Origin of the sequence: Clostridium sp. AF21-20LB (genome assembly GCF_003478795.1) — a bacterium.
Taxonomy (GTDB): domain Bacteria; phylum Bacillota; class Clostridia; order Lachnospirales; family Lachnospiraceae; genus Otoolea; species Otoolea fessa.
Genome location: NZ_QUGD01000023.1, coordinates 1 through 42386 on the forward strand (window position 1 = coordinate 1; position 42386 = coordinate 42386).

40 protein-coding genes and 1 pseudogene are annotated in these 42386 nt (G+C 49.4%); 27 read left to right on the top strand and 14 right to left on the bottom strand.

Annotated elements, in window-relative coordinates; genetic code table 11:
* Positions 1-132: 132 nt before the first annotated feature.
* From DWX76_RS10875 to DWX76_RS10900, 6 genes are all read right to left on the bottom strand, one after another.
* A complete protein-coding gene (locus tag DWX76_RS10875; RefSeq protein WP_118570669.1) occupies positions 133-1320 on the bottom strand; it encodes a DnaJ C-terminal domain-containing protein in 1188 nt (395 codons plus the stop codon).
* Between the two features lie 158 nt (positions 1321-1478).
* Positions 1479-1997 carry an Hsp20/alpha crystallin family protein gene (locus tag DWX76_RS10880; protein WP_117796632.1) on the bottom strand — a complete coding sequence of 173 codons (519 nt, stop codon included), beginning with the start codon at positions 1995-1997 and terminating at the stop codon, positions 1479-1481.
* Positions 1998-2314: 317 nt separating this feature from the next.
* The gene (locus DWX76_RS10885) at positions 2315-3673 is read right to left on the bottom strand and encodes an MATE family efflux transporter (protein ID WP_118570670.1); all 1359 of its coding nucleotides are present in this window, start codon (positions 3671-3673) and stop codon (positions 2315-2317) included.
* Positions 3666-4115: a MarR family winged helix-turn-helix transcriptional regulator gene (locus DWX76_RS10890; RefSeq protein ID WP_117796634.1), complete on the bottom strand. Its 450-nt coding sequence runs from the start codon at positions 4113-4115 to the stop codon at positions 3666-3668. The genes DWX76_RS10885 and DWX76_RS10890 overlap by 8 nt, the downstream gene beginning before the upstream one ends.
* Before the next feature lie 153 nt (positions 4116-4268).
* The gene (locus DWX76_RS10895; protein WP_117796635.1) at positions 4269-4709 is read right to left on the bottom strand and encodes an FKBP-type peptidyl-prolyl cis-trans isomerase; all 441 of its coding nucleotides are present in this window, start codon (positions 4707-4709) and stop codon (positions 4269-4271) included.
* A gap of 115 nt (positions 4710-4824) precedes the next feature.
* A complete protein-coding gene (locus tag DWX76_RS10900) occupies positions 4825-5262 on the bottom strand; it encodes a Fur family transcriptional regulator (RefSeq protein WP_117796636.1) in 438 nt (145 codons plus the stop codon).
* Between the two features lie 250 nt (positions 5263-5512).
* Between DWX76_RS10900 and DWX76_RS10905 the strand changes: the two genes are divergently transcribed.
* The 6 genes from DWX76_RS10905 to DWX76_RS10930 are packed head-to-tail and all read left to right on the top strand — an operon-like array spanning position 5513 to position 10474.
* On the top strand, positions 5513-6529 hold the full coding sequence (locus DWX76_RS10905) for a metal ABC transporter substrate-binding protein (protein ID WP_117796637.1): 1017 nt from the start codon (positions 5513-5515) through the stop codon (positions 6527-6529).
* A gap of 16 nt (positions 6530-6545) precedes the next feature.
* Positions 6546-7211, top strand: coding sequence for a metal ABC transporter ATP-binding protein (locus tag DWX76_RS10910; protein WP_118570671.1), 666 nt, complete (start codon positions 6546-6548; stop codon positions 7209-7211).
* Positions 7208-8011, top strand: coding sequence for a metal ABC transporter permease (locus DWX76_RS10915; protein ID WP_118570672.1), 804 nt, complete (start codon positions 7208-7210; stop codon positions 8009-8011). The genes DWX76_RS10910 and DWX76_RS10915 overlap by 4 nt, the downstream gene beginning before the upstream one ends.
* Positions 8008-9261, top strand: a complete 1254-nt coding sequence (locus DWX76_RS10920; RefSeq protein WP_118570673.1) for a permease — start codon at positions 8008-8010, stop codon at positions 9259-9261. The genes DWX76_RS10915 and DWX76_RS10920 overlap by 4 nt, the downstream gene beginning before the upstream one ends.
* Entirely contained in the window at positions 9258-9575 is a 318-nt protein-coding gene (locus DWX76_RS15170) for a permease (protein WP_182429776.1), read from the top strand. Before DWX76_RS10920 ends, DWX76_RS15170 begins: the two co-directional genes overlap by 4 nt.
* The gene (locus DWX76_RS10930) at positions 9572-10474 is read left to right on the top strand and encodes a TIGR03943 family putative permease subunit (protein WP_118570674.1); all 903 of its coding nucleotides are present in this window, start codon (positions 9572-9574) and stop codon (positions 10472-10474) included. The genes DWX76_RS15170 and DWX76_RS10930 overlap by 4 nt, the downstream gene beginning before the upstream one ends.
* A 150-nt stretch (positions 10475-10624) precedes the next feature.
* On the opposite strand, the gene bsh is transcribed toward DWX76_RS10930, so the two are convergent.
* Positions 10625-11599 (bottom strand): choloylglycine hydrolase, encoded by a 975-nt coding sequence (gene bsh / locus DWX76_RS10935; protein WP_118524016.1) that lies wholly within the window; start codon positions 11597-11599, stop codon positions 10625-10627.
* A 270-nt stretch (positions 11600-11869) separates the two neighbouring features.
* Here bsh and DWX76_RS10940 point away from each other — a divergent pair, with 270 nt between their 5' ends.
* The gene (locus DWX76_RS10940; RefSeq protein ID WP_118570675.1) at positions 11870-13021 is read left to right on the top strand and encodes a M20/M25/M40 family metallo-hydrolase; all 1152 of its coding nucleotides are present in this window, start codon (positions 11870-11872) and stop codon (positions 13019-13021) included.
* A 284-nt stretch (positions 13022-13305) separates the two neighbouring features.
* Positions 13306-13581 (top strand): hypothetical protein, encoded by a 276-nt coding sequence (locus DWX76_RS10945; protein ID WP_107001717.1) that lies wholly within the window; start codon positions 13306-13308, stop codon positions 13579-13581.
* Positions 13582-13690: 109 nt separating this feature from the next.
* Here DWX76_RS10945 and coaBC read toward each other — a convergent pair whose 3' ends face one another.
* Positions 13691-14884, bottom strand: coding sequence for a bifunctional phosphopantothenoylcysteine decarboxylase/phosphopantothenate--cysteine ligase CoaBC (coaBC, locus tag DWX76_RS10950; RefSeq protein ID WP_118570676.1), 1194 nt, complete (start codon positions 14882-14884; stop codon positions 13691-13693).
* A gap of 601 nt (positions 14885-15485) precedes the next feature.
* On the opposite strand from coaBC, the gene DWX76_RS10955 reads away from it, so the two are divergent.
* Together DWX76_RS10955 and DWX76_RS10960 are read left to right on the top strand one after the other, a co-directional pair.
* A complete protein-coding gene (locus DWX76_RS10955; RefSeq protein WP_022359587.1) occupies positions 15486-16109 on the top strand; it encodes an ECF transporter S component in 624 nt (207 codons plus the stop codon).
* 6 nt (positions 16110-16115) lie between these two features.
* Positions 16116-16880, top strand: a complete 765-nt coding sequence (locus tag DWX76_RS10960) for a type III pantothenate kinase (RefSeq protein ID WP_118570677.1) — start codon at positions 16116-16118, stop codon at positions 16878-16880.
* A gap of 389 nt (positions 16881-17269) precedes the next feature.
* Here DWX76_RS10960 and sstT read toward each other — a convergent pair whose 3' ends face one another.
* Complete coding sequence (gene sstT, locus DWX76_RS10965; RefSeq protein WP_118570678.1) at positions 17270-18493, bottom strand: serine/threonine transporter SstT; 1224 nt, start codon at positions 18491-18493, stop codon at positions 17270-17272.
* Between the two features lie 416 nt (positions 18494-18909).
* Between sstT and DWX76_RS10970 the strand changes: the two genes are divergently transcribed.
* From DWX76_RS10970 to DWX76_RS10990, 5 genes and pseudogenes are all read left to right on the top strand, one after another.
* Positions 18910-19419 carry a QueT transporter family protein gene (locus DWX76_RS10970; RefSeq protein WP_022359584.1) on the top strand — a complete coding sequence of 170 codons (510 nt, stop codon included), beginning with the start codon at positions 18910-18912 and terminating at the stop codon, positions 19417-19419.
* A 223-nt stretch (positions 19420-19642) separates the two neighbouring features.
* Positions 19643-21034 (top strand): UDP-N-acetylmuramate--L-alanine ligase, encoded by a 1392-nt coding sequence (gene murC / locus DWX76_RS10975; RefSeq protein ID WP_118466999.1) that lies wholly within the window; start codon positions 19643-19645, stop codon positions 21032-21034.
* Positions 21035-21582: 548 nt separating this feature from the next.
* Positions 21583-22647: a DnaD domain protein gene (locus DWX76_RS10980; RefSeq protein ID WP_117796649.1), complete on the top strand. Its 1065-nt coding sequence runs from the start codon at positions 21583-21585 to the stop codon at positions 22645-22647.
* Positions 22634-23626, top strand: coding sequence for an ATP-binding protein (locus DWX76_RS10985; RefSeq protein ID WP_118570679.1), 993 nt, complete (start codon positions 22634-22636; stop codon positions 23624-23626). Before DWX76_RS10980 ends, DWX76_RS10985 begins: the two co-directional genes overlap by 14 nt.
* A gap of 109 nt (positions 23627-23735) precedes the next feature.
* Positions 23736-24915, top strand: a pseudogene (locus DWX76_RS10990) (ribose-phosphate pyrophosphokinase).
* Positions 24916-25037: 122 nt separating this feature from the next.
* On the opposite strand, the gene DWX76_RS10995 reads toward DWX76_RS10990, so the two are convergent.
* From DWX76_RS10995 to asnS, 4 genes are all read right to left on the bottom strand, one after another.
* The gene (locus DWX76_RS10995) at positions 25038-26519 is read right to left on the bottom strand and encodes a hypothetical protein (protein WP_412694058.1); all 1482 of its coding nucleotides are present in this window, start codon (positions 26517-26519) and stop codon (positions 25038-25040) included.
* Positions 26516-26896 (bottom strand): AAA family ATPase, encoded by a 381-nt coding sequence (locus DWX76_RS15175; RefSeq protein WP_412694059.1) that lies wholly within the window; start codon positions 26894-26896, stop codon positions 26516-26518. Before DWX76_RS15175 ends, DWX76_RS10995 begins: the two co-directional genes overlap by 4 nt.
* 5 nt (positions 26897-26901) lie before the next feature.
* On the bottom strand, positions 26902-27972 hold the full coding sequence (locus tag DWX76_RS11000; protein ID WP_118570680.1) for a metallophosphoesterase family protein: 1071 nt from the start codon (positions 27970-27972) through the stop codon (positions 26902-26904).
* A 127-nt stretch (positions 27973-28099) separates the two neighbouring features.
* Positions 28100-29491 carry an asparagine--tRNA ligase gene (gene asnS / locus DWX76_RS11005; protein ID WP_118570681.1) on the bottom strand — a complete coding sequence of 464 codons (1392 nt, stop codon included), beginning with the start codon at positions 29489-29491 and terminating at the stop codon, positions 28100-28102.
* 350 nt (positions 29492-29841) lie between these two features.
* Between asnS and DWX76_RS11010 the strand changes: the two genes are divergently transcribed.
* The 10 genes from DWX76_RS11010 to DWX76_RS11055 all read left to right on the top strand — a co-directional run bounded on the left by DWX76_RS11010 (position 29842) and on the right by DWX76_RS11055 (position 39372).
* A complete protein-coding gene (locus DWX76_RS11010) occupies positions 29842-30705 on the top strand; it encodes a DUF6282 family protein (RefSeq protein ID WP_107001705.1) in 864 nt (287 codons plus the stop codon).
* Positions 30706-30747: 42 nt separating this feature from the next.
* Positions 30748-31827: a TRAP transporter substrate-binding protein gene (locus DWX76_RS11015; protein ID WP_118570682.1), complete on the top strand. Its 1080-nt coding sequence runs from the start codon at positions 30748-30750 to the stop codon at positions 31825-31827.
* 23 nt (positions 31828-31850) lie between these two features.
* Positions 31851-32351, top strand: a complete 501-nt coding sequence (locus DWX76_RS11020) for a TRAP transporter small permease (protein WP_118570683.1) — start codon at positions 31851-31853, stop codon at positions 32349-32351.
* Positions 32348-33637, top strand: a complete 1290-nt coding sequence (locus DWX76_RS11025; protein WP_207722853.1) for a TRAP transporter large permease — start codon at positions 32348-32350, stop codon at positions 33635-33637. The genes DWX76_RS11020 and DWX76_RS11025 overlap by 4 nt, the downstream gene beginning before the upstream one ends.
* Positions 33638-33775: 138 nt before the next feature.
* The gene (locus tag DWX76_RS11030; protein WP_118482239.1) at positions 33776-34129 is read left to right on the top strand and encodes a LysR family transcriptional regulator; all 354 of its coding nucleotides are present in this window, start codon (positions 33776-33778) and stop codon (positions 34127-34129) included.
* Positions 34114-34749, top strand: a complete 636-nt coding sequence (locus tag DWX76_RS11035) for a substrate-binding domain-containing protein (protein WP_347475083.1) — start codon at positions 34114-34116, stop codon at positions 34747-34749. The genes DWX76_RS11030 and DWX76_RS11035 overlap by 16 nt, the downstream gene beginning before the upstream one ends.
* A 257-nt stretch (positions 34750-35006) precedes the next feature.
* Entirely contained in the window at positions 35007-36281 is a 1275-nt protein-coding gene (locus DWX76_RS11040) for a glucose-1-phosphate adenylyltransferase (protein ID WP_118473001.1), read from the top strand.
* On the top strand, positions 36278-37399 hold the full coding sequence (gene glgD, locus DWX76_RS11045; protein ID WP_022359575.1) for a glucose-1-phosphate adenylyltransferase subunit GlgD: 1122 nt from the start codon (positions 36278-36280) through the stop codon (positions 37397-37399). The genes DWX76_RS11040 and glgD overlap by 4 nt, the downstream gene beginning before the upstream one ends.
* Before the next feature lie 36 nt (positions 37400-37435).
* Positions 37436-37720, top strand: a complete 285-nt coding sequence (gene spoVG / locus DWX76_RS11050) for a septation regulator SpoVG (RefSeq protein ID WP_118467740.1) — start codon at positions 37436-37438, stop codon at positions 37718-37720.
* A gap of 155 nt (positions 37721-37875) precedes the next feature.
* Positions 37876-39372 carry a Na+/H+ antiporter NhaC family protein gene (locus DWX76_RS11055; protein WP_118466986.1) on the top strand — a complete coding sequence of 499 codons (1497 nt, stop codon included), beginning with the start codon at positions 37876-37878 and terminating at the stop codon, positions 39370-39372.
* Positions 39373-39656: 284 nt separating this feature from the next.
* On the opposite strand, the gene DWX76_RS11060 is transcribed toward DWX76_RS11055, so the two are convergent.
* Positions 39657-40505 carry a LysR family transcriptional regulator gene (locus DWX76_RS11060; RefSeq protein WP_118570684.1) on the bottom strand — a complete coding sequence of 283 codons (849 nt, stop codon included), beginning with the start codon at positions 40503-40505 and terminating at the stop codon, positions 39657-39659.
* Positions 40506-40733: 228 nt separating this feature from the next.
* Between DWX76_RS11060 and DWX76_RS11065 the strand changes: the two genes are divergently transcribed.
* Positions 40734-41276: a chromate transporter gene (locus DWX76_RS11065; RefSeq protein ID WP_117796658.1), complete on the top strand. Its 543-nt coding sequence runs from the start codon at positions 40734-40736 to the stop codon at positions 41274-41276.
* Entirely contained in the window at positions 41273-41848 is a 576-nt protein-coding gene (locus DWX76_RS11070; RefSeq protein WP_412694060.1) for a chromate transporter, read from the top strand. The genes DWX76_RS11065 and DWX76_RS11070 overlap by 4 nt, the downstream gene beginning before the upstream one ends.
* The last annotated feature ends 538 nt before the right edge of the window (positions 41849-42386 follow it).

Consider the following 42386-nt stretch of genomic DNA (forward strand, 5'->3'; position numbering starts at 1 on the left):
CAGAATCACTGCGCATCCTCGCGGAGCGTTTATCTCAGTCGGAGACCCAACTCCCACTGAGACAAATTTGCTATTACTCACCACCTGAAGAGGTGGGAGTCTTCTCGACTGAGATAAAAACGGCAGGAGCCGTCAAGCTGCGCTCCTGCCGTTATGTCCGCCGTGACCATTTTTATCCAGTCCACAGGCGTGTTCAAATTCGCGAAGTTTCTGTTCTGCCTCGGGGGTCAGATGGTTCGGGACATCGATCTGGACCGTCACGTACTGATTGCCATGGATGGACGGATTCTTCATGGAAACAATGCCTTTTCCCTTTAATTTAATCTTGGTTCCCGACTGCGTCCCGGCTGCGATCTTGCACAGGACATTGCCGTACAGGGTGGAAACCAGCGCCTCACCGCCGAAGACTGCGGTGGTAAACGGAATGCGGACGGTCGAGTAAACATCCATCTCGTTGCGCTCCCATCCCGGTTTCGCGGTGACGGTAATATTTAAAAGAAGATCGCCCGCCTCGCCGCCGCCCGTTCCCAGCATGCCTTTTCCTTTCAGACGGATAGATTTACCGGTATCGATGCCCGCTGGGATGTGAACCTGTAAAGACTGGCGCTTGCCGGTCTGTGGGTTCTGCAGAGTGATGAGCTTCTCGCAGCCGGATACGGCTTCATCAAAGCTTATGGTTACATCGGACGTGAGGTCAGAACCTTTCTCACGGAAATCGGCGCTGTGAAAGCCCTGACTGCCGCCGAAGCCGCCAAAGCCAGACCCGCCGCCAAAATGAGCGCTAGAACCGCCAAAACTGGAGCCACCGGTAAAATGAGTCCCAGAGCTGCCAAACCCGGAACCGCCCGTGAAATGTCGGCTGCGGGAACTGCCGCCCGAACTCTTGCCGTGGAACATGCCGCCAAACATATCTCCAAAAATGTCACCCATATCGTCCATGTCATCCCCGGTAAAATGGTATTCTGCATAACCGCCCGGACCGCTCTGATAGTGCCAGGAACCGCCCTGACCGGTACCGCCAAAGCCGGAGCCAAATGGACCATTTCCAGAAGCGCCGGCACCGCCAGCTCCGCCGTATGCGGCGCTGTTCGGGTCAAATGCGGCGTGACCGAAGCGATCGTAGAGTTTCTTCTTTTCTGGATCACTTAAGATCGAATAGGCTTCGTTGACATCCTTAAACATCTGCTCTGCCTGGGGATTACCGGCATTGGAATCCGGGTGATACTTTTTGGCAAGTTTCCGGAATGCCTTTTTGATCGTCTCCGCACTGGCGTCCCGCTTTATCCCCAGTATGTCATAATAGTCTCTTTTCTCTGCCATTGATTATCACCTCCGTAGATGCAGTGATTTAAGTTTCAATTATTTAGGTTATGATAAAAGATTGGGTATGATAGAAGCTGCCGCATTCCTGCGACAGCTCCTGAAGCTATCTGGCTGCTGGCAACACAATGTGTGAGCCGCAGCTGCCTATCTGATTATTAACCTTCGATGGAAACGAAATGTTTCTCTTCAGCTGCTTTCTTTTTCAGCTCTTTCGGGAAGGTCAGGGTCAGAGTGCCATTTTCAAATTTGGCATGGATATCCTTTTCCTCTAGGTTCTCGCCGACGTAGAAGCTTCTGCTTACGTTTCCGCTGTAACGTTCCTGACGGATGTATTTAACCGGCTTCTGCTCGGCTTTATCATCTTTCTTGGAAGCATCCGACTCTGTGGTTTTGGCATCCTTCTGATTTTCCTTCGGCTCTTCCGTGGAAGAAACTTCCTTCGAACCGCTGACGGTCAGATAACCATCTTTTAGTTCAATCTGGAGCTCTTCTTTCTTAAAGCCCGGCAGGTCGATGGAAACTTCATAATCCTTATCGGTTTCCTTGACATCCGTCTTCATCAGCTGGGAAGAGGAAGCACCATACAGTCTCTGGTTAAAGCTTGGGAAGGAAAAATCCATCCAGTTATCAAAGTTATCAAATACACTATTATTAAAAATACTCGGCATATACATAAGTCATCTCTCCTTTTCGTATTATCTTAACGTTACTGTTCACGCATACGTGCCCAGTAACATCTTAACATCTATGTGAAAACATCGGCGGCAACAAGTTTGTTCTCATTTCCTTGTTCCTCTCCCTTGTTCTAACTGTAATATAACACACATAATTAGCACTGTCAAGAGGTGAGTGCTAATTTTTTTGTGAAGAATTTGTGAACAGCGCAATTATTCAAGGATAGGCACTTTTGAAACCGAAAGTGCCGTGACGATAACAGGCAGACACCTTCGCTCTGAAAGTGCCTGCCTGTTACGGAGCAGTTCCTGTGTTTTTATATGATTTCTTCTACTGGCGGGTGCTGCTGTTTCCGGGTCCAGTAGATATAATATCCGATATTTAGTACAATGCCGACGATCGTAGAAACGGGGGCTGCGAGACCGATCTTGGTCAGGCTGGCATCCGGCTGGATACTCATGAAATACGCTAGCGGGAGACGCACCAGAAGTGTCTGGATGAGTCCCTGTGTCATAACCCAAAGTGTCTGGTTATTTCCGTTGAAATATCCGATCATGCTGAACAGAACCGCGGTCACGATGGACTCGAGTGCGAATCCTTTCAGGTAATCATAGCTGTTCTGGATGACCGCCGCATCCGTCGAGAAGAAGCCGGACAGGACATCGCCTTTTAGGAGAACCAGGGTAAAGACGATACAGCCGACGCACAGACCGACGCCGATTCCCGTAAAAAGGGTGTGCCTGGCACGTTTGACTTTCCCTGCCCCCACGTTTTGGGAGACGAAGGAAGCCATCGACTGCATCAGGGCGCTCGGGACAAGCATGGCGAAATTGACGATTTTGCATGCTACACCGTAACCGGAGGACGCTTCCAGTCCCAGTCGATTGACAAAGGCGCACAGGGCTAAGAAGGAAAGCTGGGTTAAAAATTCCTGAAGCGCCAGCGGCAGTCCGATGGAAAGAAATTTCGGACACTGGGTGTTGAAGCGGAAATCGTGCCGGGTGATCGTAAATGGCAGAGTTTTCTTAATTAAAAGAATAATCGCGAAAATAACGCTGAGCGCCTGCGCGGAGACGGTCGCGATGGCGGCACCGGCGGCGTCCATATGAAGACCAGCTACCAGTGCGAGGTCGCCGATCACATTGACGATGCAGGCAACCAGGACAAAGAGAAGCGGTGACTGGCTGTCACCGAGCCCGCGGAAGATGGAGGACAGCAGGTTGTAGGCGACGATGAAGAAAATGCCGCCTCCGCAGATGCGGATGTAGCTGGCGGTCTGATCCACCGCCGCCTCGGGTGCCTGCATGAGAATGGCGATCGGGCGGGCAAAAAAGACCATGACGACGAATAAAACGGCGGAAATGATCGTAAATACAATCGAAGCTCCGCCGACAACTGCGCCGATCTGCTGCGGTTTCTTTTCACCGAGATAGCAGGCGATCAAAACGGTGATACCCATAGCGAACTGAATTACGACGAAGGTGACGAGGTTTAAGACCTGGCTGCCCGTCGAAACGGCGGAAAGACCGGAGGTCGAACCGAACCGTCCAACCACCAGCAGATCGACCGCGCCGTATGCCGCCTGCAGAATCAGTGCACCGAGCACCGGAATCATGAAAGCGATCAGTTTTTTCAGGATACTGCCCTGTGTAAAATCAGCTTTATCATTATTCATGGGAATCCCTCCGTTTGCACATAATCTGATAAAATGTCTCCATCGTCTGAATCATCTGGCGGGCGTCCTCCTCAGTAATGGTGTCTAAAGACGGGGCGAGCGCGCTGAAGTATTCGGTGTCATACGTCTGTGAGAGCGTCCTGCCCGCTTCGGTGATGGAAATGTAGGTAACACGCCCGTCGTTCTGCGAGGTTTTCTTTTGGAGATAACCGCCCGCTTCCATCTCCTTGACAGTCCGGGTCACGCCTGGGCGAGGCAGGTTCAGCGCATCGCTGATGTCCGATATTTTTACATGGATGCCGTTTCGCTCCAGCGACTGGATGACATCCAGATATTGAATATAGGAGGAAGTGACTCCCTTCGGCAGCGGCGGAAGCATATCCCGGATTCGTTTGCCCTGATAACAGGCGTCCAACATCCGCTTGATTGTTTCGATGGTCATATGGAAAGTCTCCTTATCAAATAGTTACTTGTGATAATTACCGTGAGTAATTATAGTGGAGGAGTGAGAATTTGTCAAGAAAAAATACCGCCAGCTCCCGGGATGGGCGCTGACGGCGCGTGTTGTTATAATGTAAGGGCAGTTGTGTTACGGTTATTTTACTTCAACCAGCTCAATCTTAAAGTTAAGCTCCTTACCAGCCATCTCATGATTGGCATCAAACGTGATATTTACCTCATTCTTTGCGATAACCTTGACCGGGAACGGCTGTCCCATCTGGTTGGTTAAGTATACCTGCTGTCCAACTTCCAGTTCCTCGGAACCTGGCAGTTTAGCGATCTCCAGTTCCAAAATGGCGTTCGGATCCGGCATGCCGTAAGCTTCCTCCGGCATCAGGTGAATCTCTTTCATCTCGCCTACTTCCATATCAGCGACAGCGGCATCGAAGCCTTTGATCATCTGACCGGCACCGCAGACAAACTCAAGGGGTTCGCCACGATCGTAGGAAGAATCAAACTGTGTTCCGTCATTAAAGGTTCCTTTGTAATGAGTGCGGCAGGTTTTGCCGACATTGCGTCCTGTGATTTCAGACATGATAAAATCCTCCAAAAGATATTGATATGCGGTAATGGGAAAATCCGCCTCAAACGGCCGTTTTCCGGTAAATTCGTGTGCATATGCTACCAGTATACTAAAAAATGCAGGAACATTAAAGCTCTTTTTCAGAACCTTCTTTGGCGGCGCATTCCTGGCAGAGGCCATGCAGCAGATCACCGCTGCATTGGAGCAGAAAGCCATGCTCTTCTAGGAGATGCTGACGGAGTTCATCCATGAAATCGCAGTCAAGGTGAAACAGGCGTCCGCAGCGGGTACATTTAAGATGAAGATGCTCCATACAGTGGGCACCTTCTCCGGCATATTGGTAAACGGCTTTGTCATTTTCAGCATCTGGATATTTGATAACGATGTGCTCTCGGCACAGTTTGTCTAAAAATCGGTAAATGGTGGTAGTATTGGTTTCTGCCCGTTTTTCTTTCAGATAATTTTGTATATCGGCAACGCTTACCGTGCTGGAAGCGTGCTCTTTCAGGTATTCGAGAATCTCAGTCCTTGTTTTGGTTGTATATGGTTTTCGGATCGAAGTCATACGGCAATATCTCCTTTGTCTGTTAGCTCCTATTTTAGCGGTGAAGGGAGGAAGCGTCAAGCCGCATAAGAATAAAATGCAACTCATTTGCAAATTAATCTTGACGATGTAAAAAAAGGGTGCTATATTAATAAACGCAAATTACTTGCATTTATTAATGTGTAGAGCAGAAGACACAAAGCCTGCTGTTGACAGGCAGGTGCTTCTGCAAATGCTATGCGATAACCTACAGCTGAAAGGAGCAGACAGAATGAAAAAGAAAAGTGTGTTTATGGGAATGATAGCAATCTCTGCACTCGTGTGGATGACGGGCTGTGCCGGAAGGGCGGTGGAATCGTCCGATATAGAGACCGAACAGGAGGAGAAAGACGGAAGCGGGGAAACAGAGACGGATGTAATAAGCATCGATGGAGACAAGTTAAAGGTCATGGCGAGCTTTTATCCGATGTATGATTTTGCCCAAAAGATAGGCGGCGATCGGGTGGAGGTGACGAATATGGTGCCGGCGGGAACGGAACCTCATGACTGGGAACCGGCAGCTTCTGACATCAAGAAGTTGGAAGAGGCAGATATTTTTATATACAACGGAGCCGGAATGGAGCACTGGGCTGCCGATGTGCTTACGTCGCTGGACAATAAAAACCTGATTGCGGTGGAAGCATCTACGGGAATTGATCTGCTGGAAGGCTCAGAGCATGAGGAGGAAGAAAACGGAGAGAAGGATGAGCATGCAGAAGAGATTACCTATGACCCCCATGTGTGGTTAGCGCCGGAAAATGCGAAGAAGGAAATGGAAAATATAAAAGATGCACTTGTATCAGCGGATCCAGATCATCAGGAGTATTATGAGAAAAACTACCAGACCTATGCGAAGAAGCTGGATGATCTGGATGCAGAGTATCAGGAAAAATTATCGGATGTGAAAACACGGGATGTGATAGCTGCACATCAGGCATTTGGGTATCTGTGCCAGGCATACGGTTTAAACCAGAGCGGAATCGAAGGATTATCCGCAGATTCAGAACCGGATGCAGCCCGGATGAAGGAGATTGTGGATTTTGCAAAAAAACATCAGGTTAAGACCATCTTCTTTGAGGAGCTGGTAAGTCCGAAGATATCGGAAACGATTGCAAAAGAAATCGGAGCGCAGACAAAGATGTTAAATCCATTAGAAGGGCTTAGTGATGAGGAATTAAAAGCAGGGGCGGATTATTTTTCTGTAATGGAATCAAATCTTGAGACATTGGTGGAAGCACTGAATCAGTAAAGAAAAGGGAGCGGGCATGAAGATAGTGGATGTAGATCATCTTTCATTTGAATATGGGAACCGCAGAGTGTTACATAATTTAAATTTTTCAATCCGGCAGGGCGATTATGCAGTGCTGACAGGGGAAAATGGAAGCGGTAAAAGCACATTGATGAAAGTATTGTCGGGAGAGTTGGAGTCGGCAAAAGGAAGGGTTGTGATAGCAGGAAGTGATTCTTTGACAGCAGCGCTTCATCGAATCCGCATCGGCTATATGCCGCAAAATGGAACCAGCCGCAACGCATTTTTCCCGGCAACGGTGGAGGAAATCATGGAAACCGGAATGTATCATCCATTCTGGAAAAAGTGTGCTGTTAAAGATAAAAAGGAAAGAATATGCCGGACATTGGAAGAAATGGGAATGAAAGATGCGTTAAACCGGCGGATAGGGGAACTTTCCGGTGGCCAGCAGCAACGGGTTATGTTGGCACGTGTGTTGATTTCCAAACCTCAGCTTCTCCTTCTGGACGAACCGGCTGTCGGAGTGGATCAGGAGTCCCTTCGGCAGTTGGCAGCGGTATTAAAACGCAGAAATCAAGAAGAGGCGATGACAATTTTTTTGATTACCCACGGAAATCAAGCTGTATTTTCCGGAGCAAATCGCTTTTTTAAGATGGAAGAAGGAGGGGTAGAGGAAAAATGAGTATTTTCGAGTATAGATTTATGCAGAGGGCATTTTTAGTAGGAATTTTGCTGGCTGTTATTACGCCGCTGATTGGCATGACGGTAGTACTTAAACGGATGTCGATGGTGGGAGATGCACTGGCCCATGCTTCTTTAGCAGGGGTAGCGATCGGAATGCTGTTTGGAATCAACCCGGTAGCCGGAGCAGGCGGTATCTGTGTGGTGGCAGCGCTGGCAATTGAGGCGATTCGGCGTCGTCTTCCCCGGTATTCAGAAAATGCGATTGCGATCGTTATGTCTGCTGGAATAGGTCTTGCCGGAGTATTGTCCGGATTTGTTAAAAACAGTGCTAACTTTAACAGCTTTTTGTTTGGAAGTATCGTGTCAATCAGCACAGCGGAACTTTTGGGGGTATGTGCTGTCAGCGCAGCGGTACTGCTGCTTCTTATTTTATTTCGGAAGGAACTTTTTTATATAGGATTTGATGAAAATGCAGCCAGAATCTCGGGAGTTCCGGTGCGTAAGGTGAATTTTCTATTTACTGTTTTAACAGCATGTACCGTATCGATCGCATCAAGAACCGTGGGAACCTTAATTATTTCTTCGATGCTGGTGGTTCCGGTAGCGTTTGGAATGCAGATGGGAAACAGTTATCGGATGACGGTTCTGTGGTCTGTTTTGGCAGCGGTCGGGACAACGATTCTTGGATTGTTTATCTCGTACTATTGGGGAACAAAACCGGGTGGTACAATTGTACTTCTGGAAGTCGCGTGCTTTGTGGCAGCTCTTGGAATCAAAGGAAAGGAGATGGGACGATGACAACACCGGTTTATATCGTAGAAGGGTTTCTGGGCAGCGGAAAGACGAAACTGATAGAAAATAGTCTTCGTCTCAGACATTGCCGGAATGTACTGATTTTTCAGTTTGAAGAAGGAGAAGAGGTACTGGATACAAAGGAGGCAGAGAGGTGCAGTTGGAAAATCCGGAGCTGGGATCGGGATGAGCTGGAGACACATCTGGAAGAGGTAGCAGACAGAGTGGAGGTGGAGCTTGAAATCCACCGCTATGAAGAGATCTGGGTGGAGTGGAACGGAATGGAACGTTTTGGAACACTGGAGAAGCTTCTCCTGTCCAATGCGCTCCGACGAAGGATTCATATCGAAAGGGTAATGTATCTGGCAGATGTGGAAATGGCGGGAATGATGCTTGGACAGACCGGGGAAGGTCCGATTTCACAGGTAGCTTCTAGTGATGTGATTTACTTGAGAAATACGGAAGATGAAAACGCGGTAAAGCAGTTGGAGCATATGTGCAAAGCACTGGCGCCATCGACAGAAGTCTGGGAATATTCAAAAGAAGCCCTGTTGGATGAATTGGGAAAACAGAAGGGAAGCCCGCTGTTAGAATGGCTCGCTTTTGCGCTGCTTGCCTGTTTTTTACTGATGGTAGTGGCACTGGCAGAACAGCGAGGCGTGCCGTTGATCCGCTATTTTACTATTTTTATGGGAGTGTTTTTGCAGGCGGTTCCATTTTTACTCTTGGGTGTCCTGATTTCCTCGGCCATTCAGGTCTTCATTCCGGTAGGGGTTCTGGAGCGGATATTTCCGTCTAATCCGGTCTTTGCGATGGGAATGGGAATTGGAGCCGGATTTTTTTTGCCGGTGTGTGACTGTGCGTCGATCCCTGTTTTCCAAGGATTACTGAAAAAAGGGGTTCCGCTTCCGGCTGCCATCTGTTTTATGACGGCAGCACCAATTGTAAATCCCGTTGTACTTCTTTCAACGTATTATGCTTTTAATGGGAGTTTTCGGGCAGTTTTTTACCGGACCGGTCTGGGAATCCTCTGTTCCTTTTTGATTGGCACCAGCTTTTTCATCCGGAAACCGACGGATTATTTGAAAGGAGAAGCTGGAAACACTTCATTTTGTACCTGTGGCTGCTATCGGGAGAGCAGAAGCGGAAGGCTGGGCAGGGCAGAACAATTTTTGTGGCATGCCCGCATGGAATTTTACTCGGTTGCCAGGTATCTGGTTGTGGGAATTGCGGTATCCACCTGTTTCAGGCGGTGAATCTGGGAGTTTTAAAAGAATGGGGGGCTTCCTGCCTTCCGGTGGCGTTGTTTGCGGCGATTCTGCTGGCATTTCTGCTTTCTCTGTGCTCGTCCTCGGATGCAGTGGTGGCGAGAAGCATGGCGGGAACTTTTTCAACGGTTCCGCTTCTTGGATTTCTCGTATTTGGACCCATGATGGATATCAAAAACGTGATGATGCTGCGAGGATATTTTAAAGCATCGTTTATTGTCAGGCTGGCGCTTACGGTATTTGCAGTCTGCTTTGGAGTGGTGCTTACAGCAGGACTTCTGGGAGGAGGAATGGCAGGATGAGAAGGCATTATATCAATCCGGGGGCACTCATTGAGGCAGTGATAAGCCTCCTCTTTGGACTGAAACTCTTCTGGATGGCGTATACAGGCCAGTATCTTCTCTTTGTGACTCCCAGGATGAAAGGGTATCTGTATTTTGCGGCGCTGGTAATGGCAGTCTGGGCATTTTCCTGCTTTGCCCGGACCGGGATACCGGAATACCGGCAGCATCTGAACCGGACGCTGGTTCTTCTAATCCCACTCATGGCGCTGCAGCTGCCATATCAGGCGCTGGGGGCATCGGGGAATATGTCCTATTCCAGCCAGGGACTGGTACAGGCGGGGCGTCCGAGAGAAGAAAGCGGACAGAATGAGAAGACGGATAAGCAGGCTGTGTCTGGCGAGAGTGAAGCGGCAGTGACACAGGCAGCGGATATGTATACCGGCTCGTCTGATGACGGGACAGAATCCCTAGAAGAAACACAGGGCGGCAATATAGATGAAACAGCAGGAGCACAGGAAGATTCAGAAAGGATCGAAACGCCTCCTGGGCTGGATACAGAAAACAGGCGGATTGTCGTGGATGATGCCAGTTTTTATCCGTGGCTGGTGCAGCTCAGCTATTATCCGGAGATGTACGAAGGATATGAAATCCAGATGCATGGAACTGTTTACCGGGATGATACACTCACAGTGGGGCAGTTTGGCTTGATCCGTATGCTGATGAGCTGCTGTGTGGCAGATCTGCAGCCCTGCGGACCGCTGTGTATCTGGGATCAGGCGGAAACTCTTTCACAGGATGAATGGGTGACAGTCACAGGAACCTATCATTATGATGAAGAGAAAGGAATGGAGATTCAGGTCTTGAAGGTAGAAAAAGCAGAGGCGGCAGAGGATGAATACGTATATCCGGTTTATTGATGTCGGCCGTTCGGCTTGAACAGGGAGAGGAAATGTTTGCGGAATATTTCCTCTCCCTGCTTTTTGCTTTATAGGAACGTGTGTCCGGAGTCTTCATACGGTGGGCTGCCTGCCATGCGTGAAGAAGAGGATAGAAGAAAATGCTTCGTCCTAATTCTCCCACCGTATCTGTTCCCCCTGTACCAGCGGAAATCTTGAAAGAGTCTCCCCGTCCAGGTTCTCCCGGTTCATATCCACTGCCGTGATCTGATGGTTTTCATATGTCGTGTAGTAGTAAATCCCCTTATCCGCGTTGCAGCAGGAGGTGTAGAGTGTGATTTCATATTTTCCATCGGAGACCTCGCAGCATCCGCGCTGCTGGTCAACCGAACCTAGGATATGGAAAAACTGGCTGACACTTTCTAGCTCGGATGCGCCGGAGCGGGCATTTGATTTTGTAAAAGCGACCCGTGCAAACCGGGAAGCGGAGGAGAGGTCTCCCGGAAGTCCGAGAGCGCCCATGCCGCGGCTGTAGGTTGTAAGCGGCAGATCGGCAGAAAATGTATTCTGCGGCTGCTTCGGGGACAGGTTCATGTAATTGTTGAGGGAGAACAGCTGCTGCGGGAACGGCGGATTGTTTGTCAGGACACCCACCGGATTGTCGTAGATATGCAGTCCGTCCGCCATCGGCTCGATGACGATGCATTCATTTTTATCGGCAAGAATCCAGTGAAGCTGCGCCGGGGCAAACTGCTCGTTGAATGGAGTGTCGGTCAGTACCATCTGGGCGAGGCGGACGCGAGCCTCTTTCACGGACGCGCACTGGCTGAGAATCCAGGGGATGAACTCAAACTGTGCGATGTTGTCATGATCCTCCTGCGGCTTCTGGTAGGAGGCATTGCCGACGAAATTCAGTCCCGCCATGCAAAGCCCCTTCTCATTAAAAGCATCATAATAAAGCGGATAATCCCCCGCCACATGTGCCATGCCGATGATGGCATAGTGGGTCGAAACCGCGCTTGCGTGGCGGAAAGTAAGTGGATAGTTGCGAGGTGTGACGGTTACTTCGTCCCCGTAAGAAAATTCATAATCTAAGGTTCTGCCGAAGTAGAAATCGGCGGTTTTGTAAGTTGCGGCTGTACACATGGTCATTTCTCCTTTTTCTGTTTCAAAGTGTGTGGGGCAGATTGCGCCGGCCTATTTGTTGCATACTCTATATTCAATTGTATTACTGTAAAAGTGAAAGTGAATCTTGCTGTTTTTTAATATATTTAGTATATCAAATTTTTGAGAAAAATATAGAAAAATTAAAAGTAGAATTAATCCGCTTCACAGATGTTTTGTCTGGGTATATAATAAGGGATAAAAACAGATAGAAATGATAGGCATATAAATTTTTCACAGGAGGATTCACTCATGACTGATACAGATAGAATCCAGATAAACGAAGCCCGCATCCGCGCTGAATTTGATGAGCTGGCGCGGATCGACTCAGAAAGTTTCGGGGAACGCGAGATGGCGGATCGCTTGAAGGAAAAGCTCGCAGAGCTGGGAATCCAGGCAAAGGAAGATGACACAGCCGAGAAAATAGGAGGCAATGCGGGAAATCTGTTTGGAACGTTAAAGGGCGGGATGTCTGGCACGCCGATCCTGCTGTCCGGGCATATGGACACGGTCGCGCCGGGAATCGGAAAGAAGCCGGTTTTTCATGAGGACGGAACCATCACTTCGGATGGAACCACCGTGCTTGGCGCGGATGATCTGACCGGGGTAATCGCCATCTTAGAAGGCATCCGTGCCGTGCAGGAGGCAGAAATCCCGCACCGGGATATCGAGATCCTCTTTGCGGCGGCGGAAGAGCCGTTTACAAGAGGAAGCTCGGAGTTCGATTTCAGCCAGATGAAAGCGAAGGAATCTTACGTTTTGGATGTAACTGGACCAGTCGGGACAGCGATCCTGCAGGCACCGACGATCCTTTCCTTTGAGGCGGCAGTCAAGGGGCGCGCAGCGCACGCTGGATTTGAGCCGGAGAAAGGCATTCATGCGATCCAGACTGCGGCCCGCGCGATCGCCGCGTTACGGCTGGGACATGTGGATGAGGAGACAACCCTGAATGTGGGGCTGATTTCGGGCGGCTCGGTCGTGAATGCAGTGCCGGAACTCTGCACCTGCCGGGGCGAGATCCGCAGCTACAGCCATGAAAAGGCGATAGAGACCCTGGAAGATGTCCGCCATGTCTTTGAAACCGCCGTCAAAGAGGCGGGGGCAGAGCTTTCCTTCACACACCGCCTCCATGTCAAAGCCTTCCATCTGGAACCGGACTCGCCGGTGGCAGTTCATTTTGCCGGGGCCTGCCGCACCCTGGGAATCGAGCCGAAATTCGGCAGCACCTTCGGCGGCAGCGACGGAAACACGATGATGCAGCACGGAATCCCATGCGCGGTGCTTTCCTGCGGTATGTACGATGTTCATTCCGTGCGGGAGTATGCGAAGGTGGGGGATATTGTGAATGGGGCGAGATTGATCGCGGAACTGATTACGCAGGGGCAAGAAGCGGGTATAGAGTAAACCTCACAAGTGTTGATAAGACCGTTTGACGATATGCAGCATAAAATATAGTCGAACGGCTTTATTATTTTATTCAAATAGAAATATAGCCGTTCGAACAAAATTTCAACAAAAATACAGAGAGTTTTATCGTAATGATTTCGTAAGAAATTGTCTATATATTTCGGAGGGAAGATCTGATATTATATGAATAACAAGCTAGAAAACCAATCTTGTAAAAATAAAAAGTGATAACAAATATTTTGTGAGATTTTTTGTTCAGATAGAATCGAGAGGTGATCAATATGAAGAAAAAATTCTGGCTGACATTATACAATATAGGCGTCTCTATTTTATTCTTACTGTCATTGTACAGTTATGCAAAAGGCATGGCAGGCTTTTCTTTATTTTTAGCGCTGGCAGTTTTTGGAGAAATTGCGGCAAGGGCTTTTATTGAATGCAAATACTTGCAGGAGAGTCCAGAGATAAAAGAGGATACAGCTTATCGAATCACGAAAGTATTGCGATTGCTTTCTGAAATTATCTTGATCATAGGAGTATGGCGGATTCGTTTTAAATAGCCACATTCTAAAAATAATGCTTATGATATATTCCATATTCAATGAAAGAGGAGGCATCCGTCCATCAACCTCGGTTGCTTCCTCTTTCTCTATCTATTTCAATCAAAATCTATTTCATCATATCGCGTAAAACCGTCAATATTTCCATCGCCGCTGCTTCCTTACTCATCTGCTCCAGATGGCGGGTCTGCTGCTTATCGATCAGCGTGATGACGTTTGTATCGGTTCCGAATCCGGCGCCGGCTACCTTTAAGTTGTTGGCAGCGATCAGATCCAGATTTTTGCGTTCCAGCTTGCCGCGGGCGCGTTCCTCGAGCTGGGAGGTCTCCATCGCGAAGCCGCAGAGCAGCTGTCCCGGACGTTTGTGTGCGCCGAGGTAGCTTAAAGTGTCCTCAGTGCGCTCCAGCGCCAGGCTCAGATCGCCGTCGGATTTCTTGACCTTTTCATCAGAAACGACTGCCGGACGGTAGTCAGCGACGGCTGCCGCCTTGATGATAATGTCCTGTTCCTCACTCCGGGAGGTGACTGCTTCAAAGAGGTCGTGTGCGCTTTTGATGTGGACAGTATTGACAAATGGAGGCGGAGTCAGTGAAGTTTCGCCGGTGACGAGTGTCACGTCGGCACCGCGCAGCATCGCCATCCGTGCCAGCGCATAGCCCATTTTTCCGGTCGAATGGTTCGTGAGGTAGCGCACCGGATCGACCGCTTCCTGGGTCGGACCGGCGGTCACAAGGATCTTCTTTCCGGCGAGATCCTTCGGGTAGGCGATCGCGCGGAGAATATATTCCAGGATCAGCCCCTCATCCGGGAATTTGCCCTTTCCGGAATCGCCGCAGGCGAGCAGACCGCTTGCCGGTTCGATGATGGTAAAGCCGTAATGTTCTAACAGGCGGAGATTATCTTGGGTAATAGGATTCTCATACATCCGTGTGTTCATCGCCGGAGCAATGATGCGCGGGCACTGGCAGGCTAAGAGCGTGGTCGTCAGCATATCATCGGCAAGTCCGTGTGCCAGTTTGGCGCAGACATTGGCAGTCGCCGGGGCGATGATCGCCAGATCCGCTTTTTTCGCCAGCTCGATGTGTTCCACTTCAAATTTAAAATTCCGGTCAAAGGTGTCCGTCAGGCATTTATTGACGGTCAGGGTCTCAAAGGTAAGCGGTGTGATAAATTCCATCGCATTTTTAGTCATAATCACGTGTACATCCGCGTGCTGTTTCTTTAAAAGGCTGGCAAGGTTCGCCGCCTTGTATGCGGCGATTCCGCCGGTTACTCCCAAAATAATCGTTTTTCCAGTTAACATGATATATATCCTTTCGGTTTGTACTCTGGTTTTCTGGGTCATTTTCGAACAGCATAGCATCTGGAGGAAAAATTGTAAACCTTTTTTGACTTCCGTTCTCTGTTGGGGCTTTGGTAAGCGCACATAACAGGAGAGGAAAGAAACATGTATTTTGTGAAAAGACAATAAAAAACAGCACATATTCTGGTAGAATTGTTGGTTGTATGTTGAAAAGTGATGTGATATAGTGTGGAGGTGTCTGCTGGCTGACCTGGTTTTCACTGGATGTGAACAGGGACAGGCGGCAGCAGTTGTATTGTATCCCATAGAAAACAGGCACCGAACGTGCTGGCAGCAAATCTGCGGAAAGCGGCAGAAGAAAGAAACTTCTGCCGGAATGTGCGTATCTGCATACGGATCTGTATCTGAGATGGAGAATCATACCGGAAGAGACGGGGAATTAAAATGCCCTGGCTCGCGGCTTTTCTGGATGGTATCGCCGGAAAGAACGGAATTTGTAAGGATTTTATGCACATGATATTGGCGCAGGTAAGCGGCAGTCTGGTGAACAGAAGGTGCAGCAGGTTTTTCGAACGGGAATAATAACAAGGAGGAAAATTTCATGAACACAACAAACAACACATCTAAACTTGTCATCTTAGGTCTTATGACCGGCATTCTTCTGCTGATGGCGTACACTCCCCTCGGATATCTGAATATTGGGCCGCTGGCGATTACATTTAATGTGATTCCGGTTGCGATTGCGGCGATCACACTGGGACCGGCAGGCGGCGCAGCGATCGGTGCAGTCTTCGGCATGACCAGCTTTTTACAGTGCATCGGCATCGGCGGCAGCAGTGCGATGGGCGCGATGCTTTTCAGCATTAACCCGTTTCTGGCATTTGTACAGAGATTCGTTCCGCGTATGCTGGATGGTCTTCTGTTAGGCTACATTTTCCAGTTTGTACGCCGCAGAACCGATGCGTACATGGCGAGTCTGGTAACCGGATTCTGTTCCGCGTTTTTAAATACAGTTTTCTTTATGACGGCTTTAGTGGTTCTGTTTGGCAATACCGAATATATGCAGGGGCTGATCGGCGGAAAAAATATTATCCTGTTCGTATGCGGTTTCGTAGGAATCAATGCAGTATGCGAAATGGTATCGTCCACAATCCTCACCGGTGCAGTCGGCGCAGCACTTTACCGGGCAAAATTTGTACCGGCTCTGGAAAAAAGCAGGGGGTAAGACAGTATGATTTTGGCATTGGATATCGGAAATACGAATGTGGTTCTCGGTTGTATTGCGGATGGGGAAATCCTCTTTACCGAGCGGATGGCGACAGACAGCGGGAAAACAGAGCTTGACTATGCGATTTCCCTGAAAATGGTGCTGGAGCTGCGGGAAATCAAGGTAAGTGAGATCACCGGTGCGATCATCGGTTCGGTAGTACCGCCGGTTACCTCCCTGATGCGGGAGGCGATCCGCAAGGTGACGGGGCAGGAAGCTCTGGTCGTCAATGTGGATATGAATATCGGTCTGGAAGTGCTGATGGACAATCCGTCCTCCGTCGGTACCGATCTGATCGTCGGTGCCGTCGCGGGAATCAATCGGTATCCGGTGCCGCTTATTCTGATCGATATGGGAACGGCAACCACCATCTGTGTGGTGAATGAGAACAAGCAGTACATCGGCGGTATGATTCTGCCGGGAATAGGTGTATCGATGAATTCCCTGACCAGCCGGACCGCCCAGCTTCCGCGCATCAGCCTTGACCTGCCAAAGCACCTGATTGGCAAGAATACCGTTGAGTGTATGCAGAGTGGAATCCTCTATGGAAACGCCACCTGCATAGATGGCATGATCGACCGGATTGAAGAGGAACTCGACCAGAAAGCCACCGTTGTAGCCACCGGCGGTCTTGCCAGAAAAATCATTCCGCTGTGTCGGCATCAGATAGAATTAGATGATGAATTGTTATTGCGGGGGTTGTGGATTATCTATAAGAAGAATAAATAAGATAAAAGCGGCTGGAAAAAATCAAGCCGCTTTTAAAATGCAATTAAAAAAGATGCAGAAGCACAAATATAGTGCGAGTGATTAATTTCTGTGTTATACTGATACAGCTACCACCCCTAGACAGGTGCGGAAAGGGGGTGTACTGTGTGGGAGGAATACTGTCATTCGTGCTCTCTGTGATAGCCAGCATTGTGGCTTACTATATTTGTAAGTGGCTGGATGGAGATGAGTAGGTAGCAAAGGTTTAAGCCTCCTTTTCAAAAAAGGCGAGCCCCCGGTGTCAGCACACACCGGGGGCTTTTTGTGTACTCTGTGAGTACTGTCATTCGTTTGCCTATTGGCATTATAGCATATGGAAAAATTGATTTCAATATGCATATAATATAATTTTAATAGGTAATCTCCCGTCCTTCTTTTCTCCACTCCCTAAACTGTGCCGCTGCGGAAAGCAGAAGATCACAGGAAGAGTTGAGTGCTGTCTCGACGGAATCCTGCACCACGCCGATGATAAATCCGACACCGATGACCTGCATGGCGATATCGCTTGAGATGCCAAACAGAGAGCAGGCAAGCGGAATTAAGAGCAGGGAACCACCGGCAACACCGGATGCGCCGCAGGCGGAAAGTGCCGACAGGACGCTTAAAATGATGGCGGTCGGAATATCCACCGGAATTCCCAGCGTATTGGCTGCCGCCAGCGTCATGACGGTGATGGTAACAGCCGCACCGTTCATATTGATGGTCGCACCGAGCGGGATGGTAACGGAGTAGGTATTTTTGTCCAGTCCCATTTCCTCGCAGACTTCCATGTTGATCGGGATATTGGCGGCGGAACTACGGGTAAAGAAAGCAGTCACCGCGCTTCGCTTTAAGCATTTAAAGATCAGCGGGAATGGATTCTTGCGGATGCACCAGTAAACCAGAATCGGGTTGGTCACGAAGTAGATAAAGAGCATCGAACCGACCAGGACGGTCAGAAGACGTCCATATTCGGTAAATACCTGCAGACCGTTGGTAGACACGGTGTCAAACACAAGGCCGAGGATACCAAACGGAGCAAAGTTGATGATCCAGGTAACTACCTTTGAGAGTGCACCGGCGAAATTATCCATGATTTCCTTGGTTCGCTCACTGGCAGCGCGCAGTGCTACACCGAACAGAACCGCCCATGCCAGAATACCGATGTAATTCGCTTCTGCAATCGAAGTGATCGGGTTCTTTACAACGTTTAATAAAAGTGTCTGCAGAACCTCAGCAATTCCCTGCGGTGCGGAGGTCTCTTCTGCCGCCTGCGCCAGTGTCAGGGTGATCGGGAATAATCTGCTTGCGATGACCGCAATCACAGCGCCTAAAAGAGTATTAAACAGATAGAGGCAGACAACCGTGCGGATGATGCCGCCGTGGCTCTGCTTTGCCTGACAGAGGGAACTGATAACAAGGAAAAATACGAGCAGGGGCGCGATGCCCTTTAATGCGTTGACAAATAGATTTCCAAGGATTGAGATTCCGACTGCCTGCGGAATCATCATTCCCAGAACAGCGCCGAGAATCATGCCGCCCAGAATTCGTTTAGGCAGGCTGATGGCTGTCCAGCGTTCATAGAGTGCTTTCATAAAATACATACTTCCTTTGTGATGATGAAATGGGGTTGACGAGTGTCGGGGAGCTGATTCAAATGTGCAAATGCAATATCTCCCGAATGATTCAACTGTCTGTGCAGCATCCGGCACAAAATCATGTGGATTCTATTATACAGGAGATAGAAAGAAAGGGAAAGTGCTTTTTTATGGCAGAGTGATAGAGAAATAGAGAAAAAATTTTTGCCCGTGTTCCGTGTGGCCAGTGGCAGAACTTGCAGTGGCGATAAGCGAAAAGAAAACTTGTATTTCTATCTGCTCTATGTTATACTCATACCCGTTGCAAAGCCCGCAAAAACAAGGTCTTACAGGCTGCCGCCGATTTCCGGCGTAAAATGAATCGAGTGTTCGTGACCTTCCACTCGTAAAACAAAACTAAAGGAGAATTGAATATGAAAGAAAACAACCTGAAAAACACGTATTTTCTGGCGTATGGCGCGGCGATCGCGGCCATCTACGTAGCGCTGACGATGGCATTCCAACCGATCAGCTTCGGACCAGTGCAGTTCCGTATTTCGGAAGCACTCTGCATCCTGCCGTTCTTTACCCCGGCAGCGATTCCGGGACTCTTTGTCGGATGCTTTTTATCCAATCTGTTCTGCGGGGCAGCCGGACTGGATATCGTATTCGGAAGCCTGGCAACCCTGATCGGGGCAGTCGGCTCCTATGCGCTCCGCAAGAGTAAGGTTTTAGTATGTGTACCGCCGATCCTGGCCAACACGATCATTGTACCGTGGGTGCTCCGCTTTGCATACGGCTCTGAGGATCTGATTCCGTTCATGATGCTGACCGTCGGGATCGGCGAGGTGCTGGCAATCGGTGTGCTGGGAAGCATTCTTCTGGCGGCGTTAAACCGTTATAAAACCATGCTGTTCGGCAAGTGTCTGGCAACGGGACGCTAAGAAAAAGACATAACTTAAATGATATAAAAGATGCATGTTACAGACGGATCGCAGTGCGATGGCTGGCGTGTATCTTTTATTTTTTTGCCTTATATTGACAATTTCATGTAAAAGAAGTTAAATTAAAAGGACGTGAAAACACAATGCCTCGCGGTTCCATATCGTTTTTCTATGGCGTCTGCGAAAACAAAAACCGCCTGCGGCGGGGAAGGAATGCACAAATATGAGTGAGAATGTATATCAGATTGATTTTAATAAACCAGAATCCGTCCATTTCATCGGAATCGGCGGTATCAGCATGAGCGGACTGGCAGAGATTTTGATGGACGAGGGATTCACTGTGTCCGGCTCGGACGCACACCGTTCGGAGCTGACCGATAACCTGGAGGCGCGCGGCGCGAAGGTATATATCGGACAGAAAGCGGAGAATATCCAGGATGGCATCGATGTGGTAGTCTACACGGCGGCGATTCACCCGGATAACCCGGAATTTCAGGAAGTAAAACGGCGCGGCATCCCGATGCTGACCCGTGCGGAACTCTTGGGCGAGATGATGCGGAACTATAAAAATGCGATCGCGATTGCCGGAACACACGGCAAAACGACAACCACTTCGATGGTGACGGAGATTTTCTTGCAGGCGAAAAATGACCCGACGATCTCGGTCGGCGGCATCCTTCCGGCGATCGGCGGCAACATCCGCGTCGGCGGACCGGAATTTTTCGTGACGGAGGCGTGTGAGTATACCAACAGCTTCCTATCCTTCTACCCGACGATGGCGGTCATTCTTAATATAGAAGAAGACCATCTCGATTTCTTCAAGGATCTGGCGGATATCCGTCATTCCTTCAAGCTGTTTGCCGAGCGCGTACCGGCTCAGGGCGCGATTGTCATCAACGGCGATATCGAGAACTATCAGGAGATCATAGAAGCGGCAAAAGGCAAGGTTATTACTTTTGGTCACAGCCGCGGCAACGATTACAGTGCCGGTGATATCCAGTATGACGATTACGCGCATCCGTCCTTCGATCTTTATATCGGCGGTGAGAAGAAAGAGCGCCTGACGCTCGGTGTGGCAGGTGAGCACAATGTATACAATGCGCTGGCAGCCATCGCTGTTTCCTTGGAAAATGGCATCTCCATGGACGCCATCCGCGTGGGACTGGCACATTTTACCGGAACCAACCGCCGGTTCGAAAAGAAGGGTGAGGTAAATGGATTTACCATCATCGACGACTATGCGCATCATCCGCATGAGATCGAGGCTACCTTAAAGACGGCGCAGAACTATCCACACAAGACACTCTGGTGCATTTTCCAGCCGCACACCTACACGCGGACGAAGGCATTTCTGCCGCAGTTTGCCGAGGCGCTCTCACTGGCAGATAAAGTCATTCTGGCGGATATCTACGCGGCGCGCGAGACGGACACGCTCGGCATCAGCTCAGAGGATATCGTGAAACTTCTAAAAGAAAAAGGAAAAGAAGCATGGTATCTGCCGACGTTCGATGAAATAGAAAAATTTGTCATGGAACATTGTACACAGGGCGACCTGTTGATAACCATGGGCGCCGGAGACGTTGTAAATGTAGGGGAAAACCTCCTTGCGAAATAGATGCACTCCGAGTGTACATATAGTTATCCACATTATCCACATAGTTTTCAACATATTATGTAAAGGAACTATGTGGATTTTTTGCGCCTAAATGCGGAAATGGGGAAATGCCGAAAATGTTGATAAAATAAGGATTTTGTCGGAGGAAGGGTTATTTTTTGAGGATTTTTGAAGGCTTTTTCCACATTATCCACATTATCCACAATCAAAATAGTGGAAAAATTGGTCTAAAAGTGTCGGCCGCGAACCATAATTAGGAGTATTTCTTTTTAAAAAAAGGTATGTTATGATAGGAACAGACGCAGTGAACCTGTGATAAATGGATGAAAACTGTCTTGTCCGGAGCAAAATTGTGGAAAAGTCCGGAAACAAAATCAAAACGGTGGAAAAGTAAGAAAACAGGAAGATTTGGATGGAACAAATAGAGAATATTTCAAAATAAAAGTAAAATACAGCAGTTTGAATGGTTTACACAGCCGCAGGCTGCTGATAGATAAATGGTAACAGGAAATGTGAGGACACAGAATGGCTAAGAGGGAAATTAGACGATGGGAATAGGATTCAAAAACCGGCTGGCGGTGGGCGCGACGCCGGTTCCGGACGTATTTATTGATACATATATGGCGGGAGCCAGTGGAGAATATGTGAAGGTATATCTGTACCTGCTCCGCCACCAGCAGGAGGAAGTCTCGATCGGACAGATCGCGGACGCGCTCAACCACACGGAGGCGGACGTGCAGCGCGCGCTGGCATACTGGCAGAGAGCCGGGGTGCTGGGAACGGAAGTCGGTGAAGAGGCACAGCGATCGTTTCAGGAGACGCCGGGACAGCAAATTTCACCGGTTTTTGCTTCAACGGAATCCCAGGCAAGTGCTGGTTCTTTTGCGCCATCTGCCAAAACTGCCGCCCGGGAAGCCGCAGCCTGCGATATGTCACGTCTGACCTCGGATGAGTCGTTTAAGCAGCTCATTTATATTGCCCAGCAGTATTTAAACAAGCTGCTCACACCGACAGACTGCCAGATTCTTGGAAATCTCTATTCGAATCTGGGATTTTCCGGGGAATTGCTGGAATACCTGATTGAGTACTGCGTGCAGAACCACCACACCAGCCTGCGCTATATGGAAAAGGTGGCGCTCGGCTGGCATAAGCGCGGCATCAAGGATGTGGAACAGGCGAAAGCGAGCGGCAGGGGCTACACGAAGGGTTCATTCGCGGTTATGCGGGCGATGGGGCTTTCGGACCGGAGTCCGGCGGAGGTCGAGAGTGAATTTATCGAAAAATGGTTCTGGGAGTACGGTTTCACGCGCGAGCTGATCGTCGAGGCGTGCAGCCGCACGATCCGGCAGATACATAAACCGTCGTTTGACTATGCAGACAAGATCCTGCGGGATTGGAAAAATGCCGGCGTCAAGAGCTTCCGGGATGTGTCAGAGCTAGATAAAAAACGGAAGGAAGAAGGCGGGGCGAAGCGCCGGCAGGCGTCTGCAGGCAGCAGCCGTTCTTCCAACCGGTTCCACAATCTAGAGGAACACGGATATGATTACGACGAGATGGTATGGAGCATGATAAACGGAGCGCAGAAGACAGGAGGGGACGATGGCACTCAGTAATTCGCAGTATGAATCGATCATGCGTGTTTATAACCGGACACAGCTTCAGAAGAAACATGAGCTGGACGCGCGGGTTGACGAGGTCTATGAGAAAATACCGGCGGTCCGGGAGATGAACGACGCGATCGCCGCCGCGGCGGTCAAGAGCGCGAAAGAGCTTCTGGCGGGCGATGCGGACGCGGTGAAACGTTTGCGAGGGACAATCGCAGACCTGAAAGAGCAGCGCCAGGTGCTGATGAGCGCCTACGGCTATCCGGCGGACTATCTGGAGATGCAGTATAATTGTCCGGACTGTAAGGATACCGGGTACAAAGACGGCATAAAATGCCACTGTTTCCGTCAGCGGGAGATCGATCTGTTATACGCCCAGTCGAATATCCGGGAAGTGCTGAAGCGGGAGAATTTTTCTCATTTTTCCTATGATTATTTTGATGACACGAAGATCGATCCGCGTAGCGGCAAGACTGCCCGCGCGTATATGGAGCAGGTGACGGCGTTCTGCCACCGCTATGTGGACGGATTTAAAGAAGAAAAGGGAAATATCTTATTTACCGGAAAAACGGGGCTTGGAAAGACGTTTTTAAGCAACTGCATCGCGAAGGAGCTGATTGAGCGCTGTTTCAGCGTCGTGTATCTCCCGGCGGTGGAGATGTATGAGATATTTTCAAGGGACCGCTTCGCAAATGATGCGACCGATGAGGATCGCGACCGCTCCCAGTATTTATTAGAGTGCGATCTGCTGATCATCGACGATCTGGGGACGGAACTGGTGAATACGTTTACGACTTCCCAGCTCTTCTATGTGGTCAACGAGCGCTTAAACCGGAAGAAAGGCACGATCATTTCCACCAATCTGCCGGTCAATGAGATGCGCGACGAGTTTACCGACCGCGTCATGTCACGGATCATAAGCCAGTATCAGATCATTCCGCTCTACGGCGAGGATATCCGGATACGAAAAAAGCTGGAAAACCGGTAATGGGTTGACTTATAAGGGACATAATGATATAAAAGAGACGTTAGAATGCGCTAACATATGCAAAAAAAGCGAATTAACAGAGAGTAAACAGGCTGGAGGAAAATGGAAAATGCTGTACGAAGAGAAAATCATTGAGACGATACCGGTAGGTCCGCTGGGACTGATTCCATTAAAGGGATGTGAGGAACTGGTAGGCAAGGTAGACAAATATCTGGTGGACTGGAGAAATGAGCGCGAGAGCGAGCACAAGACGTCGATCGCATTTTCAGGTTATCAGAGAGACTCCTACATCATCGGGGCAAACACACCGAGATTTGGTTCCGGCGAGGCAAAGGGCGAGATCAAGCGTCGGTGCGCGGCGATGATCTGTATCTGATCGTGGATGTCTGCAACTACAGCCAGACATATTCTCTGTGCGGCATGGTAAACCATATGTCCCCGGATGATCATTATCAGGATCTGAAACGTGTCATTGCGGCAGCAGGCGGAAAGGCACGCCGTATCAACGTAATCATGCCGTTCCTGTATGAGAGCCGCCAGCATAAGCGCTCCGGCCGTGAGTCCTTAGACTGCGCGCTGGCACTGGAAGAGCTGGTAGATATGGGCGTTGAGAATATCATTACCTTTGACGCACACGATCCGCGTGTCCAGAACGCGATTCCGCTCAAGGGTTTTGAGACCGTTCAGCCGATTTACCAGTTTATCAAATATTTGCTGAAAAATGAGAAAGAGCTGGAGATCGACAGCGATCACATGATGGTCATCAGCCGGATGAGGGCGGTATGTCCCGCGCTGTCTTCTTCTCCAACGTGCTGGGACTCGACATGGGTATGTTCTACAAACGCCGCGATTACACCAGGATCGTCAACGGACGCAACCCGATCGTTGCCCATGAGTTCTTGGGATCCAGCGTAGAGGGCAAGGATGTCCTGATCATCGATGATATGATCTCCTCTGGCGAGAGCATGTTAGATGTAGCGAAGGAATTAAAGAGCCGCAAGGCGAGAAAGGTATTCGTATGCGCGACCTTCGGTCTGTTTACCAACGGACTGCAGAAGTTTGACGAGTACTATGAGAACGGTCTGATCGACCGCGTCCTGACCACCAACCTGGTATACCAGACACCGGAGCTTCTCTCCAGACCGTACTATATCAGCGTCGATATGAGCAAATACATCGCGCTCATCATCGATAACCTGAACCACGATGCCTCCTTAAGCGAGCTGTTAAATCCGACTGGACGTATCAATAAGCTGCTGGCGAAGTATCGGGCGGGAATACGGGACTAAAAATAGACCTTTAAAATAGAAACAAAAAGAACGTCATTTCCGGACCAATACATGTCAGAAAATGGCGTTCTTTTTAATGTCATAGGAAACAGGCAATGTCACGGTTATGTATGAAAGGAGTCCTACAACCGCACTTCATGCACCGCAGCTCCTTCTTCCTTCAGCACCCGCATCTCCCTCTCATGACAAGTAAATACAAGAATCTGCCCGGAATAGGCGGTTGGCAGCCATTTGAGGACGGTTCTCAGGCGCTCGTCGTCGTAGAGGACGAAGCTGTCGTCAAAGATGAGCGGCAGCCGGTCTGCATCGCCCTGGATAAAGTGGGCGGCGGCGAGGCGCAGCGCCAGATAGATCTGGTCGGCGGTGCCGCTGCTGACCTGTTCAAGCGGGATCAGCTTCCGGCGGGTATTTAAAAACGCATTCAAGTTCTCATCGATGCTGATGCTGGAATAAATTCCGCCGGTAATTCCGGCGATCAGGTCGGACGCAGTCTTATTTAAGTACAGGCCGAAAGAATCCCGGATGGTCGTGGAAAGCTCTTTTAAGGTATCAAGCGCCAGATCCACGGAGGCGATCTCCTGATGGATGCGCTCATTTTCATTTAAAATGTGTTTGAGCGCCGCTGCCCGGTCTTTGCAGGCGGATAGGTGCTCCAGCTTTTTCTCTAACTCCCACTGGACGCGCTGTTGTTCCTCGATGACAAGGCTGCAGTCATTCTGCTTTGCCATCAGCGCCGAGATCTGTTCGGAACGTTTTACCAGTGAATCCTCCGAGTTTGTAACGGCGTGGCAGAGCGTGATGAAGCGGTCCAGCCGCTGGGACAAAAGCTTCATGGATTCATCCGAAATCTCGGATTCGCCCAGGTGGCGGCTCAAAATCTCCGATAAAACAGAGGCACTTTTCTCCGCCTCCTGCCTGCGGCGGCTCCGGTGCCGTGTGACGCAGATTCCCAGCATGAGAAGCACAAGAGCGGCGACGCCAAATATGAGGGCGGTGGGACCAGCTCCCAGCCACGGGGACGGAAGCGGGAAGAACGCCAGATATCCGCAGTATGCGGCGCAGATGGCGCAGATCGCCGCTGCGATAAAGAAAAACACCTGGAAAAACCGGGATCCCTTGCTGGAGGAAGACACCTGTGCATACTGATAGTCCTGGTAGAGTGTTTCAGCCTGACTGCGGTACGCCTCGATGGACGCCTCGTCCGTAAAGGAAAACTCATCCAGTACCTGACGGCTCTTCTGCAGCCGGTCGGATAAATCTTCTTTTTCTATTTTCTGATGTTCCAGTTCATTTCGGACCGAGTCACGTAGTTTTGAGTATTCCTGTAACTGATTCTCATATTTTGGCGAAGAAAGCTCGCGTTCCAGCGCGCGGATCTCGCTAAGAAGGGAGGTATAGTTGACCGAAGCCTCCGGGCTTAACTGGGATTCAAATTGTTTGCGCTGATTTTTCAGATAGGCGGTCGCCTTAGTGATATTGAGCGCCATATTGCCAGAGGTATTCATGTTGGCAATATAGTTTTTCAGTTCTGAAACCATGCCTTCATCGGTCGCACTCTTTAACTGGCTGATGCTGATGGTGTTGTTGTACATGGTTTCACTCATGCCGCCCAAGATTTCCTGCAAAACGGCGCGGCCGTCCGGTTCCTCGCGTCCGGTCGTCTCGTTGATGACGGTAAATTCCTTCTTATTTTTCTGGAACGAGCGCTCGATCCGGTAAATGGTGCCGTCGTCGGATTCAAGCCGGAGCTGCCCCTCGTAGGTGCCGCTGTTTTCCCACGGCTCATATTTGCTGTAGATGTCGTTTCTGGCGGCGCGCCCCTCTGACGCTCGATGCCGAAGAGCATGCCGCGGATAAAGGTGTGGATCGTGGATTTGCCGGCTTCATTTTTACCGTAAATGACGTTTAACCCATCCTCAAAGGAGACGGCTGTGTCATGAAATTTTCCAAACCCACTGATATAAAGATCAAGAAAACGCATGGAAGCTAACTCCTTTCATCGGTGGTGAGAAGCAGGGCGTGGATGCCGTAAAACAGCGCCTTTTTCTCCACCGGACTCATGTCCGGTTTTTTCAGTGCCTGGATGTAAAAGCCGATCATATCGCTTGGATGCTCGGCAAACAGGGCGGAAAAATCGTATTGCGGTTCCGTCTCATCGATGATATCCGCGATGCGGAAACGCAGCTTTAAGGCGTCCAGATCGAAGAAAATATCGGGATCGCGCATGCCCTGCACCTTGAAGCGGAAAATATTGTCATTGCCGCGCTGTTCGATCTCATGGGCGATTTTTAAGTACAGCTCCGTGTTGGTCGTATCCGGCGTGACGCGGACGATGAGTGGGATGTAGCGGAGCTTCGCCATCGGAATAAAGTCCAGTGTCGTTACCTGACAGCTTTCCGGGTCGATCTCGCCGTAAAGGATGCCGTGCCTGCCGGTCTCGGTCTTATCAAGCGGCTCCGGGGAACCGCAGTATGCCATCTTTTTGTCCAGTAGGATCTCTGGCCTGTGGATGTGCCCCAGTGCGATATACGAAAATCCAGAGGAAGCCAGCGCCGCCCGGTCGATCGGGACGTGGTTCGCGTCGCCGCCGTGCCCCAGCAGAATGTGGATTTTTCCATCCTCCGGCGCTTCAAGAGCATCGAGGCGCGGCTCCGGGATCTCCGCAGTATAGTAAGAAAAGCCGGTCACCTCGGTGTTGATATCCTCAAAATAGACGGATGAGACATCCTCACTTTCCAGAAACGTCACGTTGGAAGCCCAGGAAAAGCTTAAAACGGCGGAATTTTTGCGGATCCGGTCGTGATTGCCCGCGATGATGACAACCTGTGTCTGCGGGATCGTGGAAAACAGGTAATTGACCTCTTTCAGGTCGCGCAGCAGCGGCTGGCGGTGGAACAGATCCCCCGCGATGAACAGGCAGTCCACGCGCAGTTCCTTTGCCTTGGCGATGATGGCGGTAAACGTATCGCGGATATCGCGGCTGCGCTCCCGGCTCCACGGCTTGTCGCTGTCCGGGGACATGCCCCAGTGGATATCGCCGGTATGGATAAATTTCACATTCTCTCCCCCTTTCAGGAGTCTGTCACTCCGTATGTACATATTGAAATAATAATAGAAAAGGGACTGCTGCAAATAGCAGAAAGCAGATTCCAGTATTTGCGACAGCCCCATAGTTGCTTATTGTTTACAGTTCACAGTTGTTTACGGTTCTCGGGAACGGAATGACATCGCGGATGTTGGAAACGCCGGTTAAGTACATCACGCAGCGCTCGAATCCAAGACCAAATCCGGAGTGTCTTGCGGAACCGTATTTACGCAGATCCAGATAGAAATCGTAGTCCTCCTTTTTGAGTCCAAGCTCGTCCATACGCGCCTCTAACTTTTCTAAGCTGTCCTCACGCTGGCTGCCGCCGATGATCTCGCCGATGCCCGGTACGAGACAGTCCATCGCTGCAACGGTCTTGCCGTCTTCGTTCATCTTCATGTAGAATGCCTTGATCTCCTTCGGATAATCGGTAACGAAGACCGGTTTCTGGAAGATCTTCTCGGTTAAGTAGCGCTCATGCTCGGTCTGTAAGTCACAGCCCCAGAATACCTTGTAGTCGAATTCGTCGTTGTGCTCTTCGAGGATGCGGACAGCCTCGGTGTAGGTTACATGACCGAACTCGGAATTTAATACGTGGTTTAAGCGGTCAAGGAGTCCCTTGTCGATGAACTGGTTGAAGAAATTCATCTCTTCCGGTGCGTGCTCTAAGACGTAGCGGATGACATATTTTAACATATCCTCGGCAACTTCCATGTTGTCGTTCAGATCCGCAAATGCCATCTCCGGCTCGATCATCCAGAACTCAGCTGCATGACGGGTCGTGTTGGAGTTCTCTGCGCGGAAGGTCGGTCCGAAGGTGTAGATATTGCGGAATGCCATCGCGTAGGTCTCGCCGTTTAACTGACCGCTGACAGTTAAGTTAGTTGGTTTTCCGAAGAAATCCTGGGAGTAGTCAACCGTGCCGTCGTTCTTTTTCGGAACATTGTTCAGATCCATCGTGGTAACCTGGAACATCTCACCGGCGCCCTCGCAGTCACTTGCGGTAATCAGTGGAGTGTGGACATACACGAAATCGCGCTCCTGGAAATACTGATGGATCGCGTAAGCTGCCAGGGAACGTACACGGAACACAGCCTGGAAGGTGTTGGTTCTCGGACGCAGGTGGGAGATGGTACGCAGATACTCAAGGCTGTGGCGTTTCTTCTGAAGCGGATAATCCGAAGCGGACGGTCCCTCAACGGCTACCTCGGTCGCCTGAATCTCGAACGGCTGCTTTGCCTCCGGGGTCGCAACCAGGGTACCTTTTACGATAATGGATGCGCCTACGTTTAACTTGGAGATCTCTGCAAAGTTCGGCATTGTATCATGGTAAACAACCTGAAGCGTCTCAAAGTAGCTGCCATCGCTCACAACGATGAAGCCAAAGTTCTTGGAACCGCGCACGCTTCGTACCCAGCCGCCGATCTGAACTTCTTTGTCCAGATACGTCTCTCTGGAACGGTAAATTTCTCTTACAGTGGTTAAATTCATCTCAGTAAACTCCTTATTTTGCAAAATAAACTTTCTCATGCGGACTGCCCTGCAGTGTGCAGACCGTGTTTAACTTTCATTATACTGTATTTTCCTTGTAGATTCAAGGGACGGAGGGAAATTTGCGGGGGAAGAAACCTGCCCGCATAAAAAGTGACAGCTTTAAAAATTAACAGAAACAAATGCAAAAACAGAAGGAAAGGGCAGAAAACAAGCTGGGTATTGTGTCAACTCTGTGAATACTTGTTTTACAGAGACAAATGCCCGGTGTTAGAATGGGGATAAAGAAAGAAAACCGCGGAATACTTTCAAAGAGTCTATCAAACGGAAAGGGTGTAGACAGAAGAATTATGACTGAACTTGACGCAAATAAAAAAGCGGAAGAGCTTCTGAAAGGTGCGTACGATTTACATGTACATTCATCGCCCTCTGTTTTTCCGAGAGAATTGGATGGATTCCAGTTGATCCGGGAGGCAGACGCGGCAGGAATGGCGGGAGTGATGCTGAAAAGTCATTATGAATCAACGGCTTTGCGGGCAGAACTGATCAACCGCTACAGCGGCTGTAAGGCGAAAGCGTATGGCGGGCTCTGCCTCAACTGCCCGGCGGGCGGCTTGAATGTATACGCGGTGAAAAATGCATTGCGGGCGGGGGCAAAAATTGTATGGATGCCGACCCGGGATGCGAAAAACAGCCTAGTATTCGGAAACATGGAGGGAGATTTCTTCGACCGCAGGGGTATTACCATTCTGGAACAGGATGGAACATTAAAAGAATGCGTCTACGACATCATGGATGCTATCAAGGAAAAAGACGCATTTCTGGCAACAGGACATATCAGCCCGGAGGAATCCCTGATTTTATGCAGGGAAGGACGGAAACGGGGGGTCAATATGATTTTGACACATCCAGAGTTTCCAAGGACGAGGATAGGAAGAGACGATCAGGCGGAACTGGCGAAGCTGGGGGTTGTGATTGAGAAGAACTGGTTTAATCTGGCACAGAAAAGTGTGATGCCGGAAGAGATGGCAGAGACGATTCGGACCGTTGGAAGTGGACACGTATATCTGGCAACGGACCGAGGGCAGAAAGGGGCGCCGACACCCGTTTCGGAATTGAAACGGTTTATCGCCGTGATGCTGACCTGTGGGATTGCGGAAGCACAGATACGGGACATGGTCCAGAAGGTACCGGAAGAAGTGGTATGCAGATAAATTTATATAAATGCACATTTTTTAGAAGGAGGATTTTACATTATGAGGAAAGACAGAGTATTGGCAGGGGCATTAGCAGCAGTGACAGCGCTCAGCATGACAGCGTGCGGCGGCGGACAGGCAGGTGGTACCACACAGGCAGCGGCGGCAGGAACACAGGCGGCAGTCGAGAACACCGCTAACCCGAATGCCGAGACAACACTCAGCATCGGTTATACGACCGCAGCAAACGCAGATGATCCGTATCACTTTACAGCAACCAAATTCAAAGAGATCGTGGAAGAAAAATCCGAGGGCAGAATTGCGGTCAACCTGTATGCGAGCAGTCAGCTTGGTTCCGAGCCGGAGATGTGGGAAGGCATGCAGACCGGAACATGCGACATGGCAGTCATGACGAATGCATATGTTTCTTCTTATGTACCGGCAAACGGTGCATTGGATCTTCCGTTCATTTTTAGCGATTTGGCACAGGCACGTGAGATCGTAGACGGCGATTTCGGTCAGTCCCTGATCGACAATATGGACGGAACAGGCGTTACATGTCTTGCATTTTCTGAGGGCGGATTCCGTCAGTTGTGTACAAAGGACAAAGAAATCAAAGCACCGTCCGATTTGAATGGACTGAAGATCCGCTGCATGGAGACAAAGATTTACCTATCTGCTTATAAGGCGCTGGGTGTAAATGCAACCCCGATGGCATGGGGCGAGCTTTTAACCGCTCTGCAGCAGGGTACCGTAGATGGCTGTGACGCACCGTTAAGTGTATTATATACCAACGGTTTTCCGGATATCTGCAAATACATTGATAATGTAAACCTGTTCTATTCTCCACTTCCGGTATGTATTTCTACCAGTGTATATGAGTCCTTATCTGAGGAAGATCAGGCGATCTTAAAAGAAGCAGCACAGGAAGCAGCCAAAGAAACACGTGAAAACAACGATGCAACCGCTGAAAAGATGGAGTCGGATCTGACGTCTCAGGGCATGACGATTGTATCCTCTGAGGATGTAGATACAGAGGCATTCCAGAGTGCCGTAAAGCCGTGCTATGACGAGATGGAATCCTACATCGGTTCTGAGTGGGTGGATCAGATTAAATCCCTGACCGGCACGGAGAGGTGATTGCAGAAAGAGGGTTTGACAGCATGAAAAAATTACAGCAGGTTTCAGACATAATTAATAAGTGCGTCAGTTACATAGGAATGGTGATCTTTATTGTCCTGATTGTTGCCTGTGTGGCACAGGTGTTTTTCCGCTTCATTCTGAATAATTCACTGTCATGGAGCGAAGAACTTGCCCGGTACTGTTTTATCTGGATGCATATGCTGGGCGCTTCCTTGTTGATTGAGGGAAGCGGACATGCTACAGTAACAGCAATCCTGGATCTGATGCATGGAACACTTCGAAAAATTGTCGATATTATCATTGAATTAGTTATCTTTTTTGATGGAACCGTAATGCTGTATGCAGGCTTAAAGCTTGCGTACAGCTCCAGAACTAACTTGAGTACCGCGCTTTCTGTCCCGATGTGGTGTATCAATTCCTCCGTGGCAGTCGGCGGAATCCTTCTGATGTTCCAGGCATTTGTAGCGATTGCGATGATCGTATCAGCGACAGAGAGAAAGGAGGATAAACCGGTATTATGACACTTGTATTAGTAGTATTATTTGGTCTGATGCTTTTAGGCATTCCGGTTGCATTTGCAATCCTTTCTGCCGGAATGGCATATCTGGCGACAACGGGAGGAAGTATGCTGGTAGTCGCACAGCGGCTGATTTACGGTCTTAACTCCTTCACACTGCTTGCAGTCCCACTGTTTATCTTGGTAGGAAACCTGATGGATTTCGGTGGTATTTCCAAACGTCTGACCGATTGGGCGAAGAGTATTTTAGGCTGGCTTCCGGGCGGACTTGGAATTGTAACCGTATTCAGTTGTGCGATCTTTGCAGCGCTGACGGGCTCTGGTCCGGCGACGGTAGCAGCGATTGGTTCAATTATGCTTCCTTCCATGCTGAAGGCAGGTTATTCCAGAGAAACGAGCGCGGGGTTAGTTGCATCGGCAGGTGCATTGGGACCAATCATTCCTCCGAGTATTCCCATGATTATTTATGGAGTTACAATGAATCTTTCAATTCCGGCAATGTTTATGGCAGGGGTTGTCCCGGGACTTGTTATCGCACTGGCGTTATCGTTAGTCAATGTCGTATTCGCATACAGGAATCCGGAGGTTCTGAAACATGCGAAGACGATGAAGTTTGATTTTAAAGAATCCATGAAATTGTTCTGGAAAGCGCTGGGCGCTCTGGGACTTCCGGTTCTGATTCTAGGCGGTATTTATGGCGGTATCTTTACACCAACCGAATCCGCAGCGGTCGGCATTGTTTATGCGCTGATTCTGGGTTTTGCATTGAAAGAACTGAAAGTAAAAGATTTACCGAAGATCCTGATCAATTCCCTGAAAACATCGACAATGGTCAATTTCATCATCGCGGCGGCGTCCCTGTTCTCCTGGGTTGTATCGAAATCCCAGATCGGAATCGTGATTTCCAATGCATTTATCAGCTTCGTAGGTGGCAGCCAGGCACTTTATCTCTTCGTACTAGTTGTAGTGCTCTTAATTGTAGGCTGTCTGATGGATAACGTAGCGGCAACTCTGATTCTGGCACCAATTTTAATTCCGGTTGGAATTGCACTCGGATGTAATGAACTCCACATCGGTATGCTGTTCTGTATTTGCCTGGTAGTTGGATTCGTAACACCTCCGTTTGGATATAATCTGTTTACGGCGGTTTCGATTTCAGGCTTGAATTTTAAACAGATTGTAAAGGGAGCGCTTCCGTTCCTTTTGACGGAAATATTGCTTCTGTTTGTATTTGCATATGTACCGGGAATCATCACATGGCTTCCGAGACTAATGGGGTACGGATACTAAGTATTAGAAAAATACGTAAGAAAAAGGGGCTATGAAAAGACAGCAGAAGAGACTTGAAAGGTCAATGCGCTGTTTTTTTACGGCTCCTTTTGGTTAGAATAAGAAAATAGATAGAACTGAGAACTGGCGGAGGAAACAATGAAAATAGGATTCGAAGTTTTTTTGGTGGTAGCCAGAGAAATGAGTATTACAAAAGCTGCAAATGAGCTTCATATTACACAGCAGTGCGCCAGCGATCATATAAAGAGGCTGGAAAAAGAGTATAATGTCGTGTTGTTTGAGCGGCGTCCCAAATTCCGTCTGACACAGGCTGGCGAGATCATGCTTCATAACCTGTTAAATATCCAGATTATGGAGACGAGTATGAGCCGGAGTCTAGCGGGGATAGCGGAGGGGACGGTGGGCGGTTTTACCTTGGGAATCAGTACATCCCGCGCGCCGATCATACTGCCCCGTGTGCTGCCGCGATATTACCAGTGTTACCCGAGGTAAATATATCCTTTACGGAGGAGGACACACAGATTCTGGAGGAACGCCTGTTGAACGGACAGGTAGATTTATTTATCGGGGTCAATACGTCACCGCATCCGGATTATAAAATCCAGACCCTGACGACGGATGAGATCATCCTGGTTATCTCCGCCAAGCTTTTGAGGCGGGAATTTAGCAAGCAGGAGATCCGGCAGATGGAGGATGGGATTGATCTGAAACGGTTTTCCAACATTCCGTTTACGCAGAGTTTCAAGACCGGAAAAGTTAACCATGCGATTCAGGAATATCTGGACAGTTATAATGTAAAGCTTAATGTCATCTATAACATCAGTGATAGTGAGACGCAGATTCTGCTCTGCGCGTCCGGCATCTGTGCGGCGCTGTGCCCGAAAATGCTGCTGGCAGCCGCGTACCGTCACAATCAGACCTGTAAACCGGAGGATGAACTCTATATGTTCCCGATCCGGAACTTGGGACGGGAGTTAAAGATCGAGCTGGTCAGCCATCGGAATGCGATGCATCCGATGTATATACAGGACTTTGTCCATATCTTACAGGAGGAGTTGCCGCGGATTGCAGATTCGATGAGTCTGGAAGAATTGAGAAAGAGTATACAGTAAAAAAGCCTTGAATCGGAAATGCTTTTGAGTCAAAAGTGTCTCAGATTCAGGGCTTTTTTTCAGTTCACGGGAGGTTCACTCTCAGATTCCACATCCCGGAATTACGAAAATATTATGTAAAAGGAACGAAAAATGTCGGAAAATGTACAAAATTGGGACAAATTCTATTAAAAATTTGTTCACTATTTTCGTGAAGTATGTTATAATAAAAACAGGTTTAAAATACACATTATATGTGAGCATCGAGGGGTGATATCGTGATTAAAAAGGAAATGATAGCTATGCTGTTGGCAGGCGGACAGGGCAGTCGTCTGGGTGTCTTAACTCAAAAAGTAGCAAAACCTGCGGTTTCTTTCGGAGGAAAGTATCGAATCATCGATTTTCCGTTAAGTAACTGTATCAATTCGGGAGTGGACACGGTAGGCGTTCTGACCCAGTATCAGCCGCTGCGGCTGAATGCACATATTGGAATCGGTATTCCGTGGGATCTGGACCGCAACGTAGGTGGTGTGACGGTACTTCCGCCGTATGAGCGGAGCAAAGGAAGCGATTGGTACACCGGTACGGCGAACGCGATCTACCAGAATCTGGAATACATGGAAACGTACAATCCAGAGTATGTGCTGATTTTGTCCGGCGACCACATCTACAAGATGGACTACGAGGTAATGCTGGAATACCACAAAGCAAACAATGCGGATGTGACGATCGCGGCGATGCAGGTTCCGATGGAGGAGGCAAGCCGTTTCGGTATCGTTATAACCGATGACAACAACCGCATTACGGAGTTTGAGGAGAAACCGGCGAATCCGCGCAGCAATTTAGCTTCCATGGGTATTTACATATTCAGCTGGAAGGTGCTCAAGGAAGCGCTCATCAAGCTCTCGGACGAGCCTGGATGTGATTTTGGAAAGCACATTATCCCGTATTGCCATGCAGCTGGAAAACGTATCTTCGCATACGAGTACAACGGCTACTGGAAAGATGTCGGAACCCTTGGCTCCTACTGGGAGGCAAACATGGAACTGATCGACATCATTCCGGAGTTCAACCTGTATGAAGAATACTGGAAGATTTACACGAAGAGCGATATTATTCCCCCACAATTTATATCGGAGCAGTCCAAGATAGAGCGCAGTATCATCGGCGAGGGCACCGAGGTATACGGCGAAGTCATTAACTCGGTCATCGGAGCAGGCGTTACGATCGGAGAAGGTGCGGTGATCCGTGATTCGATCATCATGAAGGGCACGACGATCGGCGCTGGCACGGTTGTGGATAAGGCGATCGTGGCGGAGGACGTTACCATCGGTGAGAATGCCGAGGTCGGCGTCGGAGAATATGCCGAGAGCAAGTACGACAAGAAGGTATATCAGTTCGATCTGGTAACGATCGGAGAGCGCTCCGTGATACCGGATGGAGTGAAGATAGGACGGAACACAGCGATTTCCGGTGTGACGACGGCAGACGATTATCACGGCGGCGAGCTGGAGAGCGGCGATTATATCATAAAGGCAGGTGGAATACAATGAGAGCGATCGGGATTGTTTTAGCTGGCGGCAACAGCAAGAGAATGAGAGAATTATCCAATAAGAGAGCCATCGCAGCGATGCCTATCGCAGGCAGCTACCGCAGTGTCGATTTTGCTCTGAGCAATATGAGCAATTCCCACATCCAGAGTGTGGCGGTACTGACGCAGTACAACTCCCGTTCCCTGAATGAGCACTTGAGTTCTTCCAAGTGGTGGGATTTCGGACGTAAGCAGGGCGGCATGTATGTATTCACACCGACGATCACGGCAGAGAGCAGCGACTGGTACCGCGGTACCGCAGATGCGCTGTATCAGAACCTCGATTTCTTAAAGAAAAGTCATGAGCCGTATGTGGTCATTGCAGGCGGCGACTGTGTCTATAAATTGGATTACGGCAAGGTACTGGAGTATCATATTGAAAAGAAAGCGGATATTACCGTAGTATGCAAGGAGATGCCTCCGGAGGAGGACGTTACCCGCTTCGGTCTGGTGAAGTTAAACGATGACGGACGTATCACAGATTTTGAGGAAAAACCGATGCTGGCGACCTCCAGCATGATCTCCTGCGGTATCTATGTAATACGCCGCCGTCAGCTCATCGAACTTCTGGAGCGCTGTGCAGCAGAGGATCGGTATGATTTTGTTACCGATATTTTAGTCAGATATAAGAACCTCAAACGCATTTACGCGTATAAGTTAGGAACTTACTGGAGCAACATCGCTTCGGTTGATTCGTACTACAAGACGAACATGGATTTCCTAAAACCGGATGTACGCCACTATTTCTTCAAAGAATACCCGGAGATCTACTCCAAGGTAGATGATCTTCCGCCGGCAAAATACAATCCGGGTGCAAATGTCAAGAACAGCCTGGTATCCAGCGGCTGTATCTTAAATGGTACGGTGGAGAACTCGGTTCTGTTTAAGAAGGTATATGTAGGCAATAACTGTATCATCCGGAATTCTGTTATTTTAAATGATGTTTACATCGGGGACAATACAGTGATTGAGAATTGTATTGTAGAGAGCCGTGATACGATCCGCGCCAACACGACGCACATCGGTACGCCGGAAGATGTAAAGATTGTCATTGAGAAGAACGAGCGGTTTACATTATAGGGTACATCAAAGAACAGACGGAAGGGGTAAATGGGTATGCAGATTACAGACGTAAGAGTGCGGCGGATAGAGAAGGAAGGTAAGATGAAAGCCATCGTATCCATCACACTTGACAATGAATTTGTGGTTCATGATATCAAGGTTATTGAGGGAGAGAAGGGACTTTTTATTGCTATGCCGAGCCGTAAGGCTGCGGATGGAGAATACCGGGATATTGCCCACCCGATTAATTCGGGAACCAGAGACATGATTCAGAATGTCATTCTTGCCAAATACGAGGCGACAGCTCTGGAACTGGCAGAGCTGGAGAAAGCAGAGTAAAAAGCAGGAAAAGAAAGTAAAAAGAGAGAAAATATGAAAAAATGTCCCCGGACGCTGGACAAAGTGCCCGGGGACATTTATTATGTAGGTATAGTGTGCTCAAAAACGGGCGGAATTTGCCCGAATGTGTACAGATAATCCATAAGGGGGTAATTATGAGCGGTACGATTTTTTCTTTAATACCGCCTATCGTAGCCATTGCGCTTGCATTGATTACGAAAGAGGTGTACCTGTCTCTGCTGATAGGTATTATGTCGGGCGCGTTTTTATTTACGGGTCCAAATCCGCTTCATGCGGTGGAAACCATGATCGCGATCATGGGCGAGAAGATCGGGGGCAATGTCAACATTCTGCTTTTCCTGGCATTTCTCGGCATCGTGGTAGCACTGATCACAAAGTCTGGTGCGTCGAAGGCTTATGGTGAGTGGGCGTCCCACGCGATCCGCACGAAGAAGGGCGCGCTGTTTGCAACCATGTTCCTCGGAATGCTGATTTTCGTGGATGACTATTTTAACTGCCTGACCGTCGGCACGGTTATGCGTCCGGTGACAGACAAGCACAAGATCACACGTGCGAAGTTAGCCTACATCATCGATGCGACGGCGGCGCCGATCTGTATCATCGCGCCGATCTCAAGCTGGGCAGCAGCGGTCGGTTCTTCGCTTCCGGAGGACAGCGGGGTGGACGGCTTCAGTCTGTTCCTTCACACGATTCCGTTTAATCTGTATGCGCTTCTCACGATCTGCTTCATGCTCTTTTTGGTAGCAGGCGATTTTGATTTCGCGGCGATGAAACGCTATGAAGAACAGGTGAAAAAGACCGGAAAAGAGACGACGGTCGAGGCGGAGGCGATGGAGATCTCCGGCAACGGAAAGGTTATCGATCTGATTCTTCCGATCCTGGTTCTGATTGCGTTCTGCGTCAGCGGTATGCTGTATACAGGCGGCATCCTGGACGGCGTTGGTCTGGTCGAGGCGTTCGCCAACTGTGATTCGGCACTGAGCCTGGTGCTTGGTTCCTTCTTCACACTGGTGTTTATCTTTGTATTTTACATGATCCGCCGTGTCATCCGGTTCAATGAGTTCTGTGAATCCTTCACGATCGGCGTCAAGGCGATGATCCCGGCGATCATGATTCTGTGCCTTGCCTGGACTCTGTCTGGTATCTGCAGTGCGGATTACTTAAACATCGGCGGCTATGTCAAAGAGGTAGTGGGAGGCAATGCGCTGGTCGGCTCCCTGATGCCGGCCCTGATGTTCGTCATCGCGGCGGGGCTGGCGTTCTCGACCGGTACGTCCTGGGGTACCTTCGGTATTCTGCTTCCGATTGCATTTGCGGTGGTTGGCGCTGAAAATATGAACAGCCTTACGATCGTGACGGCTTCGATTCTGGCAGGTGCGGTCTGCGGCGACCATGTTTCCCCGATCTCGGATACGACCATCCTTGCGTCGGCTGGCGCCCAGTGCCACCACATCAACCACGTATCGACCCAGATCCCGTATGTGCTGTGCGTAGCGGCGTGCTGTTTCCTCGGTTATCTGGCAGCCGGAATTACCGCCAATGGCTGGGTGGGAACCGGCGTGGGATTCGCAGCGCTGATTGTGGTTCTGGTTATTCTGGATCGAAAGAATAAAGGGACGAAAGAGGCGTAAAAGCATCGGCAGTAAACGAAAATTGGTTCGTTTACTGCCGATTTCTTTCGTTTCATCGGAGGAAGCGGTCGTATCTTCCGCTGGGGCATCGGTAGCAGCTGCGGTTGTTTCTGCCGGAGCAGAAGGTTGTCCGCACCCTCTTTATGAAATAGCGGTGGCATGGAAACTTTGGAAAAACGCATTCCCCACCAGCGATAAACTCCGTTCCTTCCGTTTGACCAGACAGATACTTGAGTGGATCTGGGGCTGGGTGATGATCCGGCGGATCAGGGCGGGATCGGAATTTAAACAGAGGGCAGATTCAGGCGCGAGCGCGATGCCCAGCCTTCGGACGCCCATAAAAGGGCGGTTCTGGCATCGTCGGCAATGCAGACGATGTTCGGTTCCAGCGCCTGTTCCTCAAAATATCCCAGAATCAGCGGCTGCCAGCGGCGGTAAAGGATGAGCGGCGCGCGGGTGAGGGCGGAGAGGGGAAGAGATGTGGGCGTATGGCTTTTTTGTGGTTCGGAAGCGTCGGATGCAGGCATAGGGTGGGAACTTTGAATCACAGAACCAGTGTCGGATGGAGGAATATCGGTCAGAAGGGCATTCGGGCATTCCTGGTAATGGCTCCAGATCATTTCGCGCCCGATCGCCAGAAATGCCTCCGGCGGCAGTGTCTGCATCTCCAGCCCGGCTTTGGCAAATGGCGTCCGGATCACGGCGAGGTCGATCTGGTTGGAGTGAAGCAGATCGAGCAGGTGGTAGGAATTGGACTCATGGAGTTCAAACAGGGCTTTGGGATAGGATCGCCGGAATGGGGCAAGATAATGCCGGGTCACAAATTCGACGGCGGAGGAGATGATGCCAAGGCGCACAACGCCCTGAATCTCCTGTTTCTGTGCAGTCAGCTCCGTGCAGGCAGCCTGGCTCAGATCGAGGATCGCAAGCGCCCGGTCGTAGAACGTCTTTCCAGCAGGTGTCAGTCGGATGCGGCGGGAACCGCGTTCAAATAGCGTCACACCCAGTTCTGCCTCCAGAAGCTTCATCTGGTGGCTGAGCGGCGGTTGTGAGATATTCAGTTTTTTGGCTGCCTGGGAAATATTTCCCTCGTTGACGATGGTGGTGAAGTAGGATAACTGGCGAAGTTCCATAAATGCTCCTTCCTGTTCGGATTCGTTGTAAAACTGTGTATACGGCAGATATATTATATAACAAAATCCGATAGAATAACAGGCGAACTATATTTTTCTGATATATATTCTATATCCGAATGGTATTTTTCAGGCTCCTTGAATTCTGGTATGATACATAAGCAGGTATATACTGGAAATTCCAGAGAAATAAAAGTGTAGGGATAATACGGAAGGGAGTGGGCAGAAATGAAAGAACTGCTGGATATGTTTCTGACGTTTGCCAGAATCGGAGGGTTTACCTTCGGCGGCGGATATGCGATGCTGCCGATGCTGCAGAAAGAGGTAGTCAATGGACGCCATTGGGCGACGGATGAAGAATTGATGGATTACTACGCGATTGGTCAGTGTACACCGGGTATCATCGCGGTCAACACGGCGACGTTTGTCGGTTATAAGAATCGGGGAATTCCAGGGGCGATTGCGGCGACACTGGGAGTCATTGCGCCGTCGCTTGTCATCATTATGATTATTGCGGCATTTATTTCTAACTTTATTGAACTTAGCGCTGTGAGCAGCGCCTTTGCAGGCATCCGCGCCTGCGTTTGTGTGCTGATCGGCAGTGCGGTTGTCAAGCTGGCGAAGAAATCGCTGGTTGATAAAGGAGCGATCGCGATTGCGGCGGTTGTGTTTGTACTGTCACTGTTTACATCGGTTTCCCCGGCGCTTCTTGTTGTCGTGGCGGGTGCGATCGGGATTGTACTGAAGGGCGGAAAGGGGGAGAAGAAATGATGCTGATACTTGAATTATGCTTCCGCTTCTTCTGCTGCGGATTGTTTGCGATTGGAGGCGGACTGGCGACCCTCCCGTTCCTTTACAATATTTCCAAGGAGACGGGATGGTATACCTTTAATGATATTTCCAACATGATCGCTGTCTCCGAGTCCACACCGGGACCGATGGGAGTCAATATGGCGACCTACGTCGGCTTCCATATTAAAGGGATTCTCGGCGGACTGGCAGCGCCTCTCTCACTGGTGCTGCCGTCGGTCATCATCATTGTGATTATCTCGAAGATTCTCGATAAGTTTAAATCCTCTTCGATCGTACAGAATGCCCTCTATGGTCTGCGCGCGGCATCTACCGCCCTGATTGCGGCAGCCGGTATCGGCGTGGCAAAGATAGCGTTCCTCCATGTCGGCGAGGATGGCAGCCTGGCGTTTTCCGAGCTGTTTTCCATCATCAACTGGAAGGCGATCGTACTGGCGCTTGCGATCTGGTACGGCTTAGTCAAATGGAAAAAGCACCCGATCTTCTACATCGTGGCGGCGGCTGTGATTGGAATCGTGTTCCAGTTCCACTAGGGAAGATAGAAGAAAATAGAACCATTTCCAGAAGGGGTAGTTCGGTATCGGCATATTCTTTTGGGGTAGTTCTTTTTTGTCATAGGAAGCTTCGTCCTATGACAAAACGCTTTGCGGGATGCGTACTCATGCGAAGAAGAAACATGCCGCAAGCGGTCGCGCGAGAAGCCCGGATGTGTCAAGACACATGATTTGTTCATGGGACTTTCTTCATTTTACAGGAAATTGCGTCCTATAAAACAAAAAATACAAGAAAACGCGATCGCAAAGTGCAATAATAGTTAGAAACAGAACAAATAAAACAGAAATACACAACAATTACAAAAATATAATCAGATAAATAAAGAAAAATATGGAAAATAATTAGAAATAATGCTTGACAAAATGAAAATTATCTAGTAGAATAAAACCATCAAAAGAAACAGAGATAACCCCAACAAACGGTTACCATAGTTTCTAGGACGAAATAAGGAACAAGGAGGACGGTCCAATGGGATAGTTAGTTACTAAAAACATGTTAGTTACTAAAAACATGATC

Coding starts and splice junctions, on each gene's coding strand:
- DWX76_RS10995 (WP_412694058.1), bottom strand. CDS start 26,519: ATGAGTGAAACCATGTACAACAACACCATCAGCATCAGCCAGTTAAAG.
- DWX76_RS15175 (WP_412694059.1), bottom strand. CDS start 26,896: ATGCGTTTTCTTGATCTTTATATCAGTGGGTTTGGAAAATTTCATGAC.
- DWX76_RS10980 (WP_117796649.1), top strand. CDS start 21,583: ATGGGAATAGGATTCAAAAACCGGCTGGCGGTGGGCGCGACGCCGGTT.
- bsh (WP_118524016.1), bottom strand. CDS start 11,599: ATGTGTACAGCCGCAACTTACAAAACCGCCGATTTCTACTTCGGCAGA.
- coaBC (WP_118570676.1), bottom strand. CDS start 14,884: ATGTTAACTGGAAAAACGATTATTTTGGGAGTAACCGGCGGAATCGCC.
- DWX76_RS11010 (WP_107001705.1), top strand. CDS start 29,842: ATGACTGAACTTGACGCAAATAAAAAAGCGGAAGAGCTTCTGAAAGGT.
- DWX76_RS10970 (WP_022359584.1), top strand. CDS start 18,910: ATGAAAGAAAACAACCTGAAAAACACGTATTTTCTGGCGTATGGCGCG.
- DWX76_RS10915 (WP_118570672.1), top strand. CDS start 7,208: ATGAGTATTTTCGAGTATAGATTTATGCAGAGGGCATTTTTAGTAGGA.
- DWX76_RS11020 (WP_118570683.1), top strand. CDS start 31,851: ATGAAAAAATTACAGCAGGTTTCAGACATAATTAATAAGTGCGTCAGT.
- DWX76_RS10940 (WP_118570675.1), top strand. CDS start 11,870: ATGACTGATACAGATAGAATCCAGATAAACGAAGCCCGCATCCGCGCT.
- DWX76_RS10945 (WP_107001717.1), top strand. CDS start 13,306: ATGAAGAAAAAATTCTGGCTGACATTATACAATATAGGCGTCTCTATT.
- DWX76_RS10900 (WP_117796636.1), bottom strand. CDS start 5,262: ATGACTTCGATCCGAAAACCATATACAACCAAAACAAGGACTGAGATT.
- spoVG (WP_118467740.1), top strand. CDS start 37,436: ATGCAGATTACAGACGTAAGAGTGCGGCGGATAGAGAAGGAAGGTAAG.
- DWX76_RS11015 (WP_118570682.1), top strand. CDS start 30,748: ATGAGGAAAGACAGAGTATTGGCAGGGGCATTAGCAGCAGTGACAGCG.
- DWX76_RS10960 (WP_118570677.1), top strand. CDS start 16,116: ATGATTTTGGCATTGGATATCGGAAATACGAATGTGGTTCTCGGTTGT.
- DWX76_RS11070 (WP_412694060.1), top strand. CDS start 41,273: ATGATGCTGATACTTGAATTATGCTTCCGCTTCTTCTGCTGCGGATTG.
- DWX76_RS11065 (WP_117796658.1), top strand. CDS start 40,734: ATGAAAGAACTGCTGGATATGTTTCTGACGTTTGCCAGAATCGGAGGG.
- sstT (WP_118570678.1), bottom strand. CDS start 18,493: ATGAAAGCACTCTATGAACGCTGGACAGCCATCAGCCTGCCTAAACGA.
- asnS (WP_118570681.1), bottom strand. CDS start 29,491: ATGAATTTAACCACTGTAAGAGAAATTTACCGTTCCAGAGAGACGTAT.
- DWX76_RS11030 (WP_118482239.1), top strand. CDS start 33,776: ATGAAAATAGGATTCGAAGTTTTTTTGGTGGTAGCCAGAGAAATGAGT.
- DWX76_RS11025 (WP_207722853.1), top strand. CDS start 32,348: ATGACACTTGTATTAGTAGTATTATTTGGTCTGATGCTTTTAGGCATT.
- DWX76_RS10885 (WP_118570670.1), bottom strand. CDS start 3,673: ATGAATAATGATAAAGCTGATTTTACACAGGGCAGTATCCTGAAAAAA.
- DWX76_RS10930 (WP_118570674.1), top strand. CDS start 9,572: ATGAGAAGGCATTATATCAATCCGGGGGCACTCATTGAGGCAGTGATA.
- DWX76_RS11060 (WP_118570684.1), bottom strand. CDS start 40,505: ATGGAACTTCGCCAGTTATCCTACTTCACCACCATCGTCAACGAGGGA.
- glgD (WP_022359575.1), top strand. CDS start 36,278: ATGAGAGCGATCGGGATTGTTTTAGCTGGCGGCAACAGCAAGAGAATG.
- DWX76_RS10955 (WP_022359587.1), top strand. CDS start 15,486: ATGAACACAACAAACAACACATCTAAACTTGTCATCTTAGGTCTTATG.
- DWX76_RS11055 (WP_118466986.1), top strand. CDS start 37,876: ATGAGCGGTACGATTTTTTCTTTAATACCGCCTATCGTAGCCATTGCG.
- DWX76_RS10905 (WP_117796637.1), top strand. CDS start 5,513: ATGAAAAAGAAAAGTGTGTTTATGGGAATGATAGCAATCTCTGCACTC.
- DWX76_RS10920 (WP_118570673.1), top strand. CDS start 8,008: ATGACAACACCGGTTTATATCGTAGAAGGGTTTCTGGGCAGCGGAAAG.
- DWX76_RS10910 (WP_118570671.1), top strand. CDS start 6,546: ATGAAGATAGTGGATGTAGATCATCTTTCATTTGAATATGGGAACCGC.
- DWX76_RS10875 (WP_118570669.1), bottom strand. CDS start 1,320: ATGGCAGAGAAAAGAGACTATTATGACATACTGGGGATAAAGCGGGAC.
- murC (WP_118466999.1), top strand. CDS start 19,643: ATGAGTGAGAATGTATATCAGATTGATTTTAATAAACCAGAATCCGTC.
- DWX76_RS10890 (WP_117796634.1), bottom strand. CDS start 4,115: ATGACCATCGAAACAATCAAGCGGATGTTGGACGCCTGTTATCAGGGC.
- DWX76_RS10985 (WP_118570679.1), top strand. CDS start 22,634: ATGGCACTCAGTAATTCGCAGTATGAATCGATCATGCGTGTTTATAAC.
- DWX76_RS10880 (WP_117796632.1), bottom strand. CDS start 1,997: ATGTATATGCCGAGTATTTTTAATAATAGTGTATTTGATAACTTTGAT.
- DWX76_RS10895 (WP_117796635.1), bottom strand. CDS start 4,709: ATGTCTGAAATCACAGGACGCAATGTCGGCAAAACCTGCCGCACTCAT.